The sequence below is a fragment of the Paraburkholderia sp. genome (genome assembly GCF_026225065.1).
GTDB lineage: Bacteria > Pseudomonadota > Gammaproteobacteria > Burkholderiales > Burkholderiaceae > Paraburkholderia.
Genome location: NZ_JAMFSB010000173.1, coordinates 1 through 40,686 on the forward strand (window position 1 = coordinate 1; position 40,686 = coordinate 40,686).

At 60.7% G+C, this 40,686-nt stretch carries 35 protein-coding genes and 1 pseudogene; 9 read left to right on the plus strand and 27 right to left on the minus strand.

The features are described from left to right. The 13 genes from M0954_RS12590 to M0954_RS12650 all read right to left on the minus strand — a co-directional run. Window positions 1-1,869: DUF4838 domain-containing protein (locus M0954_RS12590; protein ID WP_297353546.1), on the minus strand; the 1,869-nt coding region annotated here is incomplete at its 3' end. A gap of 105 nt (window positions 1,870-1,974) precedes the next feature. Next, the gene (locus M0954_RS12595; RefSeq protein WP_297353548.1) at window positions 1,975-2,841 is read right to left on the minus strand and encodes a glycosyltransferase family 2 protein; all 867 of its coding nucleotides are present in this window, start codon (window positions 2,839-2,841) and stop codon (window positions 1,975-1,977) included. A 7-nt stretch (window positions 2,842-2,848) separates the two neighbouring features. After that, a complete protein-coding gene (locus M0954_RS12600; protein WP_297353550.1) occupies window positions 2,849-3,709 on the minus strand; it encodes a glycosyltransferase family 1 protein in 861 nt (286 codons plus the stop codon). Between the two features lie 182 nt (window positions 3,710-3,891). Continuing rightward, window positions 3,892-4,734, minus strand: a complete 843-nt coding sequence (locus M0954_RS12605) for a glycosyltransferase (protein ID WP_133893800.1) — start codon at window positions 4,732-4,734, stop codon at window positions 3,892-3,894. Further along, complete coding sequence (locus tag M0954_RS12610; protein WP_297353552.1) at window positions 4,731-5,897, minus strand: hypothetical protein; 1,167 nt, start codon at window positions 5,895-5,897, stop codon at window positions 4,731-4,733. Before M0954_RS12610 ends, M0954_RS12605 begins: the two co-directional genes overlap by 4 nt. A gap of 49 nt (window positions 5,898-5,946) precedes the next feature. Continuing rightward, the gene (locus tag M0954_RS12615) at window positions 5,947-8,139 is read right to left on the minus strand and encodes a polysaccharide biosynthesis tyrosine autokinase (protein ID WP_297353573.1); all 2,193 of its coding nucleotides are present in this window, start codon (window positions 8,137-8,139) and stop codon (window positions 5,947-5,949) included. 40 nt (window positions 8,140-8,179) lie between these two features. After that, a complete protein-coding gene (locus M0954_RS12620; RefSeq protein ID WP_297353553.1) occupies window positions 8,180-9,235 on the minus strand; it encodes a polysaccharide biosynthesis/export family protein in 1,056 nt (351 codons plus the stop codon). A gap of 246 nt (window positions 9,236-9,481) precedes the next feature. Then, on the minus strand, window positions 9,482-10,030 hold the full coding sequence (locus M0954_RS12625) for a hypothetical protein (RefSeq protein WP_297353555.1): 549 nt from the start codon (window positions 10,028-10,030) through the stop codon (window positions 9,482-9,484). Beyond that, on the minus strand, window positions 10,021-10,458 hold the full coding sequence (locus M0954_RS12630; RefSeq protein ID WP_122157534.1) for a low molecular weight phosphotyrosine protein phosphatase: 438 nt from the start codon (window positions 10,456-10,458) through the stop codon (window positions 10,021-10,023). Before M0954_RS12630 ends, M0954_RS12625 begins: the two co-directional genes overlap by 10 nt. A 36-nt stretch (window positions 10,459-10,494) precedes the next feature. Continuing rightward, window positions 10,495-11,874 carry an undecaprenyl-phosphate glucose phosphotransferase gene (locus M0954_RS12635; RefSeq protein WP_297353557.1) on the minus strand — a complete coding sequence of 460 codons (1,380 nt, stop codon included), beginning with the start codon at window positions 11,872-11,874 and terminating at the stop codon, window positions 10,495-10,497. Window positions 11,875-12,601: 727 nt separating this feature from the next. Continuing rightward, on the minus strand, window positions 12,602-13,387 hold the full coding sequence (locus M0954_RS12640) for an EAL domain-containing protein (RefSeq protein WP_166660864.1): 786 nt from the start codon (window positions 13,385-13,387) through the stop codon (window positions 12,602-12,604). 377 nt (window positions 13,388-13,764) lie between these two features. Next, window positions 13,765-14,022, minus strand: coding sequence for a transposase (locus tag M0954_RS12645; RefSeq protein WP_220795583.1), 258 nt, complete (start codon window positions 14,020-14,022; stop codon window positions 13,765-13,767). A gap of 537 nt (window positions 14,023-14,559) precedes the next feature. Next, window positions 14,560-15,042 carry a hypothetical protein gene (locus M0954_RS12650; protein ID WP_122157531.1) on the minus strand — a complete coding sequence of 161 codons (483 nt, stop codon included), beginning with the start codon at window positions 15,040-15,042 and terminating at the stop codon, window positions 14,560-14,562. 328 nt (window positions 15,043-15,370) lie between these two features. On the opposite strand from M0954_RS12650, the gene phaP reads away from it, so the two are divergent. After that, complete coding sequence (gene phaP, locus M0954_RS12655; RefSeq protein ID WP_123386764.1) at window positions 15,371-15,865, plus strand: TIGR01841 family phasin; 495 nt, start codon at window positions 15,371-15,373, stop codon at window positions 15,863-15,865. A 143-nt stretch (window positions 15,866-16,008) separates the two neighbouring features. On the opposite strand, the gene M0954_RS12660 is transcribed toward phaP, so the two are convergent. Together M0954_RS12660 and M0954_RS12665 are read right to left on the minus strand one after the other, a co-directional pair. Beyond that, on the minus strand, window positions 16,009-16,347 hold the full coding sequence (locus M0954_RS12660) for a hypothetical protein (RefSeq protein ID WP_122157529.1): 339 nt from the start codon (window positions 16,345-16,347) through the stop codon (window positions 16,009-16,011). Between the two features lie 137 nt (window positions 16,348-16,484). Further along, on the minus strand, window positions 16,485-17,090 hold the full coding sequence (locus M0954_RS12665) for a J domain-containing protein (protein ID WP_122157528.1): 606 nt from the start codon (window positions 17,088-17,090) through the stop codon (window positions 16,485-16,487). 153 nt (window positions 17,091-17,243) lie between these two features. On the opposite strand from M0954_RS12665, the gene M0954_RS12670 reads away from it, so the two are divergent. Then, window positions 17,244-17,645 carry a RidA family protein gene (locus tag M0954_RS12670; RefSeq protein ID WP_123386763.1) on the plus strand — a complete coding sequence of 134 codons (402 nt, stop codon included), beginning with the start codon at window positions 17,244-17,246 and terminating at the stop codon, window positions 17,643-17,645. Window positions 17,646-17,691: 46 nt separating this feature from the next. Here M0954_RS12670 and M0954_RS12675 read toward each other — a convergent pair whose 3' ends face one another. From M0954_RS12675 to M0954_RS30340, 4 genes and pseudogenes are all read right to left on the minus strand, one after another. Then, entirely contained in the window at window positions 17,692-18,345 is a 654-nt protein-coding gene (locus tag M0954_RS12675; RefSeq protein WP_122157526.1) for a hypothetical protein, read from the minus strand. Between the two features lie 191 nt (window positions 18,346-18,536). Continuing rightward, entirely contained in the window at window positions 18,537-22,013 is a 3,477-nt protein-coding gene (locus M0954_RS12680) for a hybrid sensor histidine kinase/response regulator (protein WP_297353559.1), read from the minus strand. Window positions 22,014-22,411: 398 nt separating this feature from the next. Continuing rightward, a pseudogene (locus M0954_RS12685) lies at window positions 22,412-22,990 on the minus strand (methylated-DNA--[protein]-cysteine S-methyltransferase). Further along, complete coding sequence (locus tag M0954_RS30340; RefSeq protein ID WP_122157523.1) at window positions 22,987-23,175, minus strand: Ada metal-binding domain-containing protein; 189 nt, start codon at window positions 23,173-23,175, stop codon at window positions 22,987-22,989. Before M0954_RS30340 ends, M0954_RS12685 begins: the two are co-directional and overlap by 4 nt. 359 nt (window positions 23,176-23,534) lie before the next feature. On the opposite strand from M0954_RS30340, the gene M0954_RS12690 reads away from it, so the two are divergent. The 4 genes from M0954_RS12690 (at window position 23,535) to M0954_RS12705 (ending at window position 28,194) form a co-directional block, all read left to right on the plus strand. After that, window positions 23,535-23,786 carry a hypothetical protein gene (locus tag M0954_RS12690; protein WP_122157522.1) on the plus strand — a complete coding sequence of 84 codons (252 nt, stop codon included), beginning with the start codon at window positions 23,535-23,537 and terminating at the stop codon, window positions 23,784-23,786. A gap of 271 nt (window positions 23,787-24,057) precedes the next feature. Then, a complete protein-coding gene (locus M0954_RS12695) occupies window positions 24,058-25,044 on the plus strand; it encodes a DedA family protein/thiosulfate sulfurtransferase GlpE (protein WP_122157521.1) in 987 nt (328 codons plus the stop codon). A 93-nt stretch (window positions 25,045-25,137) separates the two neighbouring features. Further along, the gene (locus tag M0954_RS12700) at window positions 25,138-26,847 is read left to right on the plus strand and encodes an FAD-dependent oxidoreductase (RefSeq protein WP_123386758.1); all 1,710 of its coding nucleotides are present in this window, start codon (window positions 25,138-25,140) and stop codon (window positions 26,845-26,847) included. Between the two features lie 123 nt (window positions 26,848-26,970). Further along, a complete protein-coding gene (locus tag M0954_RS12705; RefSeq protein ID WP_297353561.1) occupies window positions 26,971-28,194 on the plus strand; it encodes a crosslink repair DNA glycosylase YcaQ family protein in 1,224 nt (407 codons plus the stop codon). A 15-nt stretch (window positions 28,195-28,209) separates the two neighbouring features. Here the strand turns inward: M0954_RS12705 and M0954_RS12710 are convergent, their stop codons facing one another. Together M0954_RS12710 and M0954_RS12715 are read right to left on the minus strand one after the other, a co-directional pair. Next, window positions 28,210-28,467, minus strand: coding sequence for a hypothetical protein (locus M0954_RS12710; protein WP_122157518.1), 258 nt, complete (start codon window positions 28,465-28,467; stop codon window positions 28,210-28,212). A 241-nt stretch (window positions 28,468-28,708) separates the two neighbouring features. Then, window positions 28,709-29,605: an EamA family transporter gene (locus M0954_RS12715; RefSeq protein WP_297353563.1), complete on the minus strand. Its 897-nt coding sequence runs from the start codon at window positions 29,603-29,605 to the stop codon at window positions 28,709-28,711. A 137-nt stretch (window positions 29,606-29,742) separates the two neighbouring features. Here M0954_RS12715 and M0954_RS12720 point away from each other — a divergent pair, with 137 nt between their 5' ends. After that, complete coding sequence (locus M0954_RS12720; protein ID WP_297353565.1) at window positions 29,743-30,693, plus strand: helix-turn-helix domain-containing protein; 951 nt, start codon at window positions 29,743-29,745, stop codon at window positions 30,691-30,693. 33 nt (window positions 30,694-30,726) lie between these two features. On the opposite strand, the gene M0954_RS12725 is transcribed toward M0954_RS12720, so the two are convergent. From M0954_RS12725 to M0954_RS12740, 4 genes are all read right to left on the minus strand, one after another. Further along, window positions 30,727-33,759 carry an FAD-binding and (Fe-S)-binding domain-containing protein gene (locus tag M0954_RS12725; RefSeq protein WP_297353567.1) on the minus strand — a complete coding sequence of 1,011 codons (3,033 nt, stop codon included), beginning with the start codon at window positions 33,757-33,759 and terminating at the stop codon, window positions 30,727-30,729. Between the two features lie 21 nt (window positions 33,760-33,780). Then, window positions 33,781-34,545: a 2-keto-4-pentenoate hydratase gene (locus M0954_RS12730; RefSeq protein ID WP_297353569.1), complete on the minus strand. Its 765-nt coding sequence runs from the start codon at window positions 34,543-34,545 to the stop codon at window positions 33,781-33,783. A 58-nt stretch (window positions 34,546-34,603) separates the two neighbouring features. Next, window positions 34,604-35,890 carry an MFS transporter gene (locus M0954_RS12735; protein ID WP_122157513.1) on the minus strand — a complete coding sequence of 429 codons (1,287 nt, stop codon included), beginning with the start codon at window positions 35,888-35,890 and terminating at the stop codon, window positions 34,604-34,606. Between the two features lie 180 nt (window positions 35,891-36,070). Beyond that, window positions 36,071-37,291 (minus strand): aminotransferase class V-fold PLP-dependent enzyme, encoded by a 1,221-nt coding sequence (locus M0954_RS12740; protein ID WP_122157512.1) that lies wholly within the window; start codon window positions 37,289-37,291, stop codon window positions 36,071-36,073. Window positions 37,292-37,451: 160 nt separating this feature from the next. On the opposite strand from M0954_RS12740, the gene M0954_RS12745 reads away from it, so the two are divergent. Next, the gene (locus tag M0954_RS12745; RefSeq protein ID WP_122157511.1) at window positions 37,452-38,177 is read left to right on the plus strand and encodes a GntR family transcriptional regulator; all 726 of its coding nucleotides are present in this window, start codon (window positions 37,452-37,454) and stop codon (window positions 38,175-38,177) included. Window positions 38,178-38,197: 20 nt separating this feature from the next. On the opposite strand, the gene M0954_RS12750 is transcribed toward M0954_RS12745, so the two are convergent. Then, complete coding sequence (locus tag M0954_RS12750) at window positions 38,198-38,506, minus strand: HigA family addiction module antitoxin (protein ID WP_122157510.1); 309 nt, start codon at window positions 38,504-38,506, stop codon at window positions 38,198-38,200. A gap of 81 nt (window positions 38,507-38,587) precedes the next feature. Then, the gene (locus M0954_RS12755; RefSeq protein WP_122157509.1) at window positions 38,588-38,866 is read right to left on the minus strand and encodes a type II toxin-antitoxin system RelE/ParE family toxin; all 279 of its coding nucleotides are present in this window, start codon (window positions 38,864-38,866) and stop codon (window positions 38,588-38,590) included. Between the two features lie 420 nt (window positions 38,867-39,286). On the opposite strand from M0954_RS12755, the gene M0954_RS12760 reads away from it, so the two are divergent. Further along, a partial coding sequence (locus M0954_RS12760; RefSeq protein ID WP_297353571.1) for a sodium:proton antiporter occupies window positions 39,287-40,686 on the plus strand: 1,400 nt, incomplete at its 3' end.

Here is a 40,686-nt window from a genome sequence, read left to right on the forward strand (position 1 = left end):
ATGAACATCCTGCGAGGGATCCCACAACAACCGCGCGATCAGCCATACCCGCAGACTCGCAAACTCGGCGCCCGGGGTAAACCAGCTTCCCTCTGCAAAATAACCCGTGACGTGCTTCAGCGTCGCGAGCCATTGGATGCTCGCGCCGATCGGGTAAATATTGGGCGTCGGCTGTATCGAACCTCCGAAGTTCGTGACGTGATCCCACACGAACATATGCTGAGAAATGGCGTTCCAGCTAGCCAGATCTTTGCCAAGCTCAACATTGCGTCCCGAGTCCAGCGGTGTGCTGTAGTCCACCTGAATCGTCATCGGATAGACCAGAATGTAGTCCGGGACCGACATCCCCGTTGGCGGAGCAAAACCCCAGTGATACGCGTCGAAGGTAAACCTGGCGCCAGGCAGAACCTCGCGCACCTGCGCGGCAACGTCCATCACCATGTCTAGCAGCGGAGCAGACGGATTGCCGCCATGGAGATCGGCGAATGCCTTACTTGCCGCGTCCATGTCCCAACCCCAATCCATATCGTGCAGGCCGAACCAGACTTTGGTGTAGTCCGGCAAGCGCTGCATTCTCGCGACGATATTCGCTGCCAGCACTTTGCGCACAGCCGGATTCATCATTGCAACCTGGCCGCCTGCGTACCATTCGGGGTGCTCCTTTGCGTAACGCTCACGCGGCAACAAATCCCAGAAAGATGCATCGCCGCCCTTCGCAAGCCAGCTGTGATCCCAGTCGTCAATTCCGGCTGGCGATGCCGAGAACGAAGGGCCGTGCGATTCGCCGTCGAGCAGATTGTGGGCTCGGAACGCCTTGTTCTGGCCTTCGCTGCTCAAGACTTCGCGATAGGCAAAGCGCGGTATCTGTCTTTCATGTGGCGCAGCGACTCTCAACGTGGTCAGCGTGGGCACGTACGTCGCGTCGGGAGCCAGCCACTTGACCCCCAGTGTTCGATCGAGAAACCAGTTGACGCCATACATGGTGCCGCGCGACGTATTGCCTGCAATGACCAGGTTTCTGCCCGACGTACATAGAACGAAGCCGTCGTCTCCTAACGCATCGAAATCAGCAAGCGGACATAGCGGTTCCGCGAGACGGTTGGACCGGCCGATCACGATCAGCGGTCCACCTTGCGGAGCGTTGTCATCGGAAATAGTCGAGAAATCGGCGCCGGTGATCTGCTTGAGATAGTCGGCAAGTTCGCTTGCCGCGTGCAGCGTCATCGCATCTGCATTCGCGCCGACATGGATGTGGTAACGCGTCACGCCATCCACCGCCAACTGCAACTGCGTTGCGGCCGCTCCGCCCGAGCGGATAACCGCCGCGAGGGCCGCTTCGCGGGCCGCGTCGGGGAGCGGCGCCCGAAAAAGACTTGCCCGCGTTTGCGCCGCTTGTATCGCCGCCACCGTCGTGACCGGTTCGTCGGTGGCTGTGAGCGTGACCTGAGCAAATTGCGCAACGCCCGCAGTTCCTTTCGCCTTGCGTAGATAAAGCAGTATCTGATTCGCTTGGGGCGGTGCCTGCACGACCACGTCGTAGCTCGTCCACGAACCACTTGCTTCGCGGTCCACTATCACCGCGGCTTCGTGCCCCCAAGGCTGCGCCACACGCTCGATGCCGCGCCAGCCAGCGTCCACGTTTGGCCCCCTGAAGCTGACCTGGACAAAAGTGGAGCCTGCGGGCGCGTCAACGGTACGAAGCCTCATCTGGATGCGATAGTGCAGTCCGCCCTGGACGGCAATTCGATCTTGCGCGACGAAGCCTCCCGCTAATTCCAGTGCATCACCGGCCGCGGACTGCTTGACGACATTCGCCGCGTCGCCCCACCACCCGCTTCGTCCTGCGGAGAAGTCCCCGTTGATCAACAAGGATCCCCCGGCCGCATAAGCTGCCAGACAGTGTGTTGCGAGCAGAAGGTATGCAAGATATCTGGCAGTGCGAAAACACGTGGTCCAGGTCGCGGCCATGCCGCACTACCTGCCGATACCGTTGATACCAGGCGGAAAGGTCAGTGGCACCCGGAATTTATTGCGGAATCGAAGCAGGCTTTGCAGGTGATAGCGGCTGGCGCGATTCATCAATCCGCCCGCCGATTGCCGTTGATGTTCATGCACAAGGCGCGCCCCCGGTACACACACTACGCGATAACCTGAATGCCACACTCGCGCGCACAGATCGACGTCTTCCATATAAAGAAAGTAACTTTCGTCCATGCCGCTCAACTCTTCAAAAATGGAACGCCGCACAACGAAACCGGTGCCCATCACCCAGTCCGCGTCAAAGGGAACCCCCGGCGCCCAGGCGTCCACCATAAGATGCCTCTTGATGCGCTCACGCAATATTCCCGATCTTCCGAGCGACGTACGCCGCCCTACGATATCGAGCATGCTATAAAAGCGCCTCGCCGAGTACTGGCGCGTGCCATCCGGATTGGTGAGATCAAGTCCGACGAGACCAATTGCTGGTGCCGCTGCCAGCACGTCGAGCGCTTTTTGCAGACTATCGTCGACGAAGTAGGTATCGGGATTCAGAACGAGCACGTAGTCGTGCATGCCCGCGACAACGCCAAGATTCACACCAGCTCCAAAACCGCGATTCAGGGACGAACGGACCAGGCGAACGCCAGCCGGCAATTGCGCACGAAGTCGCTGATACGAATCGTCGGGCGAAGCATTTTCGACTACCACCACGTCTTCAGGCTGCGCGATCTTTAGCGCGAGAACAGAATTGATGCAATTCAGCGTGAGATCCGGCGTCCGGAAATTCACGATCACGACGTTCAAGCGAACTTGAATGCTCATACTCCCCCCGGATTTGAACAACCAGTACTGGCGCGGCAAGCAGTCTTTACGCTGCTTGAGACACGCCTTCGACGATGCTCCAATGACCAGCGGCGGTCTCGTCCCAACTAAACCGCCTCGCTCGTGCAACACCTGCTCCAACGAGGTCCTCACGCAATGCGGGTTCATCCGCCAGACGGTTCATTGCCGTCTTGATGTCCGGAACACTCAAAGGGTCCACAAGTAACGCCGCGTTGCCCGCAACCTCAGGCATTGCTGACACGGTGGAAGTCAACACGGGCACGCGCGACGCCATTGCTTCGACGATTGGCAGTCCGAATCCCTCGTATAGCGATATGAATGCGACGAAGAGCGAGCCTCGGTACAAGCGCGGCATGTCCTCATCGGCTACCTTTCCGATGAATTTCACAAACGGCTGTATGGACAGTTTTTTGGCAAGCCCGCTCAGGTTTTGGTCAGCGTTACCGGTCAGCACGAGGTGGATTCCCTTCCCAGGCAACGCCGACTGCGCGTAAGCCGTCATTAACCGGTCAAGGTTTTTGTAGTTGCGCCGGTTGCCTGGATAAAGCACATAGCGGTAGGGAAGATCGAGCGTCTGAGTATTGCGCACGTAGGCCTCACCCACACCGTTCGGAACCACATGCACCCGCCGGGCGTCGATCCCGGACCACGCGAGAAATTCATTGCGAGCGCAATCCGTGACGCACACGATCGCTGTACATCTCCGATACATGTGACGCAACAGCAGGTCGTAGTAGGTTCTATGCAGCCGCGAATAGAAATGCCGATGCGTGAGGTCATGCACGGTCACAACGGAAGGCAAGCCGGCCCAGGCAGGCGGTACAAAACCGGGACTCCAAAATACGCCGCTCGTGCGTCTGCTCAACAAGGCCTTCGAGATCGACATGGGTGAAAGCGGACTGCCAATTGCTCCCTGCACGTCCAGCGGCTCGATCGTCGCCTCACTGGGTGCGCGTTCGAGACACGCAGTCATCACATTGCCGATACCCGTCTGTGCCGGCCAACGCAGGTCCGCGTAGACAGTGTAGGTGCGACGCGAAGGCACGCTTACGGAGGTAGAGTTCATTTTCATCCCCTGTCGGCCCAGCCGAGCATGCGTTGCGTTGAGGCAATCCAGTAGTAGCGGGCGCGCGCAACATCTCCATCGAACAGCGCCAGCAGACAGCCCGCCATCGGTCTTGCAAGCAGGTACAGGACGAAATGCCACGGATAACCGTTCAATCCGAGCACGCGGCCAAAGCCCCGGTTGTACAAACGCCCGCGAGTGAAACTCCTTTCATCGAAGCTCTGCAGCGGCTCCGGATGCGCTATGCGCAAAGCCGGGTCGTACCGAACGGCAACGCCTGCGCGCAAGACGCCCAACAGAAAATTGACTTCCTCGCCGGCGCCCCACCGCGAGCCGGATCCCACGCCCAGCCTTTCGTCGAACCCGCCAACCGCGGCGACGGCCTGCGCACGCAGGAAAATCGTATAAGACGTCGCACTTGTCCAGACGTTAAACCGGTCAACCAGTGTCGGCTGATTCGCCCAGCGTCCTTGTGACAACCTGCCGGTGTGATCCACGCTGCAGCCTGTGATACCCCCTAGACTTCTGTCCTCGTCAAGCCTGGCGGCGACAAAGGAAAGCACGTCACGTGCATACCAGCAATCGTCGTCCGGAAAAGCGACGATCTCCCCGCGGACGGCACGAAGACCCACATTGCGAGCGCGAGACAAGCCCTTTTCAGAGCGCAGATAAACAATTTCCATCTGCTCGCGAAAGCGGTCCACGATCGCTTTCACACGATCATCCGGATTCTGGTCAATCACGATCAGTTCGAAATCGCGGCACGATTGCTCCGCTAGCGAGACGAACAGACGCTCGACTTCGATGCTGCGGCCGAGCGTGGCCATCACGAGAGAGAATTTCATGCGCCTCCCCCGCGGAATTGACGTGAACCTGCGGCTTGAGGGAATAAGTACGAGGCGTCGGCGAACGTAGCGGTTTCACGTGGTGCGAAGACACCACTCCCCCACGACACCAGATAGCCACAAAACAGGTAGACCATCTCGCTTTGATGCATGGGGTTCACAAGCGACCACGCCGCGACCGGTGCGAGGCATAACATGGTCCGCCAACCGTGCCCGGCTCCACAAAAGAACACCAGCCATAAAATCACGCCCGGTACGCCTGCGATCAGCATCAGGTCGAGAGGCGCGCAAAAGATCGAATTTGTTCCTGCACCCAACCCGATCACACTGACCGGCGATGAGGCGAAGTAACTTTCTACGAAACCGAAGCCATAACCCGTCCAGTCTTTAACGACCAGCGCGATGCTCATCATGAAGGCGAGACCGCGCTCCTGTTCCAGCCGAACGTTCAGTTGATCGCTCGACAGCGCACTGTGGAAACGGAAATAGTAGAGCGCCGCACCCGCAGCGATTGCCACGATCTTTAGCGCTGTGCGGCCCTTGATCTGCGTCATCAGGACGATCCCGCAAGGAATCAATTCGGTCTTGGACTCGCTAAGCAACGCGACAACGGCACTCAACACAATGAACCACAGGGCGTCTGCCTTTCCACGCTTCGACTGCAGGAATAATGCATAGCTGCAAAGAAAGAAAAACGTGGCTAGCCAGTTTTTTTCCTTGAACGAACCATGCAAAGCGTCCTGCATGAAATCCACGGTCTTATACAGAATCGGAATGTTTAGCTTTTGAAGCGCAACCTGGTACGCCAGGAACATGAATAGCGCGATGTAACCGAACGGCAACTTATGGCGGAGGTAGTGTCTGCCAAAGGCCCGGCCCACGAGATAAAACACGGGGTAGACCACCACAAATTTCGCGATCTGCTCTGTCGCCTTGATCCGGGGATAGCCGCTCAGTGACGTGAGCAAAAGCGCGACGCCAATAAAAAGGAGGTACGCCAGCATCTCGTGACCTTTCACGCGAATCGCCTTCCTCATGATGAGTAGCGGTATCAGCGCGACAGCCCACATCTGCCCCAGTTGCGCGCCGCCGATCAGCACGAACTGCACCGACAACAGCAACAGTCCGAGCACCAACTGGATGTTGATGAGTCGTCGAGGCATGTTCGGGACACTCGAACGCGAAAGAACGGGTGTGCTCCCAGTACGATAGCTAGCGGCTTTCATACGCGTAGTAACCCGTGCTATAGCTGCCATACCCGAGACGGCTCTGCGGAACGTCGGTAAGAACGACGCCGCGAACCACGATATCTGCATTGCGTATGCGCCGTGCCGCCTCGCTAATCTCGTTGACGGTCTGCTGGCCGTGGCGCACCGCAAGCAGCGTTGTTCCGACATGGCGGGCAATCAGCATGGCATCGGTAACAGCGAGTACCGGTGGCGTGTCGATCACCACGACGTCGTACTGCTCCGAGAATCGATCCAGCAGCGTCTTCAGCCGGCCGCCCATCAATAGTTCGGCAGGATTGGCAGGTGCCGCGCCGCGCGGCAGGAAGTCGAGACCGGGGAGCACGTTGTGCTGGATCAACGGATCCGCCGTGTCACTCGCCAGCGCATCGGCAAGCCCCGGAACCAGCCCTGTGCCGAAGTAGGTGTGGATGTTTCCGCGCCGCAGGTCGGCATCGACCAGCAAAACCCGCTTTCCGCCAGCAGCCATCACCGCCGCAAGATTCGCCGCCACAAATGATTTGCCGACGTTTGGACGCGACCCGGTGATAAGGATAATGTTGTTGACTGCGTCGAACGCGCCGAAATACAAGGCCGTTTGTAAACTGCGAATTGCTTCGATTGCTACGTCATCCTGAGCGGTCCGGGCGAGCAGAAGTTGGCCGGTGCGTCCTTTGCGAATCTGACGCTCGATCGCACCTTGTCGCTCGCTATGTGGAACCACCGAGTACACCGGCGTGCCGAGAATCTGCTCGATTTGCTCCGCATTTTCAATGTGAACCTGCAGCGAGCGTCGCACAAAGGGAACCGCCACGCCAACAACGATGCCGAGAACTAACGAAATGCCCAGCACAATCAGCTTGCGCGGTTTGACAGGATCGTCGGGCTGCATCGCCCAGTCTACGACGCGTACATTGCCGAGTTGCCCCGCCTCTACCACTGCCAGCTGCTGTGAACTGTCGAGCAGGTTGGTGTACAACTGCGTATCCACCCGCACGTCACGCAAAAGCCGCAGCGCTTCCTGCTCGGTGTTGGGCAACGCGCCTACCCGGTCGGAGAGACTCTTTTGCTCATCGGCGAGCGCAGCGATGTTGTCGGTAAGCGCGACCACGGCAGGGTGATCATCAGAGAAGCGCTGCTGCATTTCGCTGCGCTTCTGTTCAAGATCTATCTGCTTGGACTTCAGGTCGACGAGCTGTCCCAACAACAATTTGCTTTCTTCGCTGAGATCGACGGTTCCCTTGCGATTGCGAAATGCGTTATATGCGTTCTCGGAGCTCTCGAGCCTGGCCTTCAGCGTAGGTAACTGCTTTGACAGAAAGTCGAGAGTCGACTGCGCCTCATCACGTTTTCGTCTGACGTTCTGTTCGACATAGTTCATCCCGATGCTATTAACTATCCGAGTGACCTTTTTCTTGTCCGCGCCATTGAGCGTCACACTGATCACGCCCGATTGCTTGGTCTTTTCTTCGATGTCGAGTTGGTCCTGCAGACGATCGATCGTCTCGAGCTCACGGAAATGCTTGAGCGCGAAGTGCGCTCCGGTATTGGCGACGAGGCGCTCAACGCGTACCGTCACCGGCTCACCGTCGATTGTCCCCGCGCATGCTTGACCGACGACACAACGAGCAATCACATCGTCATCGCTGTCTCGTACTTCGAACGTATGCCCCGCGCCTGCAATCAACGTAAAAGCAGCGTCGTACGGAAAATCGAACCGGCTTACATCGATTTCCTCGCCACCCCAGGAGAAGCGGTTCATGCCCAGCCATGGCGCGGCCAATTTACCGGGTTTGACGTGACGTGCGATAAACGCACCCAGCAGAGGAAAATAGCCCGGCTTGGCGTCGATGTCGAGATGCAGATCGCGCATGGTCTTTTGCACGACGAGTCGCGAGCCGACCAGCTCGATTTCGGCCGCGGTACTTGCGGTTGTGTCGAACAGCGACGCCAACTCGCCCAGCGGCTCCTTCGCGTCGGCCGTCCCATCTTCCACCTGGATCATTGCGTCCGCGCGATAGACGGGCGTGCCGAAGATCGCGTAGCTCATCCCCAATGTGAGGATGACCAGGGCAACGATCGCGATAAGCTTCCAGTTCTGCAGCACCACCGAGACGTATTCGGAAAGCGGCGGCTCATCGGCACTCGATAGATCGTCGCGGCCGCGATGACTGGACAATCGGCCGGGCGGGATAAGGTTTTGTTCGGGGTGGTATAGGTTATTCATGCGCGACTACCGCTCCAGTTAAACCAGCATTGATAGCGGGCAACAGCAAGCTAAGCACGCGGCTAAGCCGTACCAGACCGTTTCCATCTATGTAGACCACATCGTTCGGGAGCAACTCAAACTGGTTGGCTAGCACCATCGCAATCGGCGAGGCAGCATCCAGGTGATAGATCTGTGGAGTTGTTGATTTCGAACCACGAATGACAAAAATCTGCCCTGCGTCCGCGCTGTTATTGTTCAGGCTACCCGCTTGCGTCAGTGCATCGCTTAGCGTTAATGTGCCGTCGCGTAGCGGCGTCGCAAACGTCGGCTTGTTCACTTCTCCCATCACGTATGCGCCGTTCTGGTCGCGGGAAGTCACACGCAACACATCGCCATTCTTCAGCACGATCTGGGATCCGCTAATTTTCTGATCTCGCATCGCGGTGAGATCTACCTGGTACGATTTCCCGCCGCGGACCAGGACAAGGCGGCTCTCGTCGGCAGACGGCTCAAATCCGCCAGCGCGGTTGACTGCTTCGTAAAGCGTCATAGGCACGTCGTTGATCGGCTGGATTCCTGGCGTGTGGACTTCGCCCTCGACGTAAACCTGTTTGCTACGGAACGACGCAATCCGCACAGTGACCTGAGGATTCTTGAAATAGGTAAGCGCCTTGGTGATCGCGCTTTGAGCTTCGTCCGTGGTTTCGCCACCCACTCTCAGCTTGCCGATGTAGGGAAACTGCACCTCTCCGGCGCTATTCACCACGAAGCCCGCAGCCGGATCGGCGGGACGCGCTGGCGTGCTATTCAGACCACCGCCAGTACCGGCGGCGTCGAGTTCGGGGTGATCCCAGACGGTAATCTGCAGAACATCGCCGGGTCCGATCACGTAGGGCTGCGCCGTGTCGCTCAGCAGCGGTGACAGATCGGACTCAAACGGTGTGGCAGGCGCATCGTGAAGTTGCTGCACAAGCGAGACGTCGATCTCGCGAACCGGCACGGGGAGCTGCACCGCTGCATGATCCGTGGTCGCGGCCGAAACCGGTAGAGTTGCGTTCGGCGACATCCGCATGCCAGGCGCGATTCCACAGCCCGATAGCCCCGCCAGCAATCCCACAACCGATGCCGCACGAACACTCCATTGCCATCGTGTTGCCCTCGATACATCCATTTTTGTTTTTTGCTTGGGTTTCATTAGATCCATCCTGAAGCTAACTGTTTTGTTCGCCCGGCAGGCTGGCCGGGTGTCTGTTTGTTCCTGTCGGTTACCCCGTTGTATGTCGTTCGCAAACCTATCGATTTCACTATCGGCTTACCATGGAGACGGGTACACCGATGCCCCGTCGAACGGCAAAGCGCCCGGCGATGCGATCAGGCCGCGACCCGCTGACGTCTCCGGCATTCCATAAACACTGCTTGCGGTGCTCTGACGCCCCAGCGCAGAAGGCCGCTTTTCCGACTCGCTCGCGTTGTCGGTTCCGGTTTTCGTGGTGCCGTCATCGGCACCCGCGATTAACGCTTCGGTCGGCGTGGGCGGCTCCAGACTCTTTGCACCCGACTGTTCCGACGATGCATCGATCGGTCCGCCTAAGCCGTCGAGGTAGCCATCTTCGGCATCGCTCGGTCCGCCCAACAGGGCTTGCTCCGCTAACGGCACTTGTGGGTCCGTCGCGCTTCGGCTATTTCCCATGCTGCTTCGCTGGGCTGCCGTGGACGACGCGTTGCTGGCGGAATGAGCAGCAGCAGCCGCGAACAACTGAGCCTGTGCAGCGGGCGACATCACAGCTGCGAACGCACATATCACCAGTGCGCACAGTCCATCCGGTATCAAACCGGTCTTCTTGAGTCGGTTCAGCCACATTTCGTTATCCTCTGAATCCAGTTAGCAGCTCCGCGCTCGATCTGTTCGAAGCACGTCTCGTACGTCTGGATGGAACCGAGATAAGGGTCGAGGACATCCAGATCGTCGTGCTCCCCCAACCTGTAAACCTTGCCTCGCGCGAACGGGTATGCACGTTCTACCGTCGCGCGTTGCATCATCGTCATGGTCAGGATGAGTTGCGCAGCTCGTACCTGTGGCAAGCCAATCAGATTCGCCGCATGCCCCCGCAAGTCGTAACCACGGGTCGCCATCAACTTCGACGTAAACCCGTCGACCGCGCGGCCCGGTATCGCCCGGGTGCCGGCCGAGACGACCGTCGTGCCCCGCAACCGTCTGGCGAGAATGGCTTGCGCCATGGGACTGCGGCACATGTTGGCCTCGCATACCACGAGGATCGAATCGAACATGACTAACACTTCCTGTTCATTTGGCGAGCGTCGCAATCAATACGCGTTCGTGTGCCGAAATCCGCGCCAGATAGTCGCCGCAACAATCCGCATATCCAGCGCAAACGACCAGTTGCGCAAGTAATACAGGTCATGCTCGACACGCCCTTGCATCTTCTCGATCCGGTCCGTTTCGCCGCGAAAGCCGTTGACTTGCGCCCACCCTGTAATGCCTGGCTTGACCCGATAGCGGTGCATGTAGCCGCTCACGACCTTTCGATAAAGCTCGTCGTGCTCGATCGCGTGCGGCCGCGGCCCGACCACCGACATATCGCCACTCAGGACGTTGAAGAACTGCGGCAACTCGTCGAGACTGGTGCGCCGTAAAAAGGCGCCGACCCTGGTGATGCGCGAATCGCCACGCCTGGCCTGACTGACAACACCCCGTTCTTCGCTGTGCACGTGCATCGTCCGGAACTTGTAGATCTGGAAGACCTTTCCATCGGCGCCCTTACGCCGTTGCCGAAAGATCACGGGACCCGGCGAAGACAGCTTGACTGCCGCGGCAATACCCATCAGCAGGGGCGCCAGAGCGAGCAGCGCGGCGGCCGCGAAGACGCGATCGAACATCTCCTTCTTGCCAAGCGCGTGCGACGACAACGGCGATGCAACGAGGTTGATCGCAGGCACGCCGATCAGATCGATCATCCCGCTATCGAACAGGGCTAGACCGCTAACGTCAGGCATGAAGCGGATGTTCACGAGGTCATCGCGGAACTCCTGCACGACCTTCAAAATCGTGCGCTCCTCCGACAGCGGAAGCGTCAGCCACAGTTCCTGCACGCCCTCTGAGCGAACATGGCGTGCGAATTTCGTCAGGTCGTCGAACACGGGCATGCCCAGGCTGGCAAGACCCGTTTCGGGGCAAATGTCATAGGCGGCAGACGCGCGAAACCCACTCGAAGGAGCAGCTCCGATGTTGCGCACCATGCGTTGGCAATGCGCCCCCTGCCCCACGACTGCGACCCTGCGCAGGTTCAGGCCAGCCTGACGAACGCGCCCCAACGCAGCGTGCACCGTCAGCCTCGATACGATCAACGCACCGCCGGTCAGGCCCGTCCAGTAGGCAAACCACAAACGCGAGATCAGATCGGTTCTGTGCAAAGAAAACATCAGTACCAGCGCGCACGCCTGGACAACCACCCACGCGAGCGAGATCTGGCCGGCAAGACGCAGCATCGAGCGGCCACGCCATGACTGGTAGATACCGAAGACAGGAAACAGGGAGATCGCCAGCGCGGTAGCAAATGCGATGAAGGCAGCATCCGTGTGATGCCGCAACAGATCGTCATAGCGAATCTGCGCCGCCGCTGTCGCTCCGCCAACGATCAGCGCGACATCCAGCGCGCGCGCAACGAGGCCCTGAAGCCCATGCATCTTTCGCGTTTCTTGTGCGAGGGTTGCAACGTTCATCATTTTTGACCGCCCCTCGGGAACGCCCAGACGTTTGCAAAAGTCGCCAGGAACGCGCTGTGCATCACGGGTTTGACCCGGCGATCGGCATTCCGACTTTGTTGTATCTGTCCAGGCATGGTTAGTTATCCTCTATTAGTGGGTTTGCGATCCCCCCGGATCGACAGACAACCCCACGTCAGCCCATCTTTCGCAAGGCAATACTTTCCCCGCACGCGTTAAACGCGCGCATTGCAACATCCACTTCGCGGCACACAGTCACACGGCTTGCTAACTGCGCCCGGCGTCAAACCTTCACGTCGCTACGTCCAAGGGGAATCCAGCTTCACCGGGCTACCTCGCCGGTTGCACTGGCACGGCACGATCCGAGCGAACGCCGGAACCACACCGCATGCTTGAAAACCGACCGGTTTACCCCCGGACCTGATCGGTCATTTGAAACAGATACTCACTGACACCCTTACTATTTTTGTCTATCGCTTTGTGCGCTGCGCCATCTCTAAAGCAGCAACTATGCCAACGCGTATTTCATGGTACGTTGCCACTACGCCTCGCCGCCGACGTACGTCAGACGGGGCTTGCCGCCGATGTTTCGAAAAACTGGTCCACCCAATCAACCACCAGGCGCCGCGCGGCGACGTCACCGTTACGTAACGCGGCACGTAACGAACCGGATGGCGAAATCCATTCTCTAAAGCGATGACGCCGGCGACATCAACTCAGACAGCGCTCGCACTGGCCTCGGCCAATGGGCACCCTGGGCCAGAACACGAGGCCATTGCCGGAGCCAGCGCGCCTGCTCCTCCGTCTCGACGCCGTTCACTACCACGCGTATATCCAGCGACTCCAGGAGCGCTAACAGGCCTTCGACGACCTTGCACGAACGCGCCTCGCCCGGCACCGTTGCCACCAGTTCTCGCGCCAGCTTCACCGTATCGATATCGAGCGCACCCAAGCTCGCAAGTGAAGCCCGTCCTGCACCAAACTCTCCGTACGAGATTCCTACGCCCAGATCCCTGAGGTCCGCAGTGAGCGCCCGAATCGACAGGACACGAGCCGCATCCTCACTTTCGGGCAATTCAAGCTCAAGCAGATTCGGCGCAATGCCATAAAACAGCGCGACGTCGCGGATGTCTTCCGCAAAGCGCTCGTGCACTACTGCAGATGCCTGGACGCCGATCGAAACCGGGCAAGGCTGCAGTCCCTGGCTAAGGCAGACACTGAGTTCACGACACGCGCGCGCGAACATGAAGCAACTCATTTCATACGCGACATCGGACTGCTCGAGCTGCGGCATGAATACGCCGGGGAGCAGCAGCCCATAATCCGGATGCATCCATCGCACTTGCGCCTCGACATGCGACAGCTGCCCCGTGCCGACCTGATAGGCGCCCCGAAACATCAAGTGAAACTCGTCGGCGTGCAGTCCTTGCGAGATGCGCTTCGCCAGACCATCGTGTACGTGTACGTCGTTCATCTGATTTTTCTGTTGCCCCGTGACGCCGGTCGCATAGACGGATGGGCGCCGATGCGCAGACTGATCGTTGATTTGAACAAGGTGCATGATGCGTTGTCGCTAAGAATGCTAACCGGGCCACCGATTGCACATTGCGTGCCAGTGCCGGGTCAAAGCGAATGGAGAAGCGAGCAAGGCTTGGTAAAGCCTTTTCAAAACAGGGCTTTACCTCGCGGGCACGACATGGCGTCGAGTGCGCATGAAGCTCACGGAGAGGCTGTCATGGCCGTGTTGTTACGTCGGCCACGTTACGGTGTTACGGCCGGGCGGCGCGAACACGTACGCGCGGCGCTAGCCGTCAGAAGGCTGCTGGATCGTGCAGAAATATCTCGTAAAAATCAGCCGCAGCCGCGCTGCCGCTTGCACAGAAGCTCCAGGGCGCGCTGCAATTCACCGGAGCGGCGCCACGCGATGTACTTCGCGTAACAGGTCTGTTGCGGCGGAAAGTTCGCCGGCAACCGATGCCACTTTTCTCCGGTCTGTTGAATCCATAGAATGGCATTAAGAATATCGCGCGCAGCGCGGCGCGGTCTCCCACGTGGCGACGGGGATTCACGAAATAGATGCTCGACATGCATCCAGTCGTCATCGGACAAAGGAATTTCAATCACGGAATTCTACGAATGGATAGGGGGTAACGCAGACTGACCACCCCTATAAATATCGCAGCCAGATTTCTAAAGCCAGTAAAAATCGAATGTCGACCCGTATGCAGGGGTCAAGAAGCTTTCTTTGCTTACTAGAGCTCGCTTGAACTAATCCTTCGCACTCCATATTTTCTTCAGTGGCATGAGCTTTTGCGAGCCGCGTATCTTTGACCTTAGCAAGCAAGCCATCGCGCAGCCTTATCTTCGCTAAAGAGGTATTCGACTTCGCGTCGCTGCCCGTCGGATGGCCCGCTGCCACGCAGCCTGTCGCAATGTTGCGCAGGCAATCCGACGAACCGGTTCGATTCGTTGGATCACAACCATTCAATTGGGGGATGGGTATTTTTTACCGCAATATGTCGCAAAGAAGTAAATTATACGAATCTTTTGGAGGAAGGAACAAGAGGGGTTGCATTGCCGCGACGCAGCGCGCGATGCCGAGGCGCGCCGCCTACGGTAATCGCCCATGAGTTGTGCTCAGGAGACTTACTTACATAACGAAAACGCTTCACGGGCGGCGATGTCGCCATTGCCGTAGATCCCCACTACCGTGCAGTCCGCGGCCACGCATTCATACGTGCTGTCCTGGAACGTCAGGACGTAGTGTCGATAGCCTTCTTGCCCGGCCGCCGGCCCCCACGAATCGGCCACCAGCGACGAGTTCACCACCTCATGCGCGCAATAGCCGCGTAGACCCTGCGCGGCCAACGGATGGGCGTACAGCCCTTCGTCGTTGGGTGGCCCGAACTGATGGAACGCCGCCGCCGAAAACTCCACCGCGCAGAACGGATCGTCATCTTCATCGAACGGGCCGAAGCGCTCGAAATCTGTCGCGGCGATCCGATAGGCAATCACCACACGTCTTTCATTTGCGACGACAAACGGTTCCGGGGTATCGGCGGCGGGGCTAGGCACGTCATCCAGCAGGACGACCTGGTCTTGCTGGTAAGAATCGAGGGGGCTGGTCATCGGCTTCGCTTTACTCCTGTACGCAGTCGCTCGTGAATGGGTCGCACTATGCCACGGGCGGTCCGGCGACGGCTACAGTCACATCCGCTTCAGGTCTGCTGCGCGCCAGCCGCATGGGCATTTCACGCCTGTTTCAACCAATTCGCAACCCGCCACTGCGGCTCCGCAGCCCCGTCTCCCCTTCTCTCGAAATTGATTGACTTCCCGAAATTACCCCGTACAATGGGTTTTTGTTGCACTGCAGCAAACCACTTTCAGCCCTTGCGGCGCGCGGATTTTGTTCACTTAGAGCCTTCTCGCACTCGCCGCCTTACCCTTTGGAGCAGTGATGAGCACGCCTACCCCCCAACAATTGATCGCCGCACAGCAAGCTAGCCTGCAATCGTTCTTCGGCTTCACGAACCTCGCGTTCGCAAGCTTCGAGAAGCTGGTCGCACTGAACCTGCAAGTCGGCAAAGCTTCGCTCGCCGAAACGCAGGAAATCGCAGCCAAGGCCCTCTCGGTGAAAGATCCGAGCGAATTGATCGCGCTGTCGGCTAGCCTGTCGCAACCGGCATCGGAAAAAGCGGCTGCATACGGCCGTCATGTGCATGAGATCCTGTCAGGTGCCCAAGCCGAATTCTCGAGCGCCGCCACCGCACAGTTTCAGAAAGCCCAGAAAGACGCACAAGGCTTTATCGAAAGCCTGGCAAAGAATGCACCGGCTGGCAGCGAAGGCGCGGTAGCAGCATGGAACTCGGCATTTTCGGCTGCCAACGCAACGTATGAATCGGCTAGCAAGGCTGCCAAGCAATTCGTGGCAACCGTTTCGGCCAGCGCGTAAAGCGTCAGACGCAAACGGGATGTTTCGATCGCTGCCCGCGGGCGGCGAATCGTTGCAAAAAGCGAACTTAGGTTCGCTTTTTTTATTGCGTGAGCGTGCTGGGGCGGTTGGCGTGGGTGGGCGATGAAGTCGTGTCGGCCCGTTCACGCCGGCGCAAAGATCACTGCCTGCCGGTCCTCGATATACCGGTGTGTCCGGGTAAAACGATAGACCTGGCCATCCGCGGTGATCCGGTTCAATCCCGGCTCGGTCAAAGCGAGCATCTCATCCGCGAGGTGGGCCGCGACCGCGTCCCTGCTCGATAGCGCATCCAGCGAGTTGGCCGGCTCGCCGATGTACACCGAGCGCTGACCCTCGCCATAGCGCATCACTACCACGGATTGACCGGCATCGAGCGCCAGTTCGAGGTAGTTGGCAAGCTCCCGCAACGACGCGGGTGTGCTCGTTCGCATCGTGTAGGCTGAACCGGTTGCTGTTGTCATCGCACCGTTCCCCGTCAAATGTGCGCGTCAGGAAACGGCAGACCCGTTTCTTCTGTCGACCCGGCACACTTCTACTATAAGCAATCGGAGCCCAACGGCAGCGCTCTTTTTGAAGCCGGCGACAAACTGTGCGCGACTCAAGATCGCAGGCCGTTAAGGAATTGAAACCACAGTCCGCTGAGCGTACTGCCGCTCGTAGCCGTGGCACGATCATCCTGTGCCAAGGTATGCCCCCCGGCCTGGGCGGACCTATCGTTATCAGTCACCGGTTCAGTGGACACATTTTTCTGCTGACGCGATGCATGCAGCGCCAGCACGCTGTCGGCAATCTGGCCGGCCCGGCTGGCCTCGCACTGCTGCCCGAGCAGCACACCGAACACCACATCGCGGTTGTAGCCTTCGTTCGCAAAGCGCATCGCGAGCGACAACAACTTCGCGTAAGCCGCCTGTTCGGCTGCGCGAGCCGCTTCTTCCCGCTCGGCTCGTTCCCGCTCCATGCGCTGGACCCGGGCCTCCCATGAGCGCATCTTCTGGGCAAAGACGTCGTCGTAAACTTTGCGTTGCGCACGATCGGACAGAATGTCGTACGCGTCCTTGATATCCAGAAACGCAGCGCGTGCCGTCTCTTCTGAACCGGCGTTACGATCTGGATGCCAGCGCATTGCCGCCTTCCGGTAGGCGCGCTTGATCTCGTCTTCAGTCGCGCTCGGCTGAACGCCGAGCTTCTCGTATAGTGTTGCCATTGCTCGCCCAACCCTCTGTCGCATCGCTACCCATCGTAGCATGCGCAAAATGCCTTCCGCGTGACATCGCACGGGCCCGTTTTGGCGAGTTACTTTCGACCTCGCCGGCGAGTCCGGCTATTTCATCATCAATGATCCAAGCGGAGAAACAGCATGACGCAAGGCCCCACCTTCTGGATGATCCCGGACGCGCCAACACCCGTGGCTCCGTTTTCACACGCAGCCGAATCTGATGGATGGGTATTCGTGACGGGACAGATGCCCACCTCACCGACCGACGACGCAGCCCCGCTACCGGAAGGGGTCGTCGCGCAGACACAGCGCGTCATGGACAATCTGAAGATTGTGCTGAAAGGTCTTGGACTGGGACTCGAACACGTCCTGAACGCACGCATTTTCCTGACGGAATTCAAGCGTGATTACGCTGCGATGAACGACGCGTACCGGGCGTACTTTCCGCCAGATGCCCTGCCCGCGCGAACCTGTATCGGCGTCACGGGCCTTGCGCGCGACGCACTCGTGGAAATCGACCTCATCGCGCGACGGCCTGGTTGAAAGCGGCCGGGGCGCGATGGTTCGAACGAAGGCACGAAGGCGTGCCTTAAAAACGGTACGTCACGCCGACTTTCACGATCGGGTAGAAACGGTAACGGTCCACGGTGTTCTGCAGCGATTGCTTCTCGGCGTCGACGTTCGCCTGACCCGCTTCGGCCACGATATCGGCGGGCACATCGAAGTCCAGATGCGGCTTGCCATAGGCGACGCCTGCGTCGAAGAACATCGAAAACCCCTTGGTAGCGAGCGGCGAATGGCCGAAGCCGATGCCAAGGTACGGACGCACGGCCGGGTAGGTGGCCTTCGCGTGAATGCTTTGACCCAGCGTCGAATAGGCGACGCCATTGATGGTATAGGTACCGGACGGGCTGGTTGCGTTCGCATTCACATGGTCGTCACCAATCAGCAAGCCGGCGGTAAGGCGAAACGGCACGACGCTGGGCGCCGGGAAGAAGTCGCCGTAAAGACCGGCATGGATGAGCGTCGCCGTTCCGTCGTAGTGCAGGTCGCCCGAGTTGAAGCTATGCGAGAAACTGACGCCGTTGACTTCAGCCCGCACGTTGGCGACTGAGCCGAGTGGGTGACCGTAGCCAATACCGGCGCCTTCGGTGCCGATCTGCCCGTACACTTCATCCGCCATCGCAAGCGGTCCATAGAGGGCCGTAAGACCTGCAAACAGAGCGACAACCAAGCGTTTCATCGTACAAGTTCCTGTGGCGTTTTATTAGGCGTGGCGAGAGGACCGAGGCGGGTAGGTCTACCCAAGGGACAAGCCAGATGCGTGACGCATACGGCCCGCAAACTCGTTTACGACGCGCTCACAGGAATCTTGAGGTTTGGGTTCGAAGAAGCTTGATGGGTGACACGGGAAGGCGCCGCCTGGCACCTGCCTCAGCGCAGCGACGCCTCGTCGAGGCCGAAGTGGCTGCGCAGACCTTCGTGCAACGCCAGGGCCAGGTTCGCCATCTGCTCGCTCCACAGCTCTTGTTTGCGGCATAGATCCTGGAGCTCACGACATTGCGTCGCGAACTGCGGTTCGCCCACGATCAGGAAACCGCCCGCCGCACTATGCGCCCAGTCGCGCAACGCCAGGCGGTCGTGGCTCTCGACGATGGCCAACAGCTTGGGCAAGTCAGTCTCGAGATGGTCCTTAAGCATGGCGACATAACGCGCTTTGGTCTGCGCATCGAACTCAGGCGTAGGCTTGAGCGGAGCCTGCGGCGTCGCGCCCGAGGCGATCGCCGGTTCACGGGCTACGACCGACCCCGCCGCGTCATCCTCGTTCGTACCCAACACATCGAGCGCCGCTTCCAGTTCTCCAAGCGACGTGGGCTTGGGAATGTAACCGGTAAAGCCGCGCTGATCCCATTCTTCAGCCTGCTGCGTGTCGGTGACCGCGCTGAACGCGAACACGGGCAAGCCGGGATGAACCTGTCGCAGCGCGGCAAGCAGTTCATAGCCGTCCATGACCGGCATGTGAATATCGGTCAATACGACGTCAACTTCCGTGTGCTCGAGTATCGCGAGCGCCTGGCGGCCATCGCCGGCAAGAATCGGCTCGCATCCCAACGTCTGCAACTGTTCGACAATCAACGACTGGTTCAGCGGGTTATCCTCGGCGACCAGCACCACCAGACCTAGCAATGTGGGCTGGGGAGTTGCTGGAGGCGCACTGGGCTTCAGTGTTTCCCGAGTGGATGCCGGGGCACCAGATAAAGCGTCGGCGCGCCCTAAGCCGTCTTGCGCCTGCGGTGCGGCAAGATCTGCCGCCGCCACAATCGCCGTGTGACTGAACTCGCTCACCTCGAGTACACCCTCGCCGCGTCGCGTCGGACGATGCGGTCCGCCGCGTGTGATCCACACCGCGTTCACCGGCCGCACCGCGCGCAATGTAGCGACCACATCGAGTTCATACTCGCCGGTCACCACCAGCACCTCAGGCCGGTTAGTCCGCAACCATTCTTCAGCGGCGCGCGCCGAAGTGACACTGCAGCAGAACCATCCGTAAAGCCCGAGCCATTCACCGATGAGCTGACCCGACACCGCCTCCTGACACAGCACCAGCACGCTGCCGCGACTCGCAGGCGTGATTTGCGCAACATGCTCTTCGTCGGATAGGAGCGCCATGGGAATCGAGATGCTGAAAGCGCTCCCCACCCCCCTCACGCTTTCCACCGAGATATGTCCACCCATCAATTCGCACAGGCTTGCGCAGATCGACAATCCAAGTCCCGTCCCGCCATACCGGCTGGACGTGGTTGCTTCGCCCTGCACAAACGGGTGAAAGATGCGCGACACCATCGACGGATCCATGCCGATCCCCGAGTCACAAACCCGGCAATTGAGAATACTGCGGCCCTGCGTATCGATCAGCACCTCGGCACCGAGCATGATCTTGCCGGCAGAGGTGAATTTGAAGGCGTTACTCAACAGGTTGTTGACGATCTGCGCAATACGGGTACGGTCGCCGCGCAAGGTCCGAACGAGCGTCGGAGAAAGGTGGGAATAGAAGCGAATCGGCCGCCCTGGCGCCATCGGCGCGTATGACAGCGCGAGATTTTCGAAGTCGTCGATGGGCCGGAAAGCCTCCGTTACCAGCTTCATCTCGCCCGCGTCGATCTTCGAAAAGTCGAGGATGTCGTTGACGATGCGTCGCAGCGCATCGGCCGCGACGCCGAGCGTGCGCATACGCTGTTCGTGGGCCTCCAGACCCGGCGTGCGTGCGAACAACTCCAGGTTGCCAAGCAACGCGTTCAACGGTGTGCGAATCTCATGGCTCATCGACGCAAAGAAATTCGACCGCTCACGCATCGCCGTTTCAGTGGCGCGCTGCGCAGTGCGCAGTTGCACCTCGAGCGCATGCTGCGAGGTGATATCGAGGATGGCGCAGAACAGCACGTCTTCACCAGCATATCGGGCCGGCGCGCAGGTGAACTGCAGGACCTGGGAGTTCGCGCTGTCGATTTCCTCGGGGTGAAGCGGCGCGGCAAACACGACTGTCTGCGCCTCTTCCGCGGTGGGCAACGCGGCCCGGAAAGCTTCGACTATATGCGTGGGCAGCGTATTCACAGACGGCGCGTATTGGAGCCATTGGGCGGCGAGCGCATTGCCGCTGAGAATCGAATAGTCGAGTTGCCGGACGATGCACAGGCCAATCGGCGTGGCGCTCACGAGAACATGGTTGATAGCCTCGTTCTCCAGCGCGCGCGTGGCTTCATCGTAAGCAGTGCGCAGCAGGCGCAGTCCCCACAGATGCGCGGTCAACGCGATGCCGACCAGCAAAAGCAGCGCGCCGCACGCGATCGCCGCGAGTTGCCAGCCGAGGATTGCCGCCAGCCCGCTCCAGGGGAGATAGCCGACTACCAGACCGAAGCCGGACAGCAGCGGCTCGCGCAAAATCGCGCCGTGCAGAGTGTATCGATAAGTATCGTTGCCCATCTGCGCTGCGTTCGTTTGCAACATATGCCCGGTTTCCACAGAGACCGGACGTGAGGAGACGACGATGCGCTGATCGTCGGTCAGCAGCATCACGGTGCCCTTCGGAAAACGGCGGGAGAGGTGCTCCACGAGCGCGTCGACGGGAATGCTCATGGTCGCGAGCATCGTGGGTGTATCGCCCTCGTAGTAGGCACTGAGCGCGGTCATGACCGGCACGCCCAGTTCTGTATCCACATATGGACCCACCCACACGCGCTGGTTTCTGGCAGGCACACGCAGGCCGGTCCGCGCCTGCAGCTGTTGCAAGAGCGTAGCGCGTATTAGCGGAACGTCGGATGGCTGCAGCGGCCGCGTGCGACCACCTTCCCGACTCTCTACCGACGGCGTGATTACCGCATAGTCGTCCGTGAGCCCGATCAGCATCGCGCGATGATTCAGCTCGAAGGCCCGCTGCGTGGAAAGCGTGGACTGCCCCGTTTCATACAGACGCCACAGCTTGTCGCTGAGCGATGCGCTCCATGCGTTACGCACGGCCGGCGATACGAGCAGATCGAAGTGCGACCCATCAGTGCCAGCATCGCCGCGGGCCACGCCGGTTTGCCGGATCGAAGCTTCTACGCCAGCGGGCAGACTCCGCACATCGCCAGTCTGTTGATAGTACTGGATAGTCAGTTCGGTGCGCCGCAAGAATGAAACCTCGCCATGCAAAAGCAGTGAAGTTTCGGCGACGTATTGGGTCATGAGACCGCGGCGATAGTCGAGCTGCTTGCCGGCGGCCAGCACCGCAGCCAGCACCGCAGACACCATCACGATGGCCATCAGCGTCAGCACCGCCGCGAGGTAGTGGTACCGCTGGCGCTGTGCGTTCTTTGCCAGCGAAGCAAAAGCTTCGGCCAGCGACGCATGGGTACGGTCGAGGGTATTCTGCATCGGGTCACGTCGTTCGCGTCGTTCGCGTCATTCGCACAGACGGGCTACCGGCGACGATGTTTGCAAGCTGCCGTGTCTGCGGCCATACCGCACTATCCGGCGCAGTGTAGCGCGTTCGACGCATCCGGCAAACGTCACGTAGTCGGCATAGCGAAGCAAACAGCAGGGCGCCGTAGCGCTGGATGCCGTTTAGTCTGATAGATCGGCGTTACTCCCACCTCGACAAAGGGTTCGACGCGGATCAGCATGAGTGCGTCAGCGCCCTGGTTGTGCGGGGCGGTTGACCCATGTAAAACGGCGTTTTAGCGGCCCGTCCTTCTTCGGACGGGCTATTTTTTGCCATCGGGCAAACGCCAGTGGCCGCATTGTCGGCGCGCCTCGCGCACGCCACGCCCGCGTTAGAAAGCGTCGCCGGCATCCAGTAATTCGAGCTGGCGGGGGAGCTTCGACGCGGGCCGCTCGAGCGCAAGCAAAGCCGCCTTGCGCTCAAGTCCGCCGGCGTATCCCGTGAGCTCGCCCGCGTTCGATATCACGCGATGGCACGGCACAATGATCGACACCGGGTTGCGTCCGTTCGCGGCGCCCACAGCGCGCGCACTGCCGATCGGGAGACCGAGCCGACGAGCGAGCCGGCCATAACTCTCGATCTCGCCAAACGGTATCTTGACGAGCTCACTCCAGACACGTCGTTGGAACGGCGAACCGGCCATCTGCAAGTGCAGGGTGAACTGTTGCCGCTCGCCAGCAAACTATTCGGCGAGTTGCTCCGCGCTTTCCGCTAACACGCGCGGCGGCTTGCCGATAGATACATCGGCGAATGTATCGGCGTCGCGACCAGTCATCGCGCCGGTTGCGGCGTCGACGGCGTCCGGCGGGAAGTATTTCTGGCCGACGAAGTACACGCCCGTGAGCGCATCGTCCTCGGCGCGTAACCACATCGCGCCGAGCGGGCTCAGAATCGTCAAGTAGTGTTTCATGCAGCGTTCACGTAGAAACGGCAATTTGCGAATCCCGACCATCGCACAGGACACAAAGGGCGGCAATAAATACCTGACGAGGACATCACCAGAGAGAAACGGCCGCCAAAGCTTCGGACGGCGCTCGAGCACACCGGCTTACAGCGGATTTCACGATCAAGGTTCATAACAACAATGTAGCGCATTGCCTCACATGCCGGTCAACGGCTGCAGGGGGTGCATCGTTTACAGCACAGGTGCCCTACCAGCGGGCGGCGCAACCGCGTGCCGCTCAGTCGCGAGTCGAAGCCCTAACCCTGCTACGCGTCAGGGCCATGACAATCGGGTGGAACGGTTGCACCGCAGCGGGGCACGAAAAATGCATCCGGCGACACAATGAGTCGCGTTAAACTGGCTGGCACGACATCCTCGCATCGCGGATAACAAAGCGCAGCGCGGGTTTCGGCAGTTTGTGGGATGCTATCGGTTTGGCAGGTGTGCGGCACATCGCGCACCAGGCTGCCCGTACAATGGCTTGATAAACAACGGAACGAGGACAACTTCGATGCGCACTACCGGGTCTTCCGGGTCAATGGCCCTGCTCACCGAATTCGACGACGCGACGGCGCGCGAACTTCGCTCACTGCGCCTCGAGTCGACAGATGACGGCAAGGGTATTCTTCTGATCGAAGTGGACGAGCGCAAGCCGGGCATCCACCGCGAAGTGCGTTATGAAATCACGCCGGCGGAACTGATTGCGGCCATTCGCGCGCATGGCGCCGAATTGCCGGGCGAACAGCACAATCACCGGACGTAAAACGGCAGCAGCGGTACGGGTGCACGCGAACGCCGTTCACCCACCGCCCAGACTGATTGAGAAATTCAGCGTTGAATGACCAGCAACAAACGGCCGGCCGGCCGGAGCCTCGACCCACTCGCGGTCCACGCCTGCCGCGCCTAACCCGGCAAAGCTTCTCCCGCTTCATACGCGCCCCACATTACCGGACGCTTGCACGTCTCGGAAATGCGTCCATAATCCTTAAGTTACTTCTTCGCTTCCCGCCGGAAACGGTCGCGGAAGTAAGCCGATGCTACATGACCTCGTGGAGCAGTACGGGCCTGCTCTCGTCTTCGCCAATGTGCTCGCCGCATCGCTAGGGTTGCCCGTGCCCGCGATGCCCTGTCTCGTCCTGTTCGGCGCGATGGCGGCCATGCATCCGGGCACCGTCGGCACACAGCTCGCGTCGGTGCTGATCCTGTCCATTTTCGCCACGCTGATCGGCGACAGCGCGTGGTACCTCGCCGGCCGCATTTACGGCGGCAACACGTTGAAGACGCTGTGCAAGCTGTCTCTCTCGCGCGACACCTGCGTGAAGAAGACCGAGCGCTTCTTCGGCCGCTGGGGCGTGCGCGTGCTGGCCGTGGCGAAGTTCGTGCCGGGCCTGTCGATCGTCTCGATCCCGATGGCCGGTGCGATGGGCACCACGTATCGCATGTTCCTGACCTACGACAGCATCGGCGCTGCCCTCTGGTCTGGAACGGGCCTCATCATTGGCGCCCTGTTTGCGCAGCAGATCGACATGCTGATGGCCGGCGCCGGGCGCCTGGGGAAGATGGCGGGCGTGGTAATCGTCGCGTTGCTGCTGCTTTACGCCACCTACCGGTGGATCCGACGACGCCAGCTCATCAGCAAACTGGCTACTGCGCGCATGGAGATAGATGAGCTGGGCAACCTGATCGCATCCGGCCAGCCACCGGTGCTGTTCGATATCCGTTCGCGTGAGAAGCGCAAGCTGGATCCGTTTGTGATCCCGGGCACCCAGTTTGCCGACGAGCGCCAGCTCAACGAGATTATCGCGAGGTATCCGCCAGACCAGAAACTCGTCATCTACTGTTCCTGCCCGAATGAGATTTCGGCGGCGTGGATGGCCAAACAACTCAACGAAGCAGGCTTCGCCGACGTCCTGCCGCTGCGCGGCGGTCTCGACGCGTGGCGCGACGCGGGACGGCAACTCGAACCCCTGGAAGAGGAGCCGATCGATGAAGTGCATCACGGCGTAGCGCCGGCGGTGTAGCACGTCCAGTCCGGTTGCCTCTAGCAGTTCGTCTGTCGCCTGCGCTGCCTCGCTGTACCCCATGCTGGATCAAACGACAGAAGGAGTGGTTTGATGGTTGAGATTCAAGAAGCTGAAGGACAACAAGCTGTGGTTGCCGACGCGCCGTTCTCTTCGTTGGCGACACGCGAACATCAGATGTTCCCCGAACTGACGTGGGAAGAAATCAAGCGGCTGAGCAAATTCGGCGAAGTGCAGCACTGGGAACCCGGTCAGCTGCTGTTCGAAACCGGTCGCATCGGCCCGGGCATGTTTGTCACGCTCACGGGACGCGTCAAACTTTTCCAGCGCGATGGCCTCGGGCGCGAGCGCGTTGTCTCCGAACGTGGTCCAAAGCAATTCCTTGCCGAAGTGGGCCAATTGTCCGGGCGCGTCTGTCTCGTCAGCGGCATCGCATTGGAACCCGTCGATGCGTTGCTGATTCCGCCTGTCAAGCTACGCGCGTTGATCGTCGCAGAAGCGGAGCTCGGCGAGCGCATCATGCGTGCGCTGATCCTGCGGCGCGTCTCGCTGATCGAAAAAGGCGCGGGCGGCCCGATCCTGGTCGGCAAGAGCAACGACGCGCGGCTCGTCTCGCTGCAAGGTTTTTTATCGCGTAACGGTCATCCGCATTCGGTGATCGACGAACGCGACGACGAGGCACTCGGCCTGATCGAGCAGTTCGGTGCGCAGCCTGAAGACCTGCCGCTGGTGATCTGCCCCGACGGTACCGTGCTGCGTCATCCGAGCGATCCTCACCTTGCAACCTGCCTCGGCATGCTGCCCGAACTCGACGCCTCGTTGATCTACGACGTTGCTATCGTCGGCGCAGGGCCAGCGGGACTCGCCACGGCCGTTTATGCGGCTTCGGAAGGCCTCTCCGTGATCGTGCTCGACAGCCGCGCGCCGGGCGGCCAGGCGGGCGCCAGTTCACGCATCGAAAACTATCTCGGCTTTCCGACCGGCATCAGCGGTCAAGCGCTGGCCGGACGCGCGTTTGTGCAGGCGCAGAAGTTCGGCGCGCACGTCGCCATTCCGGTCAGGGTCAAAGCCCTGCATTGCGAGGAGTCGCCGCACCGGCTCGAGCTCAAGTGCGGTGGCAGCGTGAAGGCGCGCACTATCGTGATTGCGAGCGGCGCGGTGTACCGGCGGCCCGCTCTCGAGGGTCTCGAGCGTTTTGACGGCAAGGGTGTCTATTACTGGGCGTCGCCGGTTGAAGCCAAGCTGTGCAAGCGCGAGGAAATCGTGCTGGTAGGCGGCGGCAATTCCGCTGGGCAGGCGATCGTCTATCTCGCCACGCACGCGGCTAAGGTGCACGTGCTGATTCGGCGCAGTGGTTTCGAAGCGACCATGTCGCGCTATCTGATCGACCGGATCCGCTCGCTGCCGAACGTGTTTGTGCATCCTCACACGGAGATCGGTCAGCTCGAAGCTGATGAGACTGGCCTCGCGTCAGTGTTGTTGAAAGAGCCGTTAGCGGATGGCACGGATCGTTTCGACACGCGTCATCTGTTCCTCTTCACGGGCGCGGATCCCAACACGGAATGGCTGCAAACCTGCGGTGTGCAACTCGATCCCAAGGGCTTCGTGCTGACCGGCGAAAGAGGCCTGAACTCCACCTGCGATCTTGGCACCACGGTTGACGGCGTATTCGCGATCGGCGATGCCCGCGCCGGTTCGACCAAACGCGTAGCAGCGGCGGTTGGTGAAGGGGCGGCTGTGGTGTCGCAGATCCATCAGATGCTGGCGGTGACCGCGGAGGAGGCGATTGCGCTGGGCGCATGACGCACGACGCTTTCGCGCTAAAGTAGCGGCTGTCCGGCCGGGCGACGCATCTTCGGTCAGCCTCACGCCGCTACTTCGCCAGCGCGCCACTGCGCCGGCTCCATCCATTCAGCGATCGACCGCGTGAAGACTCTCCCGTTATCTGCCGCCCGCACTCTCCATCTGGCCGCGCAGGGTCTCTTGACCCCGCTGCGCCGCAAAGCCACCAAAGCCGACGTCATCGACGCGATTCGCCGTATGGCGCAATTGCAGATCGACACGATTCATGTCGTCGCGCGCAGCCCTTACCTCGTTCTGTTCAGCCGCCTCGGCGCGTACACGCCGCAGTGGCTCGACGAGCATCTGGCCGAAGGCAAGCTGTTCGAATACTGGTCGCACGAGGCCTGTCTGTTGCCGATCGAAGACTACGGTCTGCTACGTCACCGCATGCTCGACCCAAGCGGCATGGGCTGGAAATACGCAGCCGAGTGGCACAAGAAGTATCGCAAGGAGATCGACCAGCTGCTCAAGCAAATCCGCGCGAATGGGCCGGTGCGCTCGGCCGATTTCGTCCGCGAGGCCGGCAAGAGCAACGGCTGGTGGGACTGGAAGCCTGAGAAGCGCCACCTCGAAGTGCTGTTTGCCATCGGCGAATTGATGGTGGCTGAGCGGCGCAATTTTCATCGCGTCTACGATCTGACCGAGCGGGTGCTGCCGGACTGGAACGACAAACGCGATCTGCAACCGGCGGCGGCAGTCGAGCCGGAATTGTTGCGACGCAGTTGCCGTGCGCTAGGCGTGGTGCGCGCCGATTGGGTCGCCGACTACTACCGGTTGCCGCGCCGACCGTACGTCGAACCCTTGCACGCGCTGGCCGACCAGGGCGAGCTGGTTCCGGTTCGCGTCGAAGGCTGGAAGCAGGATACGTACGTGCATCAGGAGTTCGCGCCGCTGATCGACGATGCGGCGAGCGGCAAACTAACCTCGACAGTCACGACCTTGCTATCGCCGTTCGATCCGGTGGTGTGGGATCGCAAGCGCGCCGCGGCGCTATTCGACTTCGACTATGTGATCGAATGCTATACGCCTGCCGCCAAACGCAAATACGGCTACTTCGTGCTGCCGATTTTGAACCGCGGCAAGCTGATTGGGCGGGCCGATGCGAAGGCACACCGCGCGAGCGGCATCTTCGAGTTGAAGGCGCTGCATCTCGAGCCCGGGGTGCGCGTCAGCGGCCGTCTCGCAGCCGATCTGCGGCGCGCCATCCAGCGTTGCGCCGACTGGCACGGCACGCCTGAAGTGCAGATCACGTCGGCGCCGCCGGAGTTGCTCGAAGCTTTACCAGCGCAGGAAAGTCTGGAAGCGTGAATCGACTGATCAATTTCAGTGATCGAGCTTGACCCGTAATTCGCGCGCCGTTTCCAGCAAGCCTTCATACCCGGAACGGGCGTGCTCGGGCAAATCCGGGTCGCCCACCAGGGTGCCGAGCGTCTCGATCAGGCTGTACAGCAGACCTCTGGCCGCGCCCGATGCAATGCCGCCCGAATTCACCAACTGGTCGACGTGGCTGATAGCCGCGTCAAGGTGTTCCAGATCAGGCTTTTCGCCCGCTTCCTGCTTTTGCGAAACATCACGCGTCATGATGGAGCGTCTCTCAGTTGTGGCGATGGTGAATGAATCTCTAACGTTGTTATATACCGATCATGATCGGTCGTCCATCCGCCGCACGCCACTCCCGAACATCCTCACCTTGACGCGTTGATGCATCGGCTTGCACTCAATCGATTCCCGAAAAGACTCACCTCAAAGAGATGAGAGTGCGCGCTGCGCCTACTCAAGCCTCACCGCAAACGACACAGGAAACCGGCAACGCGACGGCGGATCAGGTGGGGGCGCGCCGCGCGAAGAAGCGCCGCGTCAGATCGAACGCTACGAGGTTGCCGGCCACCACGAGTACCAGGCCAACGACAGCCAAAGCAGTCCAGTGATAGCCCTCGAATACGGTCGAGACCGCCAACGCCACAATCGGAAACAGCACCGTGCAGTACGCGGCACGCTCCGGGCCCATGCGTCCAACCAGCATCAGATAGGCCGTGAACCCGACCACCGAGCCGAACACGGCCAGATACGCAAGCGCACCGAGATACCGCGCATCCGGTTCGACGCTGAACGGCAAGCCCGCCAAAGCGCTACCCACGGTCAGGATGCTGGCGCCGATCAGCATGGCCCAGCTATTGGTGACGAGCGGGTGCAGACCCATCGACTGCATCCGGCTCGACAGCAGGCTGCCGGTGGAAAAGCACAACGTGCCGAGCAACGCGACGCCCATCCCGAGCCAAGCGGTCTGGTCGCCGAGGTGTCCGGCCATCTGCGGCACGAACAGGCACAGGATGCCCACCAAACCCAGCAATGCCCCCACGATGACCGTGGGCTGCAGCGGCCGTCCCATGAACAGCCGGCCGTTGATCGAATTCAGCAGCGGCGCGATTGAGAAGATCACGGCAACCAGACCGCTCGGCACAACCTGCTCGGCGTAGTAGAAGCACAGAAAGTTGCAGCAGAACAGCGCCAGGCCCTGCGCCACCAGATATCGCCATGCGGCGCGCGGCGGCCAGATAGGCCGGCGCATGATGCGCAGCACTGCGAACAGGATCAGCGCGGCGATCCCGAAGCGCCACGCAATCGACACCGGCGGCGGCACTACGCCGAGTTGCCATTTGATGGCGATCCAGGTGGTACCCCAGATCAGAACGGTTAAGGCGTAGAGAAACAGGTTCATGGCAACGCTTGCGGGATGAAATTCGGGGATTCGACCACCCGAGTCTGCGCCGGCGGACTCGCCACCACTTGTCCAGGATTGCGCACTTTTTGGCGGCGCCGAGCGGGCACTGCGCCGCCCGCTCTATACTGTAAGCCATGCAATCCGCCACTTCTTCAGCCGTGAACACCGCCATCCAGCCCGGCGCCGTGATCGACTCCACCGAGACGCCATTTGGCATCCAGTCGGTGTGTCACACGCTGCGCGACGCCAACGCGACGCTGCAGCGCTTCGCGTGGCTCGGCGACCAGTTGGCGGTGGCGGAGTGGACTCGCGAAACCAAAGAAGCCGAAACCGTCTACGACAATCCGGGCCATCACACGTTGTCGTGCTACATCGACGGCGGGTATCGCACCGAGCGTCAAAAAATGCCGGGGCTGTATGGTGCGCCGACGAGGCTGTGCGCGCTGCCCGGCGACCACGAATCGCGCTGGTGGGTGCGCGGCAAGATGCACTTCATGCATCTGTATTTTTTGCCCGAGCACTTCACGCAACGCGCCGTGCGGGAACTGGACCGCGAGCCGCGGGAAGTGACGCTGGCTGACCGCACCTATTTCGAAGACGCGCGCATTGCTACGCTGTGCCAATCGCTAATCGAGGAAAGCTGGGACGACGCCGATGGTCTGCTACGGACCAATGAAACAGCGCACGAAGTGTTGAGCCTCCTGCTGAGGTCGCAAGGCGTAAGCCGCGCGGACGCAGAACTCAAGGGCGGCCTTTCGGTGGCGACGCGCCGACGGCTACGCGACTATATCGACGCGCATCTCAGCCAGCCCCTCACCTTGGGTGATCTGGCCGAAGTGGCCTGTCTGTCGGAGTACCACCTGGCGCGTATGTTCCGCACTTCGTTCGGTTTGCCGCCGGCTGCGTGGATCGCCCAGCAGCGTATCGAGCGGGCCCGGCTGCTGTTGCGCACCACGGCGCTGCCGCTCGCCCAGGTCGCGGCGCGCTGCGGTTATGCGAATGCCAGCCACTTCAGCCACCGCTTCCGTGAAGCGGCGGGCGTGGCGCCGATGCTGTTCCGGCAAGCGGTAGGCACGGCGGCATAAGATCGGCGAGGCTGGCTTCGCCTGGCTCGTTGTCTACTTCAAGGCCATCGCTAGCACACGCGCCACGTGCACCGCGTCGACACCGGCACCGTCGTGAATCTGATGCCGGCAACTGGTGCCGTCGGCCACCATCACCGTGTCGGCGCCGATCTTGCGCACCGCCGGCAGCAACGACAACTCCGCCATCGCCTGCGAAGTCGCATAATGTTCGGCTTCGTAACCGAAACTGCCCGCCATCCCGCAGCACGACGACTCGACCGTCGACACCGTCAGCTCCGGAATCCACTTCAGCACGGTTTGCACGGGCGTGAAAGCGTCGAAGGCTTTCTGATGGCAATGGCCATGCACGAGGGCCTTTTGTGTGGGCAACGGTTTGAGGTCGAGCGTCAAGTGCCCGGCTTTCTGCTCGTTCACCAGAAACTCTTCGAACAGGAAGGCTGACTTGGACAGCCGTTGCGCTTCTTCACCAAAACCGTAGTGCAGAAACTCATCGCGCAACGACAACAGACACGACGGCTCGAGTCCAACAATCGGCACACCACGATCGACAAACGGCTTGAACGTGTCGAGCATGCGCCGCGCTTCCTGCTTCGCTTCGTCCACGAGACCTGCGGCGAGGAACGTACGGCCGCAACACACTGGCCGCTCACCCTGGCGGGTGTTGAAGTGCACGGTATAACCGGCAGCCTCCAGCACCTGTTGGGCGGCGCGCGCGTTCTCCGGCTCCATGTTGTTGTTGAACGTATCGACGAACAACAGGACTTCTTTCACTGACGCATTCGAACCCGCCGGACGAACCGAACGTGTCGAAGTGGCCCCCGCCAGGAACGACTTGCGAAAACGCGGCAGCGTGCGCTCCGGCGCAAAACCCACCGTTCGCTTGAACCATCCGGACAGCACCGGCACGTTCTCAGCGAGTGCCATCAGTCCCGGCACCTTGCTCGCAAACGGCGCATAGCGCGGCATGAACGCCACCAGCCTGTCGCGCATACTCAGGCCGTGCCGCTTGACGCGCGCCGCCCGTGCCTCGATCTTGAACTTCGCCATATCGACGCCGGTCGGACAGTCGCGTTTGCAGCCCTTGCACGAGACGCACAGGTCGAGCGTTTCCTTGACGTCGTCGCTCGCCAGCCCTTCATCACCGAGCTGCCCCGAAATCGCCAGACGCAGCGTATTGGCCCGGCCGCGCGTCACGTGCTGCTCATCCTTCGTCACGCGATAACTCGGGCACATGGTGCCGGCGTCGAACTTGCGGCAATGGCCGTTGTTGTTACACATCTCGACGGCCTTGCCGAGGCCGCCGGAGAGGTCGTTGCCGGTACCCGGCAGCGTCTCCTTGCCGCTAAGCGGATCACGGTCGACGTTCCATGCCGACCAGTCGAGGGCGGTATCCAAAGCCCGTACGCGATAGCCCGGCGCGAAGCGGAAATTGCGCGCGTCGTCCATCTTCGGCGGCCGCACGATCTTGTCCGGATTAAAACGGTTGTCAGGGTCGAAGAGCGCCTTGATCTCGCTGAACGCCTCGTTCAGGCGTGGGCCGTATTGCCATGCCACCCATTCGCCGCGGCACAGCCCGTCGCCGTGCTCGCCCGAATAGGCCCCCTTGTATTCCTGCACCAGGGCAGCGGCTTCTTCCGCAATCGCCCGCATCTTGAGCGCGCCATCGTGCCGCATGTTGAGAATCGGCCGCACGTGCAGCGTACCGACGCTCGCATGCGCGTACCAGGTGCCTTCCGTGCCGTTACGGTGAAACACCTCCGTCAGCTTGCTCGTGTACTCGGCCAGGTGTTCGAGCGGCACCGCGCAGTCTTCAATGAAAGACACCGGCTTGCCGTCGCCCTTCATGCTCATCATGATGTTCAAGCCGGCCTTGCGGACTTCCCACAAGGCTTTCTGCTCGTTGGCATCCGGCATCTGCACGACCGAATCGGGCAAGCCGAGATCGGCCATCAGTTCGGTCAATTGCTTGAGACCGGCCAGTTGCTCGTCGCGGTTTTCGCCGGCGAATTCCACCAGCAGGATCGCCTCGGGATGGCCCACCAGCGCTTTCTCGATGACCGGGCGGAAGGCCGGGTTGCTGATCGCCAGATCGATCATCGTGCGATCGACCAGCTCAACCGCCACAGGCTTCAGCTTGACGATGTGCTGCGTCAGGTCCATGGCCTGCCAGAAGGTCGGGAAGTTGACCACGCCGAGCGATTTGTGCGCGGGCAACGGCGAGAGCTTCAGTGTCAACTGCCGGCTGAACGCCAGCGTCCCCTCCGAGCCGACCAGCAGATGCGCGAGGTTGGCGATGCCATCATCGGTGTAGGCGCGCGGATTCTGGCAGTCGAACACGTCGATGTTATAACCGGCGACGCGCCGCAACACCTTCGGCACGCGCGCCACGATCTCGTCGCGTTCGCGCGTCGCGATCCGCTTCACGCCTTCGACAATCTGCTGCAAGCGCGCCCCTTGTGGCGCGTCTCGCACCGAGCCGAAGCGTGCCTCGCTGCCGTCGGCGAGGATCGCTTCGATGGCATCGACGTTGTGCACCATGTTGCCGTATTCGATCGAACGCGAGCCGCATGAGTTGTTGCCGGCCATCCCGCCGATCGTGCATTGCGCCGCCGTCGAAACGTCGACCGGAAACCACAATCCGTGCGGCTTGAGCCACGCGTTCAGATGATCGAGCACGACACCCGGTTCGACCGTCACGGTGCGCGCCTCGGCATCGAATGAGACGACGTTGTTCAGCCACTTGCTGGTGTCGATCACCAGCGCCTCGCCGACCGTCTGCCCACATTGGCTCGTGCCGGCGCCGCGGGCGAGCAGCGGCACCTTTTCGCTGCGCGCTACTTCGAGTGCGATGCGCAGATCGTCCTGATCGCGCGGCACGACGACGCCGATAGGCGTGATCTGATAGATCGACGCATCCGTCGAGTAGCGGCCACGGCTTGCGGAGTCGAATAGCACATCGCCGCGCAAGGCTTCGCGCAGGCGTTTAGCGAGCGGCGTTGTCATCCGGGAACTGGACGGCACCAGATGAATGGGTTTGACGAGTAAGGGGGAAGCGGCATTCGTCATAGCGTCAACCTGAAAAAAACTTTAGAACAGCGTCACACTGATTGGAGCAAGTCCTTCAATGCGACCGCTTGCCGTGCCTGCGCTCTGCGGGAAGAACATACCCGTGTACGAGCCGGCCGTGATCACCATCTCCGGGGTGACAGCAACGCCCCGAACCACTGCACAGTGATTCACGAGCCACGTGAGTAGCCGGCGTGGGTCGCCGGCCGGATTCTTCGCGGCCTCGACCACCACGTCGCGCCCCTCGAAGCTGAACCGCAGCGACGGTGCGACAAACGGAAAGTCTTCACGATACGGCACGAACTCGCCGACCACCAACGCGCCGTTGTTCTGCAGATCGGCCAGTTGCGCGAGCTTGTCGACGTTCGGCCATGCGGCATAGCGGCTCGCGACGATTTCAATCGTTGTACCGAACGATCCGATACCCGCCAGCACCTCGGCTTCGCTATAAGGCTCCTGCGCTGGTTCGAAGCGACGGCCAAAACGGAACGCAATCTCCAGCTCGAGTGCGAGCGGCGTGAAGGCGTCACGCGACAGTCTGGCGCCGTCTTCGTAGACATCGGCTGCGGGCAGCGGTGCCCCCTGGATCGGTCCCGTGTCGGATTTCGAACCGATCTTCCAGCCGCCAATCTCCGAACCCGACAAGCGCAGGATCTCGTGCTGGATCGCATAGGCGGCGCCGAAGTCAGCCGGTATCTGTTCCGGCGGCAGGCTGTCGAGCGACTGATGGCGTGCTCGCGCTTCGGCGAGGCGCTGGCTCAAGGGGGAGGTATCGGTAAAGTTCATCTTGATTCTTGATGAGTGATTGGTTGGAAATAGCCTGGCGCCAGAACCTGCTGGAGGCTCAAACGTTGAGGCCCGGCGCAGGTTGAGCGCCCGCTGCTGCGCTCTGTCCGAACTTGCTTTCCGGCTGCATGCGGAAGGCCAGCACGACACCGATCCCCATCAGCAGCATGCTGCCGAGAAACGGCAGCTCCCAACTACCGAAGCGGTCGATCAGGAACCCCCCCACGACTGGTGAAATGATTGCGGCCAGCGCCGAGCCCGTGTTCATCATGCCGCTGGCAGTGCCTGAATATTCCGGTGCAATGTCCATCGGGATCGCCCACATCGGTCCGATCGTCATTTCCGCAAAGAAAAAGCCTGCGGACAGACATGCCATCGAGACGTACAGGTTGTGAGCAAACATCAACGGCACCAGCACGATCAGCGTCAGCAGCATGCACAGCGATACCATCCAGCTACGCGCGCGTTTCAGGCTGCCAGTGCGAGTGAAAATCTTGTCGGTGACGATACCGCCAAGGGTGTCGCCGAGCACGCCCGCGAAGAACACCGTCGAGGCAAACAGGGCCGACTTCTGCAGGTCGAGGTGATAGCTATGGAGAAAGTATTGGGGAATCCAGCTCAAGAACAGCCACAGCGTCCACCCATAACAAAAGTAGACAATCGTGACCGGCACCATGCGACGAAACAAGGCCATCCACGGCACTTTGACAGCCCTCGGCTTGGGTACGGGAAGCACCTCGAGCTCATCGGACGTGATGCGCGGATGGTCTTTCGGATGCTCGGTGAAGGTCACCGCCCAGACGATCACCCACAGAAGACTGAACACACCGCAAATGTAGAACGACTGGCGCCAGCCCCAGGTGGCCATCACCAGAACGATCGCGCTAGGCGCCACCGCATTGCCGATACGCGAGGCAGCGTGCGTGATGCCCTGCGCGAAGCCGCGTTTCTCTTTGGCGACCCAACGCGCCATGGCGGCGGTCGCTGCCGGAAACGTCGCGCCCTCACCGAAGCCGAGCAGCAGTCGTGCGGCAAGCAGCGACGTGAGGCCGCCTGCGAGACCGGTAAGAATCGTCGCCACTGCCCAGACCGCGCCGCAGCAGATCAGGGTCCGCTTCGCGCCGAAGCGGTCGCTTACCCAGCCACCGATGATCTGAAACACGAGGTACGGGTACGCAAAGGCGGAAAAGACCAGACCGATCTGTGTATGTGAAAGTTGGAACTCCTTACCGAAACCAGCTGCTGCGGTACTGACGTTGACACGGTCAAGATAGGTAATGAAGTACATGATGCAGAGCATCAATAGAACGATACTGCTCGCACTGGTCACACGAAACCGCTTCATCGTCTGTCTCCGTTGCTGCGATCGACTGCGTGCCTGAAACGGCACGCTGCGTCGTTATTCCCCTGGCGTGCGCTGCGTGGCCGTAGCGCCTTGTGGACCGCTACGGCCGCTAAGACCGTTTACCGCGAGGGGAAGACTCCTCCTCTTCCCCCTTTACTCTTTACCCGCAATGCAGACAGCTCAGGCCGCGGCTTTCAGACCGGCCCGTTGAGCCTCGGCAGTCAACCAGTCCATTGCCGCCGGCAACCCGCTCGCCGCAACCGGCACGCCCGCCAGTTTCAGGCCCATTTCGCAACCGGCCAGCGTCGCCAGCAGCGTGAGGTCGTTGCAGTCGCCCAGATGGCCGATGCGGAACATACGGCCCTTCATCTTGCCAAGGCCCGTGCCGAGCGACATGTCGAAGCGTTCGTAGATGGTCTTGCGCACGGCGTCGGCGTCGATACCTTCCGGCATCATCACGCCCGTCAGCACCGGGCTATATACGGCGGGGTCCGCACACTGGATCTCAAGACCCCAAGCCCGCACGGCGCGGCGGCAGGCTTCGGCGAGACGCTCATGGCGTGCAAAGACGTTGTCGAGGCCTTCGTCGAAAATCATCTCGAGCGCTTCCGACAAGCCATAGAGCAGGTTCGTGTTCGGCGTGTACGGCCAGTAGCCGGACTTGTTCATCTCGATGATCTCAGTCCAGTCCCAGAAGTTGCGCGGCAACTTCGCCTGCTTGCCGGCGGCGATCGCCTTCGGCGACACCGCGTTGAAGCTGATGCCCGGCGGCAGCATCAAACCCTTTTGCGAGCCGGACACCGTGACGTCGACGCCCCACTCGTCATGACGATAGTCGGCGCAGGCCAGACCCGAGATGGTGTCGACCAGCAGCAGGGCCGGGTGACCGGCCGCGTCGATCGCACGGCGCACCGCGGCGATATCGGAGGTCACGCCCGTCGAGGTCTCGTTGTGCACCACGCAGACCGCCTTGATCGCATGCTGTGTGTCTTCACGCAGACGCGCTTCGATCATTTGCGGCTGCACACCGCGGCGCCAGCCTTCGATACCCGGCAGACCGAGAAACTCTGGCTTCAGGCCGAGGTTTTCGGCCATCTTCTTCCACAGCGTCGCAAAGTGGCCCGTCTCGAACATCAGTATGTGGTCCCCAGGGCTCAACGTATTCGCGAGCGCGGCTTCCCATGCGCCAGTGCCCGAAGCCGGGTAGATCACCACCGGCTGCTGGGTCTTGAAAATCTTCTTGATGCCGTCCAGCACCTTCAACCCGAGCGCGGCGAATTCCGGGCCGCGGTGATCGATGGTGGGGTAGCTCATCGCCCGCAGGATGCGGTCGGGCACGGGGCTCGGCCCCGGAATCTGCAGGAAGTGACGGCCCGCAGGATGAAAATCGAGTTTCAGCATGGGTCTTCTCCGATTGAATTTTGCATGCAAAAAACTATATCAGACGATCGATGACTAACCCAAGGCAAACGTGGGTTGCTGACACCAGTGTTTACCCGCTATCTTACCTAAAGGGCCGGCTTCCTATAAAATCGCCTCCAATGATAATGAGGGTTTTTGTATGCAAAATTCGGAATTTGAAGCGGATACCGCCAGCAGCCCGCTGATGCCGAAGGTTGAGCGGCAACGGTTGCATGACACCGTAGTTGAGCACATTCGGCGCTTTATCGTCGAAGGCGTACTGGAGCCGGGCAAGAAGCTCAACGAGCGCGAGTTGTGCGAGACGCTCGGCATTTCGCGCACGCCGTTGCGCGAAGCGCTGAAGGTGCTCGCGGCTGAAGGGTTGATCGAGATCTGGCCGAACCGCGGCGCGTCGGTGTCGAAGATGTCCGAGGCAGAGTTACGCGAGACCTTTGAGCTGATGAGTGGACTCGAAGCGTTTTCGGGCGAGCTGGCAGCCGAACGTATTACCGCGGCAGAACTGGCCGAGATCAAGGCGTTGCATTACGCGATGCTAGCGTGTCGCGCGCAGAACGATCTGGCGGGGTACTACAGCCGCAATCAGGCGATCCACGACAAGATTAATGAGGCGGCACGCAATGGGGCGTTGCGGCAGACCTATATTTCGGTGAACCGACGGTTGCAGGCGCTGCGGTTTCGGTCGAACTTTCAGATTCCGAAGTGGGACCGCGCAATTCACGATCATGGCGAGATGCTGGAAGCGCTGGAAGCGCGCGATGGGAAGCGGCTGAGCGCGATCTTGCGGCAGCATTTGCTGGACAAGCGCGATGCGGTGCTACAGGTGCAGTCGCGGGAAGATGTGGCGGCTTCGCCGCTGAAGGCTTGAGGCGAATCCGGAGCGGTGGCCTAGGCTGCTGCTACGGCCGGCGCACGTTTGATCTTCTTGGGGGCATGCTTGCGCGCGTGCCAAAGATCGTAATCTAGCTGCATGCCGAGCCACAAATCGGCGCGACCGCCACGCTCGACTCCGAGCCATTGTTCGATGCGCAGCGCCATTTCTGGCGTAATCCCGCCGCGCTCATTCAGCAGACGAGACAAGGTAACCCGAGAGACTCCGAGTTGCTCCGCAGCCTCGGTGACCGTCAGGCCGAGCGCGGGCAGAACGTCTTCGCGAAGGATGGCCGCAGGATGCGGCGGATTGAACATTTTGGACATGGCTTTAGTCACTACTAAAATCTGATGTGCCGGGCGACTTTCGTACCACATCGCGGCGGCAGGGCCAGGCGAACTGATGCTCTAATGGTAGTCCTTATAATCAACCAAGATCGCGTCTTCGCCTTCAAATGCGAATGTTAGCCTCCAGTTGCCGTTTACCTCTATCGCCCACAGCCCAGATTCGCTTCCCCTAAGTGGGTGCAATCCCCAACCGGGCTGATTCATATCCTGCGGCGATTTTGACCTGTTTAGCGCCGTCAACTGACGGCCCAATCGCGCCCGGTGAGCCGCCTGGATTCCTGCTGCTGAACCCGTCTCAAAAAAGCGCTGCACACCTTTGTGTTTAAACGATCGGATCATAGTACGTTATTCGGACCTGCCGTACGGTTGAAGTGTATCATGTATTAATACACCTTACGATGTGGAATGCGCTGCATTTCGCCAAAGCGGCCGGAGTTCAAGGAAGCGTTCTTGTGACTATCGCCGCGTACGCTCAGTTGCGATAGATGCATAATCGAGGGACGCGAAAGCATGCAATATGATTCCGATGCCATATCGTCCTGACTCTTGCTTGCGAGCCAGTAAGTGATTTGACCATACACCAACAGCGCCGTTGGTCGAGGCCACACAATTTGACAATCCGGCGCTATCAGGAAGGACGGGTACGACCTCCACCCACGCGAAACCTCGCGTCGCCCCGCCACCACATCCAGGCGGCCACCGACCTATGGTAGAAAGCAAGTTCACCCCTCCATAACGTGAACTCGCCGAGACCACCCTATGTCCTCCGTTGTGGCCTTCAAACTGGTCTTGTTGTCGCTCATCGCGATGATCGGGCTGCAACTGCTCGCGAAGCGCCTGCGCTTGCCACCCGCCGCCGCTCTGTTGATAGGCGGCGCTGCAATGGCCTTCGTACCCGGCCTGCCCACCGTCACGCTCGATCCCGCTCTCGTGCTGATCGTGTTCCTGCCGCCCCTGCTGATGGACGGCGCCTACTTCTCCGTCTGGGCTGAATTCAAACGCAACCTCGGCGGCATCCTGTTGCTTGCGATCGGCGCGGTCGCTTTCACGACGCTGGTGGTCGGCGTAGTCGCGCATCAGGTCGTGCCGAGCTTGCCGTGGGGCGCCTGTTTTGCACTCGGCGCGATCGTCTCACCGCCCGATGCAGTCGCCGCCAAAGCGGTACTCGAGCGCGTCGCGCTGCCACGTCAGCTGATGGTGTTGTTAGAAGGCGAGAGCCTGCTGAACGACGCCGCCGGCCTCGTGCTGTTTCGCTTCGCCGTCGCCGCGGCGTTGACGGGCGCCTTCAGTACCGGGCACGCTGTCGCCAGCTTCGCGATCCTCGCGCTGGGCGGCGTCGCAGTCGGCGGTGCAATCGGCTTCCTCGTCGTGAAGCTGCTTGCGTATCTCGACGACGACTATCTGATGATCACCGCGTCGGTACTCGCCGGGTGGATCACTTATATCGCCGGCGAAATGCTCGGTGTCTCCGGCGTCATCGCTACGGTCAGTTGCGGCATGACGCTCGGCTGGTATCAGCACGAGATTTTCTCCGCCGCGGTACGCACGCGCGGCACGGCCTTCTGGCAAGTCGTCATCTTCCTGATGGAAGCGCTGGTGTTCATTCTGATCGGCCTGTCACTGCGCGGCGTGATCGTCCGTCTGGGTGGCGTGGGTGATGCACTGATCGCCTTCGCGCCGGCGGTCGCCGCGGTGCTCGCGGCCGTCGTGCTCTCGCGCTTCGTTTGGGTGTTCGGTTCCGAAGCGTTGAAAAGCGCGTTCCGCACGCTCTTGCGACGCAGCGGCGCCGCGCCCGACTGGCGCTCGGCAACCGTCATGAGTTGGGCAGGGATGCGTGGAGTCGTTACGCTTGCGATCGCCTTGTCCTTGCCGGATGCGATGCCCGGCCGCGATCTGATTCTCGTCGCTTCGTTTGCCGTGATTCTGGTGACGGTGCTCGGTCAAGGCACCACGATTGGCTCACTGATTCGATGGGTCAAACCCGCTCACATGGCAGAGCGGGACGAAAGGCTTTTGAGCGAGCCGCAAGCCTGGGCGCGCCTTGAGGCCGCGCAACTCGCTGCTATCCAACCGCTTGTGCACGATGCCCAAGGCCACGTCATTCACCCGCGTCTGCTCGAACAGTACAGCTACCGTGCGCGCATCACCGAAGCGCATCA

Bases quoted from the DNA above. Each gene is read 5' to 3' on its own strand.
- M0954_RS12690 (WP_122157522.1), top strand. From the start codon at position 23,535: ATGCGCACTACCGGGTCTTCCGGGTCAATGGCCCTGCTCACCGAATTC.
- M0954_RS12605 (WP_133893800.1), bottom strand. From the start codon at position 4,734: ATGAAATTCTCTCTCGTGATGGCCACGCTCGGCCGCAGCATCGAAGTC.
- M0954_RS12610 (WP_297353552.1), bottom strand. From the start codon at position 5,897: ATGCCTCGACGACTCATCAACATCCAGTTGGTGCTCGGACTGTTGCTG.
- M0954_RS12740 (WP_122157512.1), bottom strand. From the start codon at position 37,291: ATGCTGAAACTCGATTTTCATCCTGCGGGCCGTCACTTCCTGCAGATT.
- M0954_RS12730 (WP_297353569.1), bottom strand. From the start codon at position 34,545: ATGAACTTTACCGATACCTCCCCCTTGAGCCAGCGCCTCGCCGAAGCG.
- M0954_RS12745 (WP_122157511.1), top strand. From the start codon at position 37,452: ATGCAAAATTCGGAATTTGAAGCGGATACCGCCAGCAGCCCGCTGATG.
- phaP (WP_123386764.1), top strand. From the start codon at position 15,371: ATGAGCACGCCTACCCCCCAACAATTGATCGCCGCACAGCAAGCTAGC.
- M0954_RS12750 (WP_122157510.1), bottom strand. From the start codon at position 38,506: ATGTCCAAAATGTTCAATCCGCCGCATCCTGCGGCCATCCTTCGCGAA.
- M0954_RS12735 (WP_122157513.1), bottom strand. From the start codon at position 35,890: ATGAAGCGGTTTCGTGTGACCAGTGCGAGCAGTATCGTTCTATTGATG.
- M0954_RS12715 (WP_297353563.1), bottom strand. From the start codon at position 29,605: ATGAACCTGTTTCTCTACGCCTTAACCGTTCTGATCTGGGGTACCACC.
- M0954_RS12720 (WP_297353565.1), top strand. From the start codon at position 29,743: ATGCAATCCGCCACTTCTTCAGCCGTGAACACCGCCATCCAGCCCGGC.
- M0954_RS12725 (WP_297353567.1), bottom strand. From the start codon at position 33,759: ATGACGAATGCCGCTTCCCCCTTACTCGTCAAACCCATTCATCTGGTG.
- M0954_RS12680 (WP_297353559.1), bottom strand. From the start codon at position 22,013: ATGCAGAATACCCTCGACCGTACCCATGCGTCGCTGGCCGAAGCTTTT.
- M0954_RS12670 (WP_123386763.1), top strand. From the start codon at position 17,244: ATGACGCAAGGCCCCACCTTCTGGATGATCCCGGACGCGCCAACACCC.
- M0954_RS12625 (WP_297353555.1), bottom strand. From the start codon at position 10,030: ATGTGGCTGAACCGACTCAAGAAGACCGGTTTGATACCGGATGGACTG.
- M0954_RS12620 (WP_297353553.1), bottom strand. From the start codon at position 9,235: ATGTCGCCGAACGCAACTCTACCGGTTTCGGCCGCGACCACGGATCAT.
- M0954_RS12600 (WP_297353550.1), bottom strand. From the start codon at position 3,709: ATGTCGATCTCGAAGGCCTTGTTGAGCAGACGCACGAGCGGCGTATTT.
- M0954_RS12630 (WP_122157534.1), bottom strand. From the start codon at position 10,458: ATGTTCGATTCGATCCTCGTGGTATGCGAGGCCAACATGTGCCGCAGT.
- M0954_RS12695 (WP_122157521.1), top strand. From the start codon at position 24,058: ATGCTACATGACCTCGTGGAGCAGTACGGGCCTGCTCTCGTCTTCGCC.
- M0954_RS12710 (WP_122157518.1), bottom strand. From the start codon at position 28,467: ATGACGCGTGATGTTTCGCAAAAGCAGGAAGCGGGCGAAAAGCCTGAT.
- M0954_RS12660 (WP_122157529.1), bottom strand. From the start codon at position 16,347: ATGACAACAGCAACCGGTTCAGCCTACACGATGCGAACGAGCACACCC.
- M0954_RS12755 (WP_122157509.1), bottom strand. From the start codon at position 38,866: ATGATCCGATCGTTTAAACACAAAGGTGTGCAGCGCTTTTTTGAGACG.
- M0954_RS12640 (WP_166660864.1), bottom strand. From the start codon at position 13,387: ATGAACGACGTACACGTACACGATGGTCTGGCGAAGCGCATCTCGCAA.
- M0954_RS12650 (WP_122157531.1), bottom strand. From the start codon at position 15,042: ATGACCAGCCCCCTCGATTCTTACCAGCAAGACCAGGTCGTCCTGCTG.
- M0954_RS12700 (WP_123386758.1), top strand. From the start codon at position 25,138: ATGGTTGAGATTCAAGAAGCTGAAGGACAACAAGCTGTGGTTGCCGAC.
- M0954_RS12635 (WP_297353557.1), bottom strand. From the start codon at position 11,874: ATGCATGGGCTTCAGGGCCTCGTTGCGCGCGCGCTGGATGTCGCGCTG.
- M0954_RS30340 (WP_122157523.1), bottom strand. From the start codon at position 23,175: ATGCGCTACATTGTTGTTATGAACCTTGATCGTGAAATCCGCTGTAAG.
- M0954_RS12665 (WP_122157528.1), bottom strand. From the start codon at position 17,090: ATGGCAACACTATACGAGAAGCTCGGCGTTCAGCCGAGCGCGACTGAA.
- M0954_RS12675 (WP_122157526.1), bottom strand. From the start codon at position 18,345: ATGAAACGCTTGGTTGTCGCTCTGTTTGCAGGTCTTACGGCCCTCTAT.